Raw genomic sequence first — 53,855 nt, forward strand, 5'->3', positions numbered from 1 at the left:
CCTGCCAGGGGACCGCGTAATAGAACGACTTTTCCATACGATCACGCTCCTATGAGCGGAGCATACCACGATACAAGCGAGGAGGAAAGACAGTGAACGGAATCAAGATTCAGGTACAAGAAGTCACCGACTTGGACATAGTGTTTGGTGGCCGGGCCATGGAGTTGCTGCCGCCATACAACGAAATCCCCGAAGAATTCAGGGATGGCCAAACAAAGTGGAACAAGCTCGTTTCAACCTGGTTTTTCTGCGGGCTGAAGAACTGTAAATGGGTGCCGAAAGAGGGGATTGATACTGGCAAGGCGCTCAGACACATAAAAGCCATCCTGGGGTCGTTTGAACCAAAGCACGAGCACAAAGAGGCCGGCTGCGCATATCTCCTGAGCGAATGGTTTGAAGACGTTACCTATGAGCGGGCGAAGTAACAGCATCAGCATGAGGGGAGGGTGGTCAGATGAAATACCCGCGGATATTGCACTATCCCGGCAGCAAGTGGAGCATGGCCGACTGGATCATCGAGCATATGCCGGAGCATGAAACGTACCTGGAGCCGTTTTTCGGCAGTGGCGCCGTCCTGTTCAACAAAGCTCCGTCGAAGATCGAAACGGTGAACGACCTGGACGGCCAAGTGGTAAACCTCTTCCGGGTAATCCGGGACCGGCCGGAGGAACTGGCGGAAAAAATCAGGTGGACGCCATACTCCCGGCAGGAGTATTACGAGAGCTACGAGCTAACTGGTGACGAGTTGGAGGACGCCCGGCGGTTCCTGATTCGCTGCTGGATGGCACGCGGAGCGAAGACAAGCGATAGAACTGGTTGGCGGCACATCATCGATACGAACGGACCATCTGTAACAAAATCGTGGGCGGAGGTTCCCGAGAAAATCCTCGCGGTAACGGAGCGACTTCGATATGTGCAGATTGAGCAACAACCGGCGTTACAACTGATTGAACGGCACAGGCGGTCCGACGTATTGATTTACGCCGATCCGCCGTACATCCTGGCAACGCGAAACAACCGGATGTACAAACACGAAATGACCGACGATGACCACCTCGAGCTGCTCGATGCTCTCGATGCCCATCCCGGGCCGGTGCTGCTCTCAGGGTATGCACACCCTTTGTACGATGAACGATTGCAGCATTGGCATCGGGAGACGAAAGTCGTCCAGGCAGAAGGCGGAAGAAGGCGAACGGAGGTCCTTTGGATCAATCCTGTAGCGATGAGCCAGATGGGGCAGCAGACGATCTTCTCGCTGCAGGGGTACAGCTCGGTTAGGTGGGGGGTAGGACATGTCTTGGACCTTAATTAATAAGGGTGATCACAGAGCGTTGCAGTTGGCGGACAGGCACTACACCCGCCAGAAGCCAGGCAGCAACCAGTTTTGCCGGCCGGGGAAGAACCTGGTCCTTCTCACGGAAGATGAAAAAGCGCTTTGGGTGACCTGGAACGGAATCCGGGATGATGGCTGGGACGCATGGGAATGTACCCTGTTCCGGAATGAGGGGGACTACCTCTCAAGCCACCTGATCGTGCTGGCGCTGGGTATCACGCGGCACCTTTGGGGAGAACCGCCGGCAGGTGGAATCATCACCTACGTAGGCGAGCACTTGCGAGGTGGATGTTTTCACGCAGCAGGATTCCGGAAAGCGGGCATGAGTAAGAGCGGCAAACTCCTGTTGCAGCTCTCCCCCAACCGGTTCCCTCCAGCGATGGAACCGGCTGAGGGTGGATTGTTCCGGCATGAAGTCATCATTGCGTGAGGTATTTAACACAATGTGTATCCAGTAAAGAAGCCGGCGACCGGATTGGCCCGGCTGCTCAATAAAGTCCTTCAAGTTATATACAGAAACAGGCTAAGTATTGCTATCACAGTGATTCCAAGGATAATCCAAAAAGCTATCATATTCCGCTTGGATAAAAAAACCAAAAGTAAATAGATAGCATAAAGAATTGTACTTCCTACACCGACAACAAAAACCATAAAGTGCCCTAAAAGTACAAGAAAACCACTCGGTTGATTCCACATGTAGATACTGAATCCAACCAAAATTAACCAAACAAAGGTACCGATAAGGTATGCCATATAGAACACCCTTTTTATTTGATAGTTTTATAAACCTTATCGGAAGTTACATTAACCAACTGAATAATGAACTTTTCACACTAGTTAGGGGGGAAAGAGCGTGTCCAGAAAAAACAACATCCGCGCCGATGAAATTAAGACGGCGCTATCCAAACGTCACACTGACGATCTTTTCCTCACTGAGGTAAAGACCGGAAAAACCTGGGACAACGATGAGTTGCTAAAGTTTGATGCATTCGCGATTAAAAGGAGCTGGGCGAAACCGCGCTTTACCGGATATGAGGTAAAAGTGAGCCGAAGCGACTTCCTGAACGACCAGAAGTGGCCGGGATATTTGCGGTATTGCCATTGTTTCAGCTTCGTTTGCCCTAAAGGGCTGATCCAGCCGGAGGAACTTGCCGATGAAGTCGGGTTGATCTGGTACTATCCTGACACCGGAGCGCTGGTAACAAAACGCCCGGCCAAATATCGTCTGATTGAAATATCCGCAGACCTCCTGTATTACATCCTGCTTTCTCGGATTGAATCTGACCGCCACCCGTTTTTCAGTAGCCACAGGGAAGAGATCGAAGCATACGTCAAAGACAAGCAAACTCGCCTCAACCTAGCGCGCGAGTTCAAGGGCAAACTGTTCGATGAGATCGCAGCATTGCGAGAAAAGGTCCGCGAATTGGAGTCAGAACTTAGATTTGGCGGAACAAAACACGAGCAGCTTGAAAAAATCAAGGAAGCAGCAGAAAAGGCAGGGATCGAAACGCGGTATATATGGTGGCCGAACAATGTGGTGAAGATGCTGGAGAACAGCATCCACCCGGACATATTGCACGCGGTCGAGCGAATCAAAAGAGAGGCGGACGAGATTCAGAAGCTTGCGAAAGTGAGCGGAAAATAGGAGCAGTCGACCACGGCTGCTCCCGGATACACTCCGGTAAAGGAGGCAAGACCGATATGAGACTGACCGAAAAGCAGAAGTCCGTGCTGCTGGCACTGACCAATGGGTGGCAGACGCCGGCGCAGATCGCCCAAAAGGTAGCAGCTAACGCGGGAGGGGGAATAAGCTACCGCGCATCATACGTCAACCAGCCCCTCAAGGCATTGATGCGCGAGGGGTTGACTGAGAAGAAACCTGATGTACGGGGGCAGTACTGCCTGACTCCGGGCGGCGCGGCTATCAAAGACAAGGTGAAATTCGGTCCTGAACGCTCACTGGAAGAGTGATTTAACACGCCGGTAATTAATGAAAGAGTTGCCCTTGTGAGAAACAAGGGCAATCGAGGCATTAAATAAATAAGCTCTTAGATTCTTTAACTAAGATTTGATTATTCGGTGTACCAAAACCATCTAGGATTGAATTATGGTGGGCGATTATTTGATCAGCCTTTAGAAATTCTCCGTCAAATGTGGAGTGACAATCTTTAACAAGTGTTACATCGTAGCCTATTGAAACAGCTCGCCTGCACGTTGTGTCAATGCAGTATTCAGTTTGCAAGCCAACAATGACGAGGTGGTTGATTCCTTTAGTTTCAAGTTCATTTTGTAAACTCGTTTGGAAAAATGAATCACATGCGGTTTTACGTATGATTGGTTCATTATCGGCTGGAACAATTGAAGGGTGTAATAGCCAGCTTGGAGTCCCTTCTTCAAAGGGGCCACCTACTTTTCCGGTATGCTGTACATGAAGAACGGGGATTTCTAAAACACGGGCTCTAGACAATAAATTTGCTATCCGTTTAACAATTTCATTACCTTGATAAGCATGTTCAATAAGGAAAACTTGTACATCCACGATTAGTAGTGCCGTTTTATTACTCATGTGATAACCCCCCTTCGCTTATATAAAACTCAAGAATAATTATAGGAGATGTGAAGGTTTTTGCCAACATATGGAAACATATGTTTTTAGCTTGATTTGATCATTTGACACAATATTTCAGCAGTAAAAACAAAAGCCCCCTGCCGGGAGCCAAAGAAAACTTCGCCAAGAAAATTATACCACGGGCAATCCGCGAGGGGGAATGGAAGATGAGCACACGAGCCAAGGAACTAAAAATCGATATACAAACAATGACGATCACGGTCCCAGTGGGAAAAGAGCCGGCCATGATCCTGGTGGATCCGAAACAAGGAAAAGCCAAGTTCGTACCACTGGTGCCACACGGCGAAACCGTGGTAAAATCAAGTCAGGGAAAGATTGCCAAGGTAGATTATCGAGAGAGCGAATTATTTTAATACTTGCCTGATACCGAGATACGGGAGGGCGTCAGAACGATCACCCAATATGGGTGTGTTCTGGCGTCCTCTTTTATTTTGCCGGAAAAAGGAGGACAAGCCGTGGCAAAGGTCAGGGACATTTTGGAGTACAAGCAGAGGAAAGAGAAAGAGCCGATCAGTTTTGCTGAGCACCTGGATTGTGCAAGGAAACGGCTGCAGCAACAGCGGCCGCGGGCACGCGGGAAACCGGCAGATGTTCTGACGTTTGACGAGGTGCGGCGCCTAATGGGGGACGTCGGGCCGCGACGGTTCCTCAAAGATCGGGGTAACAGACGCAAATAGTCGTATTGGGGAGGGGTTCTCATGCAGGATTTGCTGAAGGAGTACAAAGAGACACGCAGACAGTTGAAACGGGCATACGAGGCCCGCAGAGAAGGCGAGAAGGTACTGGATAACCAGGCGATTACTGAGAGGCAGCTCCTGTCGGAGATGATCGGCGACGTGGAGTATGTGATCGAGTGGTTGGAGACCGGCCGGCGTCCGGGGAACCGAAGGGGAATTGAGCGGCGCGCTACTCAACAGCGGGTACGGCTTATGGACCCGATCCGAATGCAGGCGTTCGTCGCTCGTAGCACGGCCGGCAGTCCGGCAAACTTGACGGAGTGGGAACGGCAGCAGATTGAGGACGCGTTGTGCGTACTGAGCGAGAGGGAGAGAGAATGCTATGTATTGGCTCACGGAGAGTGTTTCTCGTATGAAGCCATTGCCGATATGTTAGGAATCAGCAAAAGCAGCGTGGCCACGCACATCAAGCGTGCGCAGGCGAAAATATCTGAGCGACTGATGAACAGCTTATTCCTTGTGGGATAAGCTGTTTTTGTCGATATAAGGGGTGGAGGGTGATCTTATGGCATTAGATTTAAGTGCAAATGCGCCGTGGATAACGACTGCGGCGGTTAAGTTGGGGGTATTTGCAGTAGGGATTGCTGTTGCCCTGGCGTTGGTAAACACGCTGACGCCAAGGTGGATGCGGGGAATTTTGAGCGCCGCCGTCATGTTGGGAGGAATCTACCTGTTTTCTCTGTGGCTGAGTTGAAAAAGCACGATTTTTGTCACACGAAAGCCACCTATAAGTGAAAGGAGCTTTTTCTTTCGCGAGAACCCCTTCCTTACCGCCTCGGAAACGAGGCGGAATTTTAAAAATAACACAGTCTGACCCAAGGTCAGACTGTATTTACCATCATGTTTAAATCGGATTAGGCATCGTGAGATACCGATATGCTTTCGTGAAAATGGTTACATTGTGAGATTCGATTTTTACATTTTGAATGCTGTCAGAGTATTCACTAGGGTTTTGGAGCATCGAATTAATGCGTTTCAGTATTCCTTCGCGCTCTATATTTAAGGTTACCTCGTCACCTTCTTTGAGAAGAGGAAAATCTGAAGCATCCACCTCATAAACTTTGTCGCCCATAAATCCAGTTACGTCTTTAACGGTTACTGTTGCTGTACCCCATTGAGCAGATGTGACTGTTCCTTTCGCTTTTGACGTGAACGTATCATTAACAATTGGGGCTGCGATGGAAGCGACGAAGACTAATACTATGCTGTATATGACTAACTCTCCGAAGAAATACACATTTCTTCGAAAAAATGCGAAGTACAGAGCGAATCCACAAAGGACTAGTATTAAGGTAATGATCTCTATCATAATCTCACCTCCTTTCGATCTATATAACGTATATCAATGGGAAAAGTTTCATGATTTCGACAAAAATTTTCAGGAAAATAGAAAGGATGTAAGACAACGCTATAAGAATTAGCCATTAATGGTATTAGGTCGGATGGTGCGTGGCGTGGTCTCCTGCCGAAGAAAGTGGAGCAATTAGTCAAAAAGTAACAGGAAACACCTTCCTTGTGTCGAATATTGGCATTAAGGAGGTGTCTAAATGATTACGGTATCGTTGATTTTTAAAGATCAAGTCATCGAAAATGATTTCACGGAAGCAGAAACGATTAATTTTATTGAACGCATTGTCATGCAAAAAGCCAACAATGCAAAATTGAATTTTTATGATCCGGAGGGAAAAAGTTTCACTAAAGAGTCACAAGAGTTAAAATCGATAGAAATTAAATTCTAACTAAGGCACCCACGCGGTGCTTTTTTCATGGAAGTGGGTGACGTGTAGTGCGCCAATTCGTCGACCCGGAAACGGGGGAGGTATTCTACGAGGAGCAAATCCTTCGGCGCCCGGACGAGATCGTCAAAGTGTTCCGGCCTGCCGGTCGCAGCGCAAAATTCGTGAAGATCAAAGCCAGCCAGAAGGCAAAGAGACGGCTCAGAAAGCTGTCACTCGCCGAGGCTGGTTTTTTGTTGAAGATCGCGCCATATGCCAGTGAGGGAACCAATCTCCTGCTGGGGGACAACGAGCGCGGACAGAAAGGCGTGCCGCTCACGATCAAGGAGTTGGCTCGGATCGCTGACTGCTCATATTCGCAGGCGCGGAAGATCGTCAGGACGTTCATCGAGCAGCGAATTCTCCGGTGGACCGACATTGCCGGCAGGACGGCGTTGGCAATCAACCCGCTGTATTCCCTCAATGGGAAGGAGGCGGAGAGCGGCCTGCTGCAGTTGTTCAGGCAGGAGATTACAGAAGCCGGCGAAGACCCGAATTCTGAATAGGGGGTTGCCAGAAACCAAGAGGCCGCGAAACCTTGTGGCTCTAAGGCTCAACCCCGTTTTTGGCAGTGATACGAAACGTATACTTTTTGGGGGAAAAAGTGATACGCTCGTAGCGCTCAAAAAATGGCCTTCAAGCCTTGCGGGGCAAGGGATTCAGCCGTTTTGGGGCTGGCAATATTCTTTATTCTTATATCTATCGCCACGGAGGGGAGAAAACAGCATGGATATACGAAAAATCCCCGTTTCGATGATCAACCCGGCGCCCTACCATCCGAAAGTAGACCTGCAGCCGGGAGATCCCGAGTACGAAAAGCTGAAACGGTCCATCGAGGAGTTTGGCTACGTCGAACCACTCGTCTGGAACGAACGGACCGGGAACCTCGTAGGTGGTCATCAGCGGTACAAAATCCTCGTCAATGAGCAGGGAGCCACAGAAGTAGAGGTTTCGGTAGTTGACCTGGACGAAACCAGGGAGAAGGCTCTCAATCTTGCCCTGAACAAAATCAGGGGCGATTGGGACGAGGAGAAGCTGGCCCAGGTGCTGGCTGAGTTGCAGGAGAGCGATCTGGACGTCACGCTTACCGGTTTCGACCAAGAGGAAATCATGGAGCTGCTTTCTGAGTACCAGAACATCGAAGTGGAAGAACCAGTCCAGGACGATGGATTCGACGTCGAGAAGGCGCTGGACGAGATCAAGGAACCGGAGACCAGGTACGGGGACATTTGGCGGCTTGGCAGACATGTTCTCATGTGTGGCGACTCTACAAACAAGCAGGATGTACATCGACTGATGGACGGGCAGAAGGCCGCGCTTGTCGTGACCGATCCGCCTTACAATGTCGCGTTTGAAAGTGACTCGGCGGAGTTAGCTGCGGATGGGCGGGGGAGCATCCTCAATGACGACATGACGCTGGAACAGTTCGTCGCTTTCCTGGACGCTGTGTTTGCCAACTACTCGTCCATCATGGACCTGAAAGCGGCCATCTACGTCTTCCACCCTTCCCTTTACCAGCGGGAATTTGAGAATGCCATGAATAAAGCCGGAATCGTCGTTCGTACTCAGTGCATTTGGGTGAAGAACGCGGCCAGCTTTGGTTTTGCGCAGTACAAATACAAGCATGAGCCAGTGTTCTACGCTCATCTGAAAGGGAAGGTACCTGCGTGGTACGGTGATCGGAAGCAGACGACGGTATGGCGGGCAGGACTACCAGGGGAACAACGGGAGCCGGAAACGGTATGGGAAGTGTCCCGCGGTGACGTGAGCAAGTACGTTCATCCGACACAGAAGCCGCTTGATTTGTTGGCCATACCGATCGGGAACAGCAGCCAAAAGGGCGACGTCGTCGTTGATCTGTTCGGTGGCAGCGGATCCACCCTCATGACTTGCGAGCAGATGGGACGTATCTGCAGGACCATGGAGCTGGATCCGAAATTCTGCGACGTCATTAAGCGGCGCTTCTATGAGGCGACCGGAATCGAACCGGTGCTTGTCAGCAGACAGCAAGAAGCCGCATAAAAAGCAAAAGGAGGACGCTGCAACGTCCCCCTATGCACCCGGGACACCCCCGGCTGAGATAGCGAAACCCTGCGGCCGCAGATTCCTCGACTCGCTATCTCGTTTTCCATTTTACCGGAAAGCCGAGGGTGTCTCAATGAAAAATACAAACACGCGTTCTGGTTCTGTTGAACAAGAGTTGGACCTCCTTGAAGGGATGATCGAGTCAAAGAACAGATACCGGAAAATCATCCAGGCGGCTATCGCCAAATGGGTGAGGGACTTCCAGGATGGGGTCATCCAAATCAGAACCGTGGAAGACCTTCGAACGCTGATCCAAATTGATATGGAGTTGCAAAAAGGATTGCGCGCCGACCAACAACGGCAAAAGAACCGAATGCGCGGAGGTGGGTGAGATGTAGTGGCACGTGCAAGAGATCCCAAACGTGACCAGGCGTACGAACTGTGGAAGCAAAGTGGCGGGACCGCGAAGCTAAAGGATATTGCCGACCAGCTCGGTGTTTCTGAGGGAACCGTTCGAGGATGGAAAAACAAGGACCAGTGGGAAGAGCGGTTAAACGGAACGTTCCAATCAACGGAACGGAACGCTCCGAAAAATACGGAACGCTCCAATGGAACGGAACGGAGCGATCCCCATGTCTCGTGGGCGGAAATCGAAAATGAATACGTCACGGACATACGGCGGAAACCCTGTACTCTCAAGGAGTTGGCTGAGAAGTATGGCGTCCCGTTGCAGACAGTGAAGGAGTACGCGGCTCGGAACCAGTGGACCGAGAAGAGAAACCAGCACCGTACCAACGTCATACAAAAAACCGCCGAGAAAACAGCCGAACTGGTCAGCTCCGACATCGCCCGCGTAACCGCCCGTCACCTTCGGTTGTCAGACAAGCTGTTGGCCGTGATTGAGGAAGCACTGCAGGACGAGAAGCAGTTCTATCGGTACGTGGAGAAGATTCGAACCGGTTACGGCCCTGGTGAGTTTGACGAAAAGGTCCAGGTTGAGGTACTGGATTCATTGAACGAGGCAAAGCTTCTGAACACCGTCGCTGCAATGGAAAAGCTCCAGAAGATGCAGCGGCAAACGCTTGGCATTCTGGACGAGAAAGACCGGCGGAAGCTGGAGATCGACGAACGAAAGAACACCAACGAGATAAGGCAGGTGGAGAAGGATGGCGAGCGACAGGATGTTGTCAGAGAACTCATCAACATCCCTGACATTGCCGCCTTGGTTCGAAATAATTTCCGACGACGAATTAGAGAGGGAACTGGCGAAGAGTAAGCTCTCTTTCTTTTTGGAGTACGAGAGTCATGGCATTTGGCAGTCTGCCAGGCACCTGGAACTGCTCTGCTCCAAGTTGGAGGCCGTAGAGCGCGGCGAAATCAAACGCCTAATGGTATTCATGCCGCCGCGGCACGGGAAGTCCGAAGTCTCGACCAAGAAGTTCCCCGCGTGGTTTCTCGGCCGAAACCCCGACAAAGAGGTAATCATCAGCTCGTATGCAGCCGATCTGGCTTATGACTTCTCCCGCATCGCCCGAAACACGTTGAAAGAGTGGGGGCCGGTGCTGTGGGGGGTGGAAATCGCCAAGGACAACGCCGGCGTCGAGCGGTGGGGTATCGAGGGCACCCGCGGCGGATTGACGGCGGCCGGTGTCGGTGGTCCAATCACAGGCCGCGGTGCTCATGTGGCGATCATCGACGACCCGTTCAAAAACTGGGAAGAAGCGGCCAGTCCGACCATCAGGGAGAACGTCTGGAACTGGTACCGATCAACCCTGCGTACTCGTCTCGCTCCGGGCGGCGCAATCATCCTCATTATGACGCGCTGGCACGAGGATGACCTTGCGGGACGGCTGCTCGAAGAGATGAAGCGCGGCACTGGTGAGGATTGGGAAGTGCTATCGCTGCCGGCAGTTGCCGAGGACGAAAAGGATGCACTCGGTCGGGAACCGGGACAGGTTCTCTGGCCAGAACGTTTCAGCGAGAAAGAATACGAGGACACCAAGAAGGCTGTTGGGAGCAAGTTGTGGGCAAGCATGTACCAGCAGAGGCCGGCGCCGGATGAGGGTGGCATCTTCAAACGGCGGTGGTGGAAATTCTACCGGCAACAACCGGCGCGATTTGACGAGGTCATTCAGTCGTGGGACTGCACGTTCAAAGATGCCCAGTCCTCCGACTATGTTGTTGGACAGGTGTGGGGGCGCCTTGGGGCTGATAAGTACCTGCTTGATCAGGTTCGAGACCGTATGGACTTTCCCACCACGCTGCAGGCGATTCGAACGATGACCGCAAAATGGCCGCAGGCAAGAGCCAAACTCGTCGAGGACAAGGCGAACGGCCCGGCTGTAATCGCAACGCTGAAACGAGAGATCAGCGGGCTGATTGCGGTGGAACCGGAGGGAGGTAAGGTCGTTCGTGCGCAGGCGGTGTCTCCTGACGTGGAGGCCGGTAACGTGTACTTGCCAGACCCAAGTGTCGCACCGTGGATTCATGACTTCATCGAGGAGACGGTAGCCTTTCCGAACGGAGCCAATGACGACCAGGTGGATGCGATGACGCAGGCGTTGAATCGATTCGCAAAAGGTGATGTGAAGCCCAAAATCAACACCGAACGCCGCAGTGTCACCGAGCGGGTAAGCATTACGGAAAGGAGGTAGAGCATGGCAAACGAGATGACTGTCAGGATTTTTAAAGAGACGAGTATTTCGGCCGGCGAGACAAAGCAGATTCCCGATAGCTTCAGCGGCGATTATGACGGTCTTGTGGAGCCGGATTATTCGCCGGCCCAGTTGAAGGCTGTCGTCAGCCAGAGTAACATCCTGCCGCAATGCATTGAGGCATACGCGACGAACGTCGCAGATTTCGGCATTCAGATCGAGTATGACGAGCGAGTAAACGTCAACGACGAGAAGCAGAAGAAGCTGGCCGATGAGGAATGGGCGCGGCTGGAGGAGTTTCTTGAAGTGATGAACCCTTTGACATCGCCGCAGGAGATCGTCAAGCACGTCGTCCGCGAACTGGAGCAGACAGGCAGCGCCTATTTGGAGGTAGCCTGGGCAGAAACAGCCGATACCCCAACCATCTATCCCGCCGACAGCGAGTATATTCGGGCGGCGAAGGAGACGGCCAGCGAAACCGTTCGATTGCCGTATCTCACGAAGACCGGGGAAATTAAGTTCATCGAAATGCCGGTGCGGACACGGAAGTATGCTCAAAAGCGCACGACGGACAAAGTTTTTTTCGAACAGTTTCTGCCGCTAGCACGACCGGGAAGCTCTCAAATCCTTCACATCAAGCTGAACGATGCCACAAGCATCTACGGCGAGCCGAGGTGGATCGGGAATATCCCAGGAATTCTTGGTACGCGCATGGCAGAGGAGTTGAACCTGAAATACTTCAAGAAGGGCAAGAAAATTCCGGTAGCCGTCGTAGCCGAGGGAGGAACGGCCACCAAGGAGTCGGTCGAACAGATAAAGGCTGCGTCCAATCCAGAAAACGACGGATCGTGGATGCTGCTGGAGTTCATCGGCACCGAGGTCATGATGGGCGACGACATGAAAGTGACAAAGCCAACGGTTCGCTTCGAGAAGCTGCAGGACGTTCTGCAGCAAGACGGTCTGTTCCAGGATTACGACCTGAAGCAGCGCGAAAAGGCCCTCTCGCAGTTCCGTCTGCCGCCTATCTACGTGGGATTGAGCCAGGACTATACCAGGGCCACAGCCGACACAGCCCGCCGCATTACAGAGGAGCAGGTTTTTGTTCCATACCGGCGTTGGCTGGCCGACAAGATCTTTAACAAGGCGCTGCTGCCGGCAATTGGCATTCACCGGGTGAAAGTGAAATTGCGTGGCCCAGAGATCACCGATCCGGATGAGCGTACCGCTCTGCTGAACTACCTGGCCGACCGTGGTGTCCTGCTCGTACGTGACCTGATTCCGATTGCAGAAAGCGTGTTGGGCGTCACCATCGAGGAATCGCGGTACGAATCGGGGTATTTGGATACGCCTGTTGCCAAACTGTTGGCATCGATGCCATCTGATGATCTGCTGGGCTTGGGGAATGACCCGCAGGAGCAAGTAGCCACCATTGCCAAACGTCTGTTGCGCGAAACGAGGGACCGACACCATGTGTGATCAGTGCCTGTACCTTATCGCCAAAGCGGATGACGACGACTTTCTGGACAGCCTTGACCTGAACCACGCCGAGCGCGCGCTGCTGGAGAAGTTGTACAAAGAAGGCGAGGAGTCTATCGCTGACATCCTGGAGTTACAGGGGAAGGCGCTGGACGAGGCGATCCAGGAACTGAGCGACGAGCTGTCAGTCGATGAAAAAGAGCTGTGGAAGGTCATTCTGCAGGTCCAGGCCGGCGAGTTCTTCCAAGAGAAGTTCGAACAGGCCGTATACAACGCCTTCATGCCGCTGTTCCATCTTGCTGGGGAGTCGGAGGCGGTCGGGATCAATGAGGCGGCCAAGTGGGAGCAGGAGAACAAAGCGGCCGCCAAGTTTGCGCAGCGGCTGAAAAAACTGGTCCCCGCGATGAACGAAACATCCGCCGACCATATGCTCCGCGCCTTCAAGCGTGCGATCGAAAAAGGCAAAACTCCATCGGAACGCGCAACGCTCGTCAAAGAGGTCAGCAAGCAGGCAGCCAAAGGCGAGGAGGGGCCGTTCAGTATGAACCGGGCCGTCACCATTTCCAGAACGCTGTCCACCGCAGCCGCCAATGGCGGAAAGCTGGAGGGATGGAAGCAGTCCGGGTTGGTTAAAAGGAAGCGCTGGCGGGCAGCCAACAACAAGCGGACCCGTAAAGATCACCGGGAGGCCAACGGCCAAACGGTTGATATTGACAAACCGTTCAGAGTAGGAGGTGAAAAGCTTATGTACCCAGGCGATCCGGCGGGAAGCGCCAAGCAAATCGTAAAATGCCGCTGCACCATGCAGGCGGTTTTCTGATGGAAAGGAGGTGAACAAGCATATGCCGTTTGAACTGAAAGACGCGAAGATCACACACATTTCGTTGGTTGACAAAGGCGCCAACGGCCGGCCTTTCGCGATCATCAAAGAAGAGGGCAAGGAGCCGGTACAGAAAAGCATTGTTATCGCCAAGGCAGACAAAACGAAGCAGATCGTCTACGGTGTGGTTTACGAGCCGGATGTCGTGGACGCACACGGCGACTTCATGACAGCCGAGGAGATCGAGAAAGCAGCCCACGCCTTCATGGAAAGCCAGCATACTCACAACATCGACAAGCAGCACGACTTGGAGGCCGACGAGGGTTACGTGGTCGAATCGTACATCGCACCGGTCGATATGCAGCTCGGGGACCAGACAATCAAGAAAGGCTCCTGGGTGGCCGGCGTGAAGGTGACCAACGCCGAGACATGGGTGGCCATCGAGAAAGGTGAGATCACCGGATTCTCTATGTGGGGAATTGGAAAACGGGTGAAAGTTGAAGATGCCCCTTCAGATACCGACAGGGTAGAGAAGGGGCTTTTGCATGCGATTAAAAAGGCGTTGCAGGAGTTTTTGCCTGCGGCGAAGCCTACGCCCATCGCGAAGGCTGTCCAGTCTTTTAAAAGTCGCATAGCGGCAAGGGACGTTCGTGACAAGTGGTATGACGCCCAGTGGGCGTTCACCGATACCATGCGCGAGATTCTGGACGACCCTGAAATCACCGACAAAGCCGAGGCTATCGGGAAGACCATTGATGAGTACAAGACAGTCGCCGTCACTCTAGCCGCTCAGTGGCCTGTTGACAGTGAAGTTGTGAAGTCGGATGGGTACCAAGAGCGCTTGGAAGCTGTAAGGAAGGCAGGGAAGGTACTCTCATCAGCAAATCTGCAGGCCGTTGAGGATGCTATCGCTGCGCTTACAGCATTGCGTGACAAAGCCAAACCGAAGGAGGAAGACGACGTGAAAGCAGAAGACATCGAAAAGGCCGTGAAGGCGGCCATGGAGCCAATCACGAAGCAACTGAAAGACCTGCAGACGGAGGTTGCGGAACTGAAGAAGGCAGAAGGCGCCGGGGATGACGCAAACAATGGCAGTACCGATCCGGCTGCCGAAGCAGTGACGCAAGCCGTACAAAAGGCTCTGGAACCGATCGTCAAGCAGGTGAAGGACCTGTCTGATGACGTGCAACTGATGAAGAACGCCCGAGCTGCAAGCCAGCAGCCTGGCGACACAACGATCACCAAGTCGAACGAGCCGTCCTACATGAGGCTCTTTCGTGGACAATAAGGAGGGATAACAGATGACTGCAAACGCTGCATTGCTGAATGAATTTGAAACGACCATTGCCAAGTCGGTGGACCTGATTTTGCCGCACAACGACGCCGAACAGTTTTTGGTAGATACGTTGAAAAAGGCAACCACTCTCCCGAAGCTGCCGGCGCAGTACAAAAAGACACCGACAGGTAAACTTGATAAATTGACGGTGCAAAGCCGGAAAATTCGCCTGCACACAGGAGCAGAGAATCCGGCTGGTACTGGAGGGGTTGGTCAAACCCAGATCGATTACGCGGTCAAGAAAGTATTTTGGGACGAGTGGATCAAAAACGATGATGTTTGGTATAGCGATCAGTCCCGGGGCGAGAACACGGAGGCCAAAATCATCAACCTGGTACAGGAGCAGTTCGGGGTTGACCTGCAGGATCTCCTGTTCAACGGCGATACTGCCGCAAAGCTCTCGGATGGTACGACACCTGATCCGTTCCTGTCGATTCTGGACGGATTCGTCAAAAAAATGAAGGCATCTACGTTGAAGACGGACCTGGCCGACAACGAACCGACCATCGACGACTTTGTGAATCACACGCTGCTGCTTGACGAAAAATACTTGAACCAGCCGGACTTGACCTGGTTTATGCCGAGGCGTACGTATCAGAAACTGGTGGGACTGATCCAGAAGAGACAAACTGCACTCGGTGATGTCACGCTGGTCAATGGGAAACTCACGGAGATCGCTGGCTACCCGATCGAGGTGGTTCAGGCGCTGCAGACCGGTTTCGTGGCACTCACGCCAATGAGAAACCTTGTCCCGGTATTTACCCGTGATCTGCGCTACAAGCGGACGGCAGAAGGTGCAACGGCTGCGGTAAAAGACTCCACATACAACATCATTTTCGCCTATGCCGATGCGGTGGTGTTGGAGACGGAAGCTGTTGCGTGGATGACCGGTTCCAAACTGTAAAGAAAGGGAGAAATGAGCGATGGCAAAAATCAAATATAAGCACGATAAAGGCGCTCTGCACATTGGCGGCGGGCGCTTTTTCCATGCCGGCGAAATCTACGAAGTGACCGACGAAGATGCCAAACGTTTGACTGAAACGTATGGCGACCTCGAAATCGTCGAGGAGAAGAAGGCTGGCCGAGGAGGCGGACGCCATGCTGACGCCGGAGAAGGTAAAGCAGCAGAGTAGCACGCGGGCCGTTCAGGACATGACACCTGAGCGGCTTTCTTATCTCATCGACGAGGCCAAAATCCGCATTGAACTGTTCACAGCCAGGCCGTTCGTAGACGATGACAGTCGCCTGGAGGTGGCCCATTTTCGGCTGGTAGAGGCCATGGCCCTGACGGACAACGACGAAACGCTGGGCGCAGAAGCCCGCGGTATCACCTCCGAGTCCGATCAGGGCTACTCCTGGTCGATCGAGCGGGCGACGATCACAACCGGCAGCACGCTGGTTGATTCTCTGCTGCGCCAGTGGATGGCCTTTACGACGGAGGCCAGCGGCAGCGGAAACATTCGGGCGATGCTGCTATGATCCATCGGATGAACGATCAGATCGTTGTGAAACGAACGGGAACGGCGCTGGATGAGCGCAACAGGGTAGTTCCAGTGGAATTACCCTCTCAGACAATAATGGGGTGCATACGGGCCGTAGAATCGTCCTGGCAACGCCCTGCGAGTGCCGATCCGGTGACGTGGGAGTACAAGGCGTCCCTCGGCTTCCGTTTGGGCGAGGATGTACGAAAGGATGACGTTCTGGAGATTCCAGGTCGGGGGGAGTTTGTGGTCGTTGACGTAATCCGCGGCCGGCGTTTCCTGTCCGTAGTCGCCATTCAGGAGAAACGGGGGGCGGAGCAGTGAATTTTGCTGAGTTCCAGAAAAAGATGGAGCGGCTAAACAGAGACATGCCCAGAATCATGGAACGGATTGTGTACCAACTTGGCGAGGAACTGCTGAACCACGTCATCGACGAGATCAACAGACAGGACCTGATTGACACCGGGTCCATGTGGCAGTCCTTTGCTCAGGGCGGCGAGGGTAACGTCTGGGAGTTTGACGCAGACCGAAATACCCTGACGCTTGAAGTCGGCTCAAATCTGACTCACGCGGAGCTTGTGAACGAAGGCTACACGATCAATCACCGTTACTTTGTACCGGGCTACTGGAACAGCGTAGGCAAGTTCATTTACGACCCGAATGCCAAGGGCGGCTTTATGGTTCGGCCACGCTCCTTCATCGGCCGGCACTACTTTGACATCGCGTTAGAGGAATTCCAGGGCGGCATGCAGGCGCTGATCGAAAAACTGCTGCAGGCAGAGTTGGAAAGGATGGTGAGGTAAATGGACCGAGCGTTGTCGTGCATCATCGATCTGGTGAACGAAGCATACCCAAACCTCGCCATTCTTGACAGCTTGGATGTGTGGCTGGCCGGCAAATTTCAACCGCCTGTCGCCTTCATCCAGACGCAGGAAGTAACGGAAAAGGGCAACACTCTGACGTCGTACAAAGTCATCTCAGACGCCGGGATCGTGTTGCACCATCCAAAGGTGAAGGTCGGAGGCCATGAGGTTTACGAGCCGATCTCTACCGAATCCCTACGACAGCTCCTGCGAAGAGAGCGGTACAGCTACCGTGGGAAAACGGACGGACTGTTCATCAACATCGACAGCACAACCTTCCGCGTCCGGACCGACAAAAAAGACCGGACCGAAATTACCTTCCGATTCGAGTACACTGTCCCGATTCCGAAGGCAACGGTTGAGAAGATCAACACATTTGAAGTCGAGGAGGATTGGTCCTAGTGGCAACACGGAAAGACAAAAGCAGTGAGGCTCCTGACGTCAAACGAACAAAGCAGGAGTGGATTGAGAGCGCCGCCAGTTTGAACGCACAGCGGTTCGAAGTGGCCGGCGCTCTTTTTGATGTGAAAGACGATCAACCGGTGGCCGAGAGCGAAGTAAAGCGTCGGCTCACCAAGTACAAAGGCGGTGAGTAATCATGACCATCCAACGTGAACGGCCGGGTGTGAGGGTCGAACTGATCGCGAAAGCTCAGGAGCGCGTGCTGCCAAAAAGCGGCGTTGTTCTCGTTCCCTATCAAGCGGAATGGGGCGCACCTGATACGACCGTACGAATGACCAGCTATGACGAACGGATCGCGGAGACATTCGGAGAGCTGGACGTCATCGAACTTGCTGCAGAGGGCGGCGCCACCATTCTGGGCTACCGGATGACGAACGGCAACGCGCAGTCGGCGTCCTATACACAACCGGATGCCATCAAAATCGAAGCGCGCTACCCTGGCGAAAAAGGAAACGAACTGAAAATCGCCATCGCGCCATCTACTGCGGAGCCCGGCAAAAAGGAACTGCAGGTCAAAGGCCCGATCAAAACGGAGAGGTTTTCGTTTGCTGACGCTGCCGAGTTGGTAGGCAAGACAAGCCAATCGGTTTATATCCGCGTGTCCAAGTTGGGGGATACAGCGATCACTGATGTGGCCGAAACTTCGTTGACTGGAGGGACGTCCGGGACAGCGACGCTGACGGCAACCGACTTCACCACGTTGTTCAACGCAATCTCCGGGTCCGACTTTGACGCGCTCTACCTGCCCTCGGATGACCCGGCAATCCAGGCAGCAGCCAAGCAGTTCATGAAGGACCGGCGAACGCTGAACAAAAAGCTCAGCACCCTGGTGATCGGCGGTCCGGCAGCGGATGACGCCAACATGACGAAGCACACGGAGCGCTCTGTCTCCATGAACGCACGGTACGTCGTTAACTGCGCTATAGCCGGGCAACACAACAACGGCAAGGATTACGACAGCCTGCAGTGGGCAGCCTGGGTCGCTGGGATGATTGCTGCGACACCGGCTCACGAATCCATGACAGCGGTGGTTGTCCCGATGAAAAAGGCGCGGAAGGATTGGGGCCATACCGAAATCCTCCAGGCGCTGTCGACTGGTACCCTGATTGCTACCCGTGACGGTGACGTGTACATCATTGAAAGTGCGGTCAATACCCTGTCAACTCTGGGGCCAAACGAGCGGGAAGACTACGGCAAAATTCGTGTATCCATGACGCTCGACCAGATCGTGAACGACATCCAGACTGTCGGCAAGAAGTACAAGGGGAAACTGAACAACAACGAAATCGGCGCCGCGACGTTTGTCGGAGCTGTCAAAGCGTACCTGGAGGAACGCGAGCGGCAAGGCGCGATTGAGAGCGGATGGGTGTTCGAAGACAAGAAAAACGGAGTTGGCGATCGCCGCGGGTTCCGCCTGGCAGCCAAGCCACTTGATGCCATCGAATACTTCGACGTCGATTGGGAGGTGCTGTAGTAGATGCAACGTGACATTAAGCTGAAAAACTGCCAAGTCTATGATGAAAACGGCGATCCGATCGAAGGGACGTTGGAAGGCCGATTTGTTCTCCGAACCAACTATGGCGAAGTTTACCGCCTGCAAAAAGGGGCGGTGCAAACCGTCAACGACTGGTACGTAGAGGTAACGCTGCGCCTCACTTCTGCCAACGCAGCCCTCAAATACTTCTGCGTCGAGCAACTGACCAAAGGCAAAACGCCGATCCTGCCTATGCTGATCGGAGAAACGTTGGACAAAGAGGCCGACAATTCCGAACTGGTTCGTATCTCGGACATCTACCTCAACCCTGAAGAGTTAACGTTGTGGGAAGCCAAAGCGGAAGGCAATGATAATGCATCGTACGAGATTAGAGGACGCAGCAACAAGGTACCCGACTTCTTGGAAAAACTGCCTGAATACGTCGAATAGGAGGAAGATAAATCATGAGCAAACTGGAGAAATATTTGGCGAAAGCACAAGAACCGGTACAGCGCCGTACCGGAACCGTAACCATCGACGGCGAAGAATGGTCGGTGCGGGAACTGACGCTGAGCGAAAACCGTCAAGCCTACAAACTGGCTGAAGATGCCAACGGCAGATTCGACGTGTTTCGGTACAATGACATCCGCATTGTAAAAGCAACGGAACACGACTTCCCCTGGAACAACCAGGAGCTGCTGAAAGCGTACAAAGCAAAGGATAAGTTCGACCTGCCCGTGAGGCTGTTCGAGCGAAATCCCGAAGGGTACCAGGCGCTGCTGGACAAGGTGAACGAAGTGAACGCAAGGGTGAAAAGCGAGCAGGAGGTGGTGGATGAGCTAAAAAACTCATCCGAACCGACGGAGAAGCAAGCCACCTCTGCCGAGCATTCCTAATGGGCAGGGGAAAGCCGTCGGAGATTGTCGAGTACGAAGTGGATCCGTACATGCAAAAGCTATTCATCATCGCGTGCCAAGAGATAGAGCTGGAAGAGATGGAGAAGGCGCAACAGTAGCTTTCTCCCTTCTCCCGAGCGGGTGACGGTTGGGGAGAAGTCGAATTGTGTCGTTTGTTCCCGAATTGTTTGCACTGACTTGAAAAATGAGGTGGGGTAGAATGGTGGACGAGGAGGAATAGATTATGCCAATTTTCTTGTATTGGACAATTTATATTTTACTAATTTTACTTATCGCAAGTGGAATTGTCGGCATTATAAAACCAAGCTGGGTTAATAGGCCAGGACAAAAACCCCAATCAAGAAAGTCAATAACCTTGAAAACGGCAATTTTATTGATTATTTTCGTAGTGTTTTCCACCATTGTTACGCCAGAAAGGAAAAGTGACGAATCAGTAGGCACTGTGGCAGTTGCGTCAATAACAGATGATGAGTTAGCCAGATTTACCAAATATGCGCATGATATTAAAGGTGGCCCATTTGTTAAAAGTGCCGAAATTACTGGAAATGAGGCAAGAATTACCTACTACTCGGACTCTGAATTTGAAGATTACAAGAAAGCTAATCCTAAAAGTGTTGTGACAAAAGAGCAAATGATAGGTTATTGGACCTCAGGAGATGCAATAAACAAGAATCTTATGAGTGAACCCGTAAGACTCTTGAGGGAATTCCCTTGGTTGGCCAAAGTTAGCATGACTCTGACACTACAGGGCAAAACATATTCGGTAGAAATGGATCGTAAAACGGTATCAGACTACTTTGGAATCGATCTTGAAGAGTTAAATGCAGATAGAAGTTTTGAACTTTGGAATAAAAAATTCGTTGATCCATTTGTCTATACAAAAGAAGAACGTCAAAAATTTGCTGACAAATTTATAAAAGTTCAATAAAAATGTGGCACCCATAAGGGGTGCCATTTAGGTTTTGGTAAGGGGTGAGAACATGGCTTCAGTTGTAGGGATAACCGCATATTTGCAAGCAAAGAACCAAATGTCTCCGCAACTGCATGACGTAGTCAAAATGACCCGGAATGCAGCCAAAGAAATGCAACAGCTCGATAATGCGACACAAGAAATGATCAAAGAAATGCGCAAGATCAAACAGGCTGCGGAACAGAATGAGCGAGCATTTAAGCGAGAGATCGACCAAATGCAACGTGAAATCCAAGACCTGAGACGTCAATTAGGAGTATTAGACTCAACAAGAGCCAATCCTAAGGTGAGCATTGATGATCAAGCTCGCCGAGAGATAGCGGCTATCAGGCAGGAAGTTAAAGCGCTTGACGGAGCAAAAGCTAAGGTTCAAATTGAAGCAGCACAGGCGGGCAGTGGAGGAGAACTTGCTGCAGGCGGGGTCATAGGTGGAATGGCAGCCTACGCAGGGGCTGGCTATATCGAACAGTTATCCATGGAGACGCAAGCTAACGCCAGGCGTGCATTGCTCGGAAATACACCTGAAGAGTTGCTTCAATTCCAAAGGCAAGCTCAAGACTTGTCTATGATAAATCCAAATGTGGACCGAACTTATATCAAAGACTTGATGACACAAGCGACCAGATTCGATCCAGAGAACGGCGCGGAGATTACCAAACAGGCGCTGCAACTCAACGCGATTCGGCCAGACCTAGGCGGTGTTGAAGAATATCAAAAGACGATCTTTGCTATGAGGCAGGCTTGGAAAGATGTAACCGACATCGGGCGATTCGGGGACACTCTCGCAGAGATCGCGAACACCACAACAGACATTCGCGGAGAGGCATTGGACTCCATCGTGGAGTACTCAACCCAGGTCACCAAGTTTCTTGACACACCGGAAAAGCTGGCTGCCCTTGTGAAAGAGATGAACAATCTATGGTCGATTGACAAAGGATTCGACGCGCTGAAAGAGGCAACGATTAAACTGGATAACCAAGGGGATATGGTAAACGTTCTGAAAACTGCTTACGAGGCACAAGGGATGGATTCCGAGGCAGCCCAGAAAAAGGCCGAACAAGAATCGAAAACAATTGCCCAAGCGATTCACTCCGACAGCGTGGCGGAAAACCAGTTTGCTGTTGCTGCGTTGCTTCAAACCTTCGGTGGGATACAAGACCAGAAGGTACGGCAGGAATTGTTGAATGAATTGGGCGCCGGTCCTGGCGAAGATATTGCCAAGGCGTTCGCCCCCTTGTTGCAGGCTGCTGGCCGTATCGGTATGGCTGATGCCAGCCAATTCAACTATCGAGGTAGGTTGGAACAGTCATACAAAACGTATCAAGCGAGCGATCCGCTTCGGGGGTTTATTGAAGCGAAGACCATGTTTGCAAATGAGTTGATAGGGCTAGGAACTGTAATTGCTCAAGAGGTCAGTCCGATTATAAAAGGCTTAGGCATAGTGGTTAAAGGCACAAAGGAAGCTTTTGATGCAATGCCGACATGGTTAGCTTTACCTACGCTAGGCGCCATGTTGGGTTTAGCCACAGTCGGCCTTTGGAAATTCAAAGTGGCATTGTCAGCTGCAACTGAAGCAGCGGTACGACGCCGTCTTGGTGGCGACATTCCCGACATCGACATACCTGACAAGGATGACAAGAGGGCGAGAGGCGGTAAAGGTGGCCGCGGCGGCAAACGCAGTTGGTGGAATCCACTTAGCTGGGGCAGGAAAGAAGAAATTCCCGAGCGCAAGTGGTTAACATCTGAAGAAGCTGCCAAAAAGGCGCTGGGTGGTGCGGTACCGGAAGAAGTAACGAAAGCATCCAAGAGCGGTGTGCTTGAACGTCTCAAAGGGCTAGGAGGCATGCTGCCCAAAGGAGATACCGTTGCATCTGGGCTGAAAAGTGCATGGGAAGGTGTGAAGTCTTTGGGAGGTGGTCTCGTGAAAAGACTCCCTCTCATCGGAACCGCTATTGGAGCTGGCCAGATCCTCATGGCAGATAACAAACTTGAAACGGCCGGGAAGGTCGGCGCTGAAGCTCTCGGTGGATGGGGCGGCGCGGCAGCGGGCGCTGCGATCGGTTCTGCCGTACCAGTGATCGGCACCGCAGTCGGTGGCATAATCGGCGGTATCGCCGGGGCGCTTGGAGGCGGCGCGCTGTTCGACAAAGTGAAAGCCTGGTGGAGCGACGCTCCGGCCACGCCGCCACCCCCATCCAAGCCCGGAATGATAAAGCCGATCCCACGGGAAGAACTGGACAAGTTGCGGCCGGCGCCGCCCGTAGCGGGACCGCCCATTCCCCCTGTTTCACCGGTTGGAAAGATGGCTGAGAAGCCGAAACTTGTATCTGTGACGGTCTCGTCGATACCCATCACCTTGAAGGCGGAGGGGGTTCTTCAGGATGTGGCCGGCATGCTCCGACTGCTCCGTGACCCCGCCGTAAGTAACGAGGTGAAGCGAATCGTCGAAAAAGCGTTCATTGACGCACTGGAAACCCGCGGCGGTGTCGCTGGAGGAGGTGCCCCTGCATGATTCGCCTGCAAGGTAAGTACCGCCTGACGTTCCCCGTCACCCCGGGCGAGATCGAATTCCGTGGGTACGGGAACGACATCGAGAGTACAACCTCGATCAATCTCCTGACGAATAACCGGATTTCGGGCCGCCGGCCGAAGTCTATCGCTTTTGAGTTTGTACTGCCGGGTGACATCGAGGCGCCTTACATCGAAGTGGAAGGCTATCAGGGACCGCGCGCCTGGCTAGCCGGTCTGGATCGCCTGACAGGGGCAGAGGCGCTTCTGACCATCGACGAACTCAACCTCGCCTGGAACGTCCTCGTCGGCCCATGCGACGGCCGGTTCGTCGGAAAAAACGTAGACTACCACGGCACAATTGAGCTCCCCCTCTTTGTTAAAGAGGAGTTCGTTGAATGGTCCAATCAAAAACAGTTACTTTCTCCGGCGAAAGTAGTCGCCAAGCAGCAGAAAGCGCGGCCCAACACCAGTGGGAAAACAGCTAAAAAGAACAGCAGTTCGAAGTCGCTGGTTGATCCAGCCATCCAGCAGATTCAACGCGACCGAATCGAACGGAAGCTTGCCAGTGTAAATCGGGCAATCGGTACGTGAGGTGATTACCGCGTGAAAGTCATCTACGGCAAAGAGTCGACGCGCATCGACCTGACACCGGCCGTCCTGGACCTATCCTGGTCCTCATCCCGGGGCCAGATCGCCCAAAACTGCGATATCCGCGTCAAGAGTGCCCCGCCGTTGCAGTCGGCGGGCTTTTTGATGCTGTTCTCCGGCTACGAGCTGAAGGAGGCACAACAGTTCTTCCACGGCCCGATCGTACGGTTTGATCGAGACGACAAGACCGGCGATCTATCGGCCACGGCATACGAGTTGGCATGGTATCTGCAGAAGAACGAAACGTCTCGCATCAAGCTGAACGGTGACGCCGGCAAGGAGTTGGAGCGCATCATCCGGGCCACCGGGATCAACTTCTCGTGCCCGGCGTTCGGGTTTACGGTGAAAGATCGCTTCTCCTCTCAGTCCTTCGCTGCTCTTTACACGACCCTGACTGAACAGGCATACGAGAAGACCGGAAAGCGGTACTTCATCCAGCCGCAGCGTGACAAACTGACCGTCCTGCCAGAAGGCGGGAACAACGTGGTCCCAATGTTCCGGGCCAGCCTGCTGGAGAGCAGTTCAACGGGCGAGTCGATCGAGGAAGTGTACACGGTCGTCACGGTGGAGCGATACAAAGACGACAAGCTGGCCGGCAGCGTGACGAAAGAAAATGCCGGCCTGATCAAACAGATCGGGCGTATGCAGAAAGTTATCGATGCAGGCGAGGAGAAGGACCTCGCCTCTCTTGCATCGCGGCAGCTTGCGGAGCTGGCCAAGATTCCACGGACGCGTTCTATCACCGTGAAACACGAAGACAACAACGCGGCCCGGCTGCGGGCCGGCTGGCTCATCAAGATCATGGAGAAGGACAACAAGACGATTACGGACTGGATCGTCACAAGCTGCAGCGCACGCTGGAAAGGCGGTCAATACACCATGGACCTGACCTTGGAAAGGAGGGTGTAAACCTTGCACGCAGCCTTAGAGAAATTTTTCGCCGGCGCGCGGGAGGGGCTGACGGATACGAAGGTAGAGTTTGGCGATCTCCTTTCTCTGTCTCCTCTTTCCGTGAAACTGGACCAGGACCCGACTCCCTTGGAGGCAGACGAACTTGTCACGCTGCGGTCTGCCGACTTGAAGCCAGAGGATGCAGGGAAGAAGGTAGCCCTTTTACGATGCACAAACGGCCAATACCTGATTCTCGGGGAGGTGATCTGACGTGTTTCCTGAACTTCAGGGAGATGAATCTCAATTGGTCCAGTCCCCGGAAGACCTGATTCCCTGGACGTACCGGTTTGACTGGCAAACTAAGCAGCTCATGCAGGGGCCGGATGGCCGATACGTCCGCACGCAAACCTACGCGGAATACCTGGAGGAATCGGCGAAAAAAATCCTCAACACGAAGCGGTTCCGATACGCCATCTACTCGGAAAACTACGGCGTGGACTTTCTGACCGACATCGGCCGGATGAGATCGGGACTCTCCCTCCCAGTGATCAAAGCACAGGCTGAGGAAGCGCTGGAAGCTCACAGCGAGATCGAGCGGGCTGAGGTACTGGACATCCGATTTGAGGACAACCGGGTCATTTTCTCCCTAGAAATCGAAGGAGTTCGAGGCCGTACAAGAACGGAGGTGGACGCATGGCCACGTTAGAGAAACCGGAGATGCCGATTTTGCGGGAGACGCCGGATCAAATCTATCAGCGAATCGCCAACCGCATGGCGGAGATTGCCATCCAGCGCGGGGAGACGCCTCCGGCGACGGAAGAGGGGGAACTATTTTACGACCTGCTCTACCCTCTTGCTGAAGAAATCAGCGAACAGCAGCAGTTGTTCGAGTACGGTTTCTTGCAGCGTTTTCTTCCTTGGGCGGACGGAGAGTTCCTGGACGCAAGCGGCGTGTTCTTTGGTATCCCACGATTGGATGGTGAGACAGATGACCAATACCGGGAGCGGTTGATCGAGCGCGCCCGTACAGAGGAGGGCGACGGTCGGCGCGAGGATTACGAACGTTGGGCCCGGGATGTGGAAGGTGTCGGCGGAGCGAAGGCGATCGAGAAAGCCCGCCATGATCTGTCCATCGACGTGTACATCACGGACCTGAACGGGCAGCCGGCGACGGCCGAACTGGCGCAGATCGTCCGTGAAAAGCTGGAGGATAAGCGGCGGGCGCTGCATGACCTGCAGGTGCTGCCGGCCAACGTATTCCCTGTTACTGTTTCGGTCCATCTGGTGCTGCGGGCAGACGCAGTCTTGGAGACGGTAACAGCGGACATAACGGACCGGCTCAAAACCTACTTGAAGGGGCGTTTCGAGATTGTGTACCAGCAGATCGGAGCGCTCTTTTTCGTTGACGGCGTGGACGACTTCCGCGACTACACATTGAACGGCGGGACGGAAAACCTTACGGTGCCAGCCGACTCCGTGGCGACGCTGAATCTGGTGGTGACGACATGATTCCTGAACGGTACAGACGGAAGCTGCCGCCCTACTGGTACGAAAACAAGGTGGCCGAGTACCATTTCGAGGGGGCGGCTGCCGCCATTGATACTTTCAAGGCCCAACGAGAGGACGTTCAGACACAGATGTCTCCCTTGTCGGCCACCTGGGGGCTGGACATCTGGGATTGGATCTATTTCGGGATAAAACAGTCAGGCAGCATTGAGGAACGGCGCAAGAATATTCTACGAAAACATTGGGCTCGGCTGCCATTTACCTTACCGGTTCTAAGAGCAATGGGTCAGGCGGTTGGGAAGCTGGAGAAAGTTACGGAGGATTTCCCGAACAAGGAAATAGTGTTCGAGTTCTCGGATTCACAACCCGTCAATCTCCTTGATTTGTCCAAGGATTTTGACCGGATCCGACCTATCCATGTCAATCGCAGCAAGGCAGTGGTTAACAGCAGAGGCGAAGACATTCTGGTTTCGGCTGCAGCACGCTTTTTCGAGGTTGACTACATGCTCTGCGGTACCTTTTACCCCGAAGACGACCTGGAGGGCCGCATCTTCCGTGAAGCTGTGGCTGTAGCCGAATCTGCACGTACACACACGGTGGATTACCCACTGACCAATACGTTCTACTCGGTTCCGGAATAGGAGGTGAGAACATTGGCCATCGTTCAGAACCGGCTGCTTGAGTTGCTTCGGGATGATTTAAGCGGCCATGTGGCAAATGCCTTGGTAAACGTCGACGGGCAGGTAAAAACCTACCCGATTTTCAAGACAAGCATCAACGGAATGAAGGTCACCAAATACATCTATTTGGACGACGTGCAAGCCCAGGGACAAATCCAGGCAGCATCCTTGATCGATAGCACCGGAAACGCCCTGGCGACGAAACCGCTAAGCATCACAAAAGGTGACAGCGGCTTGCTGATCGCCTTTGAATTTGAAGTGAAAGTGGAGGTGAGCACATCATGAGCTATCAAAAGAATACCTGGGTCGACCATATCATCGACCCGACCACCGGCGAAGTTGTCCAGCAGGGGACAAAGGTTACAGCGAACCGTCTCAACAACTTGGAAAACGGCGTTGAAAAGGCGCACCAGTTGGTTGAAAGCCTCGCCCAGAGCGTTGTCGGCAGTTCTGTCATTTCGGGACTGACCTTCACAGCAAATGGTTTGATCGCAAGTTGGACATCAGGGTCAGCCTACGTGAACGGCGTGCGCTTCGATGTCCCGGCCGGCAGCATCACGCTGAACCCGACACAGGGCCAATACATTTACCTCGATTCCGACGGTGTGGTCAAAATTACTACGAACCAAGCAACTGCGCAAGCGAAATGCCTTCTTTGGTATTTTGCTACGGATGCCAGCAGCGTCATCACTTCGACTGACCGGCGCGCGGTCGTAGACAGTGCCGCGTTTGTCAAGCAAACCGAGGTGGCTGCGAATGGAGCAAACAAGATTCCAAGGCTCGATGCGCAGGGAAAAGGGGCTTTCAGCATCACCGGTGACGCTGCCAGCGTAGGAGGTAAAACCGTTGGATCCGGGCCTAATCAGATTCCGACGAGAGACCAGTACGGACGCGTGGTTGCGGACCACATTACCGACTACAAGGTAGTGCGCAGCGGAAAGGATGCAAACGGAATCTTCACAGTTGTGGAGCTCCGGAGACCAGCGGACGATAAGCTGTACATGCGCTCGACTCTTTCAAACCCGGATGCCCGTGGGAACTACCAGACGGATACCCGGGTTTTTTACAAAGCGGATGGGACGACGGTGGATTACACGAAGGTGTACACGTTGACATATGACGCCGACGGTGACTTGGTAAGCGAGGTGCCTGCTCCATGATGGACGTTTTGCGAGCACATGGGCTGGGAAAGGGGCTTAACTCCGCCGACAAACAAGCGTTGATTGATCTTGTCAACGCAGCCGACGCGAATCAGAGCGCTGTGAAAACAGACATAATCAACAAACTTAAGGCTAAAGATTCCACATTACCGCTAAACGCAGCATCCACATGGGCGGACATTCTGGCAGCGATTCCACAAATAAAAATCGGGAAGAAGTGGGCGAACGGATCTATTAGCGTAATATCAGCAGCCACGGCAATAACCGTTTCTGGTTTAAATTTTAGACCTTCATTCGTGTTGGTGTATTACCACGGTACAGGAGGTACACCTGTTCACGGCTTCAATGTCTTCAATAATCATACCTACAACGACACAAATTTTGCCGACAAACTTGAAAACCGTTCTGTTTCATGGGGGAACACCCAAGGCATCTTTATGGCTTCGGCGGGTACGTGGGTAATCAATAATGACGGGTTTACACTTACGCCGAATCGTACCGGATACCAATCTGATTACGCATTGTGGTGGGCATTTGAGTAGAAAGGAGGTAGCACATGGCAAAACTTCCAAGCACAGCGACGATAAAGGACATTATCGCCGCCTTACAGCAAATGGAGTGCATCAATCAGAAAACGGACTTGGCCGCAACCGTAGGAAGTCCAGCGTCTGCGAGCGATGCTGTGGCAACGATTATCACGAAATTACAAAACGCAAAAAATTCACTTGCGGCAAATCTAACGGCGAAGGGGCAAAGTGCAACCGGAACCGAAAGTCTTCAATCGCTTGCGAATAAGGTCAATTCATTGCCGGTAAAAAAATGGGCGACAGTAACGGCCACAGTTGAAGGGGGTGGAGGAAATTCGACTGTCACGGTAAGTGGTCTGACGTTTAAACCTTCCTTGATCATAGTAAAGCACAGAAACGGAGCAAACAACGGTGACTTTTGGGCGCTTTACTTTGCAAATTTCCCCAATGCTTATGATACAGTTTTAACAACTATCTCAGCTATTACAGATGGGAGCCAGGATACTTACAATGCCAAAAACAACACAGCTAATGGCGGTTATATAAATTCATCTGGATTCAAATTGTTTATACAATCCTCAACTCCAGGCACACAAGCTACATGCTGGATTTATGAATAAAGGAGGAGTAATAAGATGAACTTTATTGGTCGCAAAATCTATTACGACAAACTGACTGGCAACGTACTGGTGGACACCGGGGAACGAGCGGGTTATGTTCGGGAAACCACGGTCGAGGAGGACTTTCTAACATACAATGCGCTGTCTGAACGTGTTCCCGAGTCTGTCGGCTGCCTCCAACTGGAGTATGGCCAGGACGCAGACAAATTCGCGCAGTACCTCTACCGCGTCGATCCCGCGACAGAGACGATCATCTGGGACCCGACGCCGATCGGAGCGAGCCTTGATGAGGCGAAAACGGCCAAGCTCGCGTTTCTGAATAACGAGTGCAGTAAAGCAATTAATGCCGGCTTTACTTCCGCATCCACAGGTCATTTCTTCATTTTTGATGAGGAGGCGCAGGCAAACTTTAACCAACAAAGCACCCTGTTGCTCCTGAAACCAGACATCGCGGAGGTGCAATGGAAAACGGAGGACGCTGGCATCATTACGCTGACGCGGGAGCAATTTATCAACGTAGTCTTTGAAGCAGGTCAGCACAAGCAGCAGCAGATCAACAAGTATTGGGATCTCAAGGCCCGAGTACAGGCAGCTACAACAAAAGAAGAAGTCGATGCGATCAATTGGTAGGAGGCGAGGCGTGTGGAACTCAGACGCTTCGACCTCCTTTTTGTTCGGGGGCGGTCGTTTGTCGGCCGGCTTGTACAAGCTGTCACGCAGTCTCCCTACAGCCATGTGGCGATCGTGTTGGACCAGTGGCATGTAGCCGAGACGGACTGGCGGTATCCGCTGACTGTCCGGCACCTGTCATACCCGACGGACACTTTTGACGTCTACCGGTATCGCGGGGAACTGACGGCAGAGCAGTTGACTGCGATGGAGTGTTTTCTGCACGAGAAGCTGACCACGCCGTACGACTATGTGCAGAGCCTGACAAACGGCTTGTATCTCCTGATCGGCATACCGATCCGGGACGCGCCCGGGCGGATGAACTGCTCCGAGACGGTCGACCGGATGTTCGCGGCGGCCGGCATCGACCTCTGCCCGGCCGTGTTGGGCCATGTGACGCCGGCCGACTTGGCGCGTTCAGAGAAGCTAAAAAAAATAACGTAGGGGAGCCGCGGCTCCCCTTTTTGCATCAAGACTGAGAGCCCGCCCCGTGCCGAGCGGGACATTAGTTTTGCCCTTGGGGCCAGGAGGGAAGACCATTGAGCATTAAAAACACTTTGATCACAGCAGCAATTGGAACGAATGGAAAAGAAGCAGCCTTTGGTGGGGCTGTAGCCGTTGTTGGATCAGCGATCAGCGCTTTCCTTGGAGGGTGGGATGCCCTCTTGAAACTCCTCATTCTTTGCATGATTTTCGATTACGCAACCGGTTTTCTTGGTGCTGTAAAAAGAAAAAAGGTCAACAGCGATGTCATGTTTTGGGGGGGAATCCGAAAGATCGTTGTTCTGGTTGTCATCGGTTTGGCTGTTCTTTGCGATCAGATGCTAGGGAATGAGTCGCCGGTTTTTCGCACGTTGGCCTTGTATTTTTATATCGGGCGCGAGGGGCTGAGTATCGTTGAAAACTTAGGCGTCCTAGGCGTACCGATGCCAGCGTTTTTCAAACAGATGATGGAGCAGTTACATGAGAAAGGAGAGGCGAAGTAACATGACAAAACGAATCATACTGATCGACCCCGGCCACGGCGCCGAGACGCCTGGCAAGCGCTCCCCGGACGGTACGCTGCGGGAGTATGAGTTCAACCGAAATGTCGCCCGCCGTCTGGTGAAAAAACTCCAAACGTCCGGTTTCGATGCCCGCCTGACGGTGAACGATGACACGGACATGCCTTTGATTCAGCGCACGAACCAAGCGCGAGACTTGAAACGGCAGGGATATGACGTCCTGCTTGTGTCGATCCACGCCAACGCTGCCGGTAATGGAGGTTGGAGCACGGCGAAAGGGATCGAGACATACACGAACGACCAGGCGGAGAAGCTGGCTCAGATCATCCAGCGTCGCCTCGTAGCTGATACCAGTCTGCGGGATCGCGGGGTGAAACGAGCTGACCTTCATATCACCAGAGAAACCGCAAAATACGGCATTCCTGGTGTGCTTTGCGAGCTGGGATTCATGACCAACCGGGACGAGTGCATGCTGTTGAAAACAGATGCCTACCGGGAGAAGTGCGCCACCGCGATTGCAAAGGCCATCTGCGAGCACTACGGAGTGCCTTTCAAGACATCAACAGAAAATCCACAACCGGCACAGAAACCTAAGGTTGCCATCGAAATTAACGGTAGCCGCCTGCCGGTCCAAGGATACCTCCGTGACGGCGTATCCTGGTTGCCGATCCGGGCCGTAGCCGAGGCAGCCGGCGGGAAAGTGGAGTGGTGCGCTTGCACGAAGCAGGTCCGCGTGAACGGAAAAGACGTGACGGAGACAATCGAGAACGGCACGTCGTATGCTCCGGCTAGGGAGCTGGCCGCCATCCTCGGTCTGGCTGTCGAGTGGTGCGGGCAAACGAAAACCGTGAAACTGAAGAAAGGGTGTGCGTAACATGAAGAAAGACGGAAACATCGTGGTGCTGATCACTGGCCTGCTGGGCGCCGCCAAGCTAGCGCTGGAGGCTTTCGGATACTCGATTATCACCGACGACCAGATCAACGCGATTGCGAACGGCGTGGCGGCGGCTGCCACGTGGTGGCTGCGTTTTTCAACAATCTTAAGCGACCAAATGGAAATCCCCCGTCACAATGACGGGGGAAACGTAATTACTTCAACGGTCTTCCAGGGTTCCTCGAAGTACTTCTTTGCTTTCCTCTCACATTTAGCTCCTCCTTCCATTTATCGATGTCAGGCTTCAACCATAAAGGGCCACAAGAGAGTGTCTTCACTGGTTCTGGAAATTTCCCTCGTTTGATATAGGTTTGAATGTAACCTTTTGTCTTTCCAGTTAAATCGCACACTTCCCCAAACCCCAACAGATCATCAAGTTCAACCTGCATATTAATCCCTTCTTCCCATCACTGCTGTTACCCATAAGTATGTCACCGCGACAACCAGGATAGCCTTTTGCCACCACTGATCAGTGGGCGAGTATGTGGCTAGAAGAGCTAACCCTAAAACTCCACGGGTGGAAACCAGATTTCGGACGTCTATTTTTCTTTTCTTCATGCTATACTTAGGATGGTGGGGGGAGGTTTCCCTCCCCGGTGTTACTTGCGGCGTTTACCTTGGCGGGGGCGCCGCTTGCGCTTTTTCTTCCGCTTTTTCAGCTTCGGGTGTACCCAATCTTTATAGATCGTGTACAGGAAGATGATGAGCGGAAGCCAATCCTTTAACCATCCCAAGTTCTCACCTCCTTTCTGACTTAATTATACCACAATGTCGTACAATGTACAACAAAAAGGTGTATTTATTGGTCAAAAGTATAAAAATGACACTAATTCGAGATGTAAGGGATTGACAATTAATTTTCAAGAATTTAAAGTAAAGAGGCAAATAGGTTCGTTTGACACACATGACTAAAAATTTATAAAATTAAGACAATTAAAACGTTAAGGGATAGAATATGCCAAGTTTTGATGCATATCATGGTACTACGAGAACATCAGCTGAAGCCATACTTAAGTCGAGAGAATTTAAACCAGGCGCCCCCAGAGATGACCATTGGCTAGGAAAGGGAGCCTATTTTTTCAGAGATGATTTAGAATCCGCGAAGCTGTGGGCAATTTCAAAAATTAAAGAAACGCCTGGTCTTACACACGAAACTCCTTATGTGCTCATTGCTAAAATCGAAGTCCCTGACGAAAATTTTCTTGACCTTGATTCAAGAGAAGGATTGAATAAGCTGAATACACTCACAAGAAAATACCGTGGAGGATTTAAGTTAAAAGGCAATACGCCACGGGAAAAAACGCCAGCACAAATTAGACACATAGTAATGACGTGGTTGCCGGAATCAATTTGGGTAATTCAGAGAACTTTCCCCGTACCTTCAGTATACGATAAATTTCTGTTATTCAACGCAATGGGGCTTGGATTAAATAGCCGCCAAGTATGTGTAAGAAATTCTAAGGCAATCATAAGGGATACAATCGATTGCGTTTTTTCTCGTAACGGTGAGATTGTACACAGAAAAAGAAAGCAGCCTCGATTTTTAGGTTAATTATTGAAAGCGAGGAGAACACATGAAATTCTCTAGCGAAGAAAGAAAACGTATGGCTGACCTTGCGAAAGAGTTTGGATTCGAACTGACGTTTGATGAGGGAATAAATGGCATATTGGTGGAAGATCAGGATGGTGAAATACTTTACCAAATTGAAGATCTATTTCCCGAAATGACTGTGGATGAAGACCTCGAAACAGGTCATTTTGAGCTTGGAATCACTGTAACACCAGTTGAATCAAGAAAATTGTCTTGGGAAGATGATGAATACTCAATTAAAATTATTTCAACGGAGTTAGAGGCGGCGTAGGTAAATGGGACAGGCAGTTTTTCAATTAAGAGACTACCATGTAATTGAGACGGTATACAAATTTGACCCTTTTTTTAATGATGATGATTCTGAAAAGTTAACCCCAAAGTTCTCTTTTGCATCTAGGAGAAATCTTGATGACCCAACACTGATTGCTGTGGAGTTAGGAATAACCATTGGGGATGAAGAGTTGGATACCACATCTCTTTTTGTAAGTGCAAAAATTCTTGGCATCTTTCAGATAGTTGGGGAGTTGGAAGAAAAAGAAGTTATCAAATTTACTAGGTTGAACGCTGTTGCGTTACTGTATCCATACTTAAGGGCTCTAATATCTGACCTTACTAGTAAAGGGAGCGAGGCTCCAATTATTCTGCCAACGATGAATATCGCACAAATGATGGAAAGGGTTCATGGGATAGATGAAAATGATTTGAAACAGAAAACGGAGAAAAAAAGTACATAGGATCAAGGAGCCATGCGCCTTGCTTTATTGCAGGGCGTTTTCATTCCTCTATAACTCGAACGTACGTTCTTGTTTGGTGGTGTTTATATGAATAGGGTAGTCTTATCCTGGCTCCTCTGGCACCAGGCTGTTGAATTCCTAAAGCACGACATTCCCTTAATGGAATCGTCAGATACTCGCTTCCCGATCGTGTATGGGGCGTATCTTCGTCTACTTGGCAAAGCAGCACTCACCAAGGAACAGGAAGCGACCAAGGGACTGCGGCGCGCCGGCATCACCATTTTGGGTGAGAAGACCGACCGTGGCGAGTACTTCGTCATGTGGCGTCAGGGTGGCCAGACGGAAATGCTTCGGATTCACGAGCAGAAGCTCCGGGCCGAAGTGCAGAAGAAGATTGACAAGCTGATGGTTAAGATCGCGGAAGAACGACAATAATGACAGAGGATACCCTCTTTCACCGTTCCCTCGCTGCGGCGGGGGATTTCTTTTCGCCAAAACCTCTGTTCCTTCACCAAAGGATTCGACACCAACGTTGACGAAAGCCTTACTGGGGTGATTGTATGCGCTGCCGGTTAAAAGAGATTTTGGAGGAGCGTGGCATCAAGCAAAAGTGGTTGCAAGAGCGCGTCGGTATGAGCCAGAGCGCCATTAATCGATTGGTAAACGGAAAGTCTTCGCCGCTGTTAGAAGATGCCATACGTATTGCCAAGGTATTGGAACTGCGGGTCGAGGACATATGGGACATAGATGAATAATTTTATGTCGTGGACAATCAATTTTTAACCGTTGACCGCATACATTGTGCCATCAACCGAAAGGAGATGGTGCATATGTGGATTGTCCATCAGCGTATGGCGGAATTGTGGGTGCTGAACCGTCGCAGGCCGCTGACCAATGAAGAGATGACGGAGATGTCGCATTGCTTGGAGGCAAATGTGCAGCGTGCTTGGGAGATCGCTAAACTCAAGAATCTGTCACTGTTGGCCAGCATGACTGGTGACGTTGAGTGGCAGCATGAGCTGTGCGCAAAGTTGGATAGGCTGACAGGGTAAGAATATAATTACTTGAGGATCGAAAAAGTATTACCCTATAGCAATTGTAGGAGAAACCACCTCCCGCGTTCAGAACCGGTTGAAGGAATTGGAAGACGAAAAAGTGGACCGCCACATCCCGCTCGGATTGGCGACGGGCAGCAGCTTCCTGGCGCAGATGGGGCCGGAACTTCCCGTCACCTTTGTGCCGATCGGGGCGGTGAAGACGCGCCTGGATACGGAGATGAAGGAAGCGGGCATCAACATGGTGCTGGTCACGGTGTACATCTACGTCGACGTGGATTTGCGGATCGTCATCCCGTTTGCCACCGACCAAAAGACGGTGACCACCAAAATCCCGATCACCCACTCGCTCGTCATCGGCGACGTGCCGCAGTACCTGTACAACAATCCGGAAGGAAAGCCGGACGTGCCAAGGCCGGATGCTCAGCCGGACAACACGCCGTAAGGGGAAAGCCCGGATGAAGAATTCCGGGCTTTCCTGCTGATTTCGCCGCCGTCGCCCGAAAAAAGTGTAGGACTCGTCTGAAATTGTGGTATAATGCCCGTAACTGAATACCAACCTTCAGGGCAGGGTGAAATTCCCGACCGGCGGTGATGACGAACGCACGTCTCAGCCCGCGACTCGCTGACGGCTTTGGCCGACAGCGACTGACTTGGTGAAATTCCAAGGCCGACGGTACAGTCCGGATGGGAGAAGGTATTTGGTGAGCCTGTGCGTCCGTTTTTTGGAAAAAACGGACGGCAACAGGCTTATTCCCCTATGCCCTGATTCGATGTCAGGGCATTTTTTGTTGGGGCGAAAACGAAGCAGGAAAGGAGCGCACGATGGAACACGACGCACGATACATGGCGCTGGCGCTGGAGCTGGCGCGCTCCGCGGCGGGACAAACCAGCCCCAATCCGCTGGTGGGGGCCGTGGTGGTAAAAGACGGCGAGGTCGTCGGCATGGGGGCCCACCTGAAAGCAGGCCAGCCTCATGCAGAGGTGCACGCGCTGCGGATGGCCGGCGAACGGGCAAAAGGGGCCACCTTGTACGTCACGCTGGAGCCGTGCAGCCATTACGGACGAACGCCTCCCTGCGCTGACACGGTCATCCAGGCGGGGATCAGCCGTGTGGTGGTGGCCGTGCTGGATCCCAATCCGCTGGTGGCGGGGCAGGGGGTGTCCCGGCTGATCGCCGCCGGCGTGGAGGTCACCGTCGGCATCGGGGAGACGGAGGCGCGGCGGCTCAACGAAGTCTTTTTCCACTACATCACCACCCGGCGGCCGTTCGTCACCGTGAAGACGGCCAGCACCCTGGACGGCAAAATCGCCACGGTGACGGGGCACAGCCGCTGGATCACGGGCGAGGAGGCGCGCGGGCAGGTGCACGAACTGCGCCGGCGGCACGATGCGATTCTCGTGGGGGTCGGGACGGTGATCGCCGACGACCCCGAGCTGACGGCCCGGACGGCGGGCACGGCGACGGGCCGTCAGCCGGTTCGGGTCATCCTGGACAGGCGGCTGCGCACGCCGCTGGATGCCCGCGTGGTGAATGACGGCAAGGCGCCAACGTGGATTGTCACCTCGGCGGAGGCGCCGGCAGAGAAGCGGGCGGCGCTGGAGGAGCGCGGTGTGACGGTACTCGTGCCGGACGGACCGGTCACGGTGGAGCAGGTGCTGGACGAACTGGGAGCGCGGGGCATCACCTCGCTTTTGGTGGAAGGCGGTGCGGAGGTAAACGGTTCGTTTCTCCGCGCGCGGGCGGTCCAAAAGATCGTCGCCTACCTCTCCATGAAGCTGGTCGGCGGCGCCGGTGCCCCCACGCCGTTTGGCGGTCCGGGGCTGGAACGGATGGACGAGGCGGTGCCGCTGGCCGATGTCGAGTGGGAGCAGGTGGGACCGCACGACCTGCGCATTACCGGCTACCCCGTCTGGGATTCGGAATCATGAGACACAAGGAGGAGAGCGACGCCATGTTTACCGGACTGGTAGAAGAAGTGGGCGTAGTGGAGAGCGTGACGGGAGACGGGCAGGCATGCCGCATGGTGATCCGTGCCGAACGGGTGCTGGAGGGCGTCCGCGTCGGCGACAGCATCGCCGTCAACGGCGTCTGCCTGACCGTAACGGCCCATACCGACCGTCAATTCAGCGTGGACGTGATGCCGGAGACCTTGAACAAAACCAGTTTGCGGCAGGCAAAACGGGGGCAGATTGTCAACCTGGAGCGGGCGATGAGGCTGGGGGACCGCTTCGGCGGCCACATCGTCTCCGGCCACGTGGACGGGACGGGAACCATTCTCTCGCGCCACCCGCATGCCAACGCGGTGCTGTTTCGGATCGGAGCGGAGCCGGATGTGCTCAAATACGTGGTGCCGCGCGGCTCGATCTGCCTGGACGGCATCAGCCTGACGGTCGTCGACGTGGACGCGGAAAGCTTTTCCGTCTCCATCATCCCGCACACCTTGGCCCACACCAATTTGCGGGACAAGCGGATCGGGGATCCGGTCAACCTCGAAGCGGATGTCATCGGCAAGTACGTGGAGAGGCTGCTGGCGTGGCGCTCCGAACAGCCGCAGCCGGAGCGGCGGACGGGGCTTACGCCGGAGTTTTTGCGGGAGCACGGGTTCGTCTAATGGAATCGACGGGTGCTGCCAAAACAGAGGGGAGGGAACCGACCATGTTCCATGCCATAGAAGAAGCGCTGGAAGACTTGAGACGGGGAAAAGCGGTGATCGTCGTGGACGACGAGGACCGGGAAAACGAAGGGGATTTCGTATGCCTGGCGGAAGCGGCCACGCCGGAGATGATCAATTTCATGGTGACGCACGGACGCGGCCTCGTCTGTGTGCCGATCACGGAAGAGCACGCCGCCCGGCTGCGGCTCAAGCCGATGGTGGAGGCAAACACGGACCGGCAGGGTACGGCGTTTACCGTCTCCATCGACGAAGCGGGAACCCATACGGGCATCTCCGCTCACGAACGCTCGCGCACCGTGCTGGCGATGCTGGACGATCAAAAAACGGCGGACGATTTTCGCCGTCCGGGCCACATCTTTCCGCTGATCGCCAAACCGGGCGGCGTCCTGCGCCGGGCCGGACACACCGAGGCGGCCGTCGATCTGGCCCGGCTGGCGGGCGCTTTTCCCGCCGGGGTGATCTGCGAAATCATGAACGAGGACGGGACGATGGCCCGCCTGCCCCAACTGGCCGAGATCGCCGAGCGTTTTGATCTCAAGCTGATCACCATTGCCGACCTGATCCGCTACCGGATGCGGACGGAGCGGCTGGTCAAGCGGGAAATCGAGGTGAACCTGCCTACCGAATACGGCGACTTCCGCATCGCCGCCTACACCAACGAACTGGACGGCAAAGAGCACGTGGCGGTGATCAAGGGAGAGATCACGCCCGACGAACCGGTGCTGGTGCGGGTCCACTCCGAGTGCCTGACCGGCGATATTTTCGGCTCGCACCGCTGCGACTGCGGCCCCCAACTGCACGCCGCCCTGCGGCAGATCGAAGCGGAAGGACGGGGCGTCCTCCTGTACATGCGGCAGGAGGGGCGCGGCATCGGCCTGATCAACAAACTGCGCGCCTACAAGCTGCAGGAGGACGGCTACGACACCGTGGAAGCGAACGAAAAGCTGGGCTTCCCCGCCGACCTGCGCGACTACGGGATCGGGGCGCAAATCCTGCGCGATCTGGGCGTGAAACGCATGCGGCTGTTGACCAACAACCCGCGGAAGATCCGCGGCCTCAGCGGCTACGGACTGGAAGTGGCAGAGCGGGTGCCGATTCAGATGCCGGCCCATCCGCACAACAGGCGGTATCTGGCCGCCAAACACGAGAAGCTGGGTCACCTGCTTCAACTTTGAACAAGGAGTGAACAACCATGAAAGTGTTCGAGGGAAATCTGGTAGGAACGGGTCTGCGAGTAGGCATCGTGGCAGCCCGGTTTAACGAATTGATCGTCAGCAAGCTGCTCGGCGGCGCGCTGGACGCGCTGAAGCGGCACGGCGTGGAGGAAGCAAACGTCGACGTGGCCTGGGTGCCCGGCGCCTTTGAAATCCCGCTGATCGCCAAGCGAATGGCGGAGTCCGGCCGCTACGACGCCGTCGTCACGCTGGGCGCGGTCATTCGCGGAGCGACGCCTCACTTTGACTACGTGTGCAGCGAATGCGCCAAAGGGGTGGCGTCCATCTCCCTGGCTACGGGCGTTCCCGTGATTTTTGGCGTGCTGACGACGGACTCGATCGAGCAGGCGATCGAGCGGGCCGGCACCAAAGCAGGCAACAAAGGATGGGAAGCGGCCGCAGCCGCCATCGAAATGGCGAACCTGAATCGGCAGTTCGCCTAAAGGGCGGCCGCTATTCCCGCAGACGCTTCCACTCCCGCCAGGCCGCACGCAGGGCCTGGCGGTTCCATTTCCGTTCCCTGCCGAACAGGGCCTTGATCAGCCCGACAAACATCGTCTCCTGCTCCTCGGTGTAGGGATACCAGTTGACCTCCCGTTTTCGCCTGCCGGGATCGTGCATGACGGAGACGGCGTGCGTAAACGCCCGCAAGCCTTCCGGACCGCGGTAGCGCCCGATGCCGCTCTGCTTTACGCCGCCGAACGGCAGATGGGGGTTGGCGTAGCTGACCAGGCAGTCGTTGATGCAGACATTGCCGGTTTCCAACTGCAGCGCGACTCGTCTGGCCTTTGTCTCGTCCTGCGACCAGACAGAAGCGTTCAGCCCGTACGGCGAGTCGTTTGCCAGGCGGATCGCTTCTTCCTCGGAGGAAAAGGGCATGATCGGCAGGACGGGGCCAAACGTCTCCTCGCGCATGATTTTCATCGCGTGCGTCACACCCGTCAGGACGGTCGGGGGCAGAAACATCCCGTCTTTTTCAAAGCGGCCGCCGATCTCCACCACGGCTCCCTTGGCGATGGCGTCGGCCACGTGGTCACGAACGATCTCGACCTGTCGGGGAAAGGTCATTGACCCGATGTCCGCCTGACGGGGAAAGCCTTGGCGCAGCGCCGCCGTCTTCGCCTTGACCAGCTCCACAAACTGCGGGTACACGCTTTGCTCGACGTAGAGACGCTCGACGGACATGCAGACCTGTCCCGCGTTGGTGAACGCGCCCCAGACGGCGGCATTGGCGGCCCGCTCCAAATGGGCGTCGGCAAAGACGATCATCGGGTCCTTGCCGCCCAGCTCCAGTTCCACCGGGATCAGGTGTTCCGCCGCCTGCTTCATGATGGCGCGGCCCGTCGCCGCCGAGCCGGTGAAAAAGATCTTGTCCGGCTTGGCAGCCACCAGCGCCTGCCCCACCTCCCTGCCGCCGTGAAGCACCTGGATGACCCCCTCGGGGAAGCCGACGGCCCGGAACAGTTCGTCCATGACCAGGCCGGTGTACGGCGTGACTTCCGACGGCTTCAGCAGGACCGTGTTGCCGGCCGCCAGCGCGGAAAGGGCGGGAATGACGGAAAGCTGGAACGGGTAATTCCACGGCGAAATGACCGCGACCACGCCCAGCGGTTTGTAGTGGATGGACGACCGTTTCGGCCACAGCACCAGCGGCGTGGGCACCCGTCTGGGGGACAGCATCCGCTTCGCGTGCTTCTCGTAGAAGCGGATCGTGTCCGCGGTGACGAAGATTTCCGTCATGAGCGCTTCCAGCGTGAGTTTGCCGGTGTCGGCGCTGATTTTCTCCGCCAGCGCTTCCGCCTGCTCCACCAGGTAATGGCGCAGCCGGGTCAGGTAGTGGAGCCGCTCCGGAAGCGGCCTGGCGGACCAACCGCCAAACGCCTGCCTGGCTCGCTCCATTGCCAGGCGTACCTCCTCCGGCGTCGCCTCCGCCAGTTCGCCGAGGATGGCGCCGGTGGCCGGATTTTGCATCGTGAGAACGCCCATGGTGTATCACCTCTCCGTTTGGGATGATGGGGACAATAACAGCGCAAGCATGCGGGGGAGCGCCTGCTCCAGCCGATTCACCGTCTGCTCGGGATCGTCCGCCTCGTCGAGAAGCGCTTGAAAAAACAGGCCGTCGATCAGCGAGTAGAGCAGCGGGACGGTCTCATCCGCTTCCGTCAGGGGAGAAAGCCCCGCTTCCCTGCGCAATCTGTCCAGCATCTCGCCGATCAGCTCGCAGAGGCGGGTGCGTATCTCCCGCACGCCGTCGCGAAATGCGGGCAGGTACATGGCCTGCACCTGAAAGTCGTACCACAGGCGGTGCACCGCCTGATCCTCGACCAACGCCCGGCGCAGCACCGCGAGCAGCCGGTCCATCCACCCTTCCAGGGGGGCGCTCAGGAGTTCCTGCTCCAGCTCCCGCAGAAACCGCTCCTTGTACCCCGAGATGACGGCAAGCAGCAGGTCTTCCTTGCTGGCAAAATAATAGTGCAGGATGCCCAGCGAGACGCCGGACTCCCGGGCGATGTCGCGCAGCGAGACGCGGGCGTACCCTTTTTCGGCGAGGCAGCGGGTCGCCTGTTCGATCAGGTAGGCCCGTTTGGCGTCCGCTTTTGTTTGTGAACGGGCGGAACGGGTCACGGTTTTACACACCACCATTTTTGGACAATTGTCCAGTTTTTCTGTTTTCATTGTATGTAGGGTGGGTGTTTCTGTCAAACGCGCCAAATGTGTCAAACGAACCAACGGCCGTTTTCCCGTCGAGGAACGATGCCGTTCGATTGGGGCGGACGCAAAAAAAGAAGCGGCTTTTCACCGCTTCTTTTTGCTGTACATCTGCCGTTCCCAGCGCTTCAGATAAGGATACGGGTCAAATGCCCATTCGCTGTAGCCCCTGTCCCGGTACATGCCGTAGTGCAGGTGGGGGGGAAACTTGCCGGATGTCCCCGGTTTGCCGTAGCCGGAACTGCCGACGTAGCCCAGCACTTCCCCCGGTTCGACGATGTCTCCTGGCTTCAACCCCTTTCGGAAAGAGGAGAGGTGGGCAAAGTAGTGGTAGACGTTGCCCATGTCCCGCATCCCGATGCGCCACCCTCCGTACCGGTTCCAGCCGACCACTTCGATCACGCCGTACCCTGTGCTGAGCACGGGCGTCCCGTATCCGGCAAAGATGTCCGTCCCTTCGTGGATGCGCCGCCCGCCCCAGCCGCGCGGGTCGCCCCACGTGCTGTGGTAGCTGTAGTTGTACCGCTTGGGGATGGGGAAGTGGTGGCCGTCCAGATCCAGCCGCTTGTACTTGTCGTAAACGGCGGCAAACTGGGTGATGGTCTTGACCGCCCAATCCCACTTGTAGTAGGCCCACAAGCCGATGCGCCAGTCGTCATGCTGGAAGCCGTACGAGGCGAGGAAGCGGATCATCGCCGCAAGCACGTCCATGTCGTTGGTGCGGTCCGCTTTTCCGTCTCCGTCCCCGTCTGCCCCGATTCCGCCAAAAAAGCGGATGGAAACCGGATCCGTGTCGTCGTCCTCGGGATTGAGTTCTCCGCACCACAGGGCGGGGGGAATGTCGATCGCGGTCAAGCGCTCCGGCTCCTTCTGAGGGGGCTCCTGTTTGGACCGTTTTTGCATGGTTCGCTCGTATTGATCAATGGCCGCCACATACGGCCAGGGGATACCGTAGACCAGTTCCATCCGCTGGAACAGCTCCAGCCGCTCCTTGAGGACGGGATCGGCCTGAGTGCCGGACGAGACGGACGAAGCAGCCGTTACAGCGGAAGACAGCGGACAGGCGGCAACTGCCAAACACAAGCTGATCTGAACGATTAGGCGGAAAACAAACATTCCGTCTCCCTCCAGCCAGGTAGTTTCTCGTTGTAGTTTCTGCCAGCTTCCCCGCTTTATCCGCATTACTTTTTGCCAAATGGCAGACGGAATGGCAGGCGCCGGAAGCCGAATTGGTGTATGATGCAAGAAAAGGAACCGTGCCGGAGGGATGGGTGATGATGAGATTGGTCATACGCAGCGAACGGCCGCTGTTTTTGCGCGAACTGGCCGAACCGCTGAGGCGCCTGCTGCCCGCCGGGGAAACGGACCGTTTCTCCGCGGACGAACGGGTCGCGGACATCCTGAATCGCGCAGCGGCGTACCGGCCGTTTTGCCGCGAGGACGACTGGGCGGCGGAGGAGGAGGCGCTGCGGACGCTGATGACGCTTCTTCCGGAAAACGGCCGGCGTGTCGCGTTTGGGGTACAGTGCCTGCCCGTCCCCGCCGGTCTGCCCGTTCCCCTGCTCACGCTGCTCGAGGGCTGGATGATCCGTGAAGAGGGCTGGCCCCCGGCGCTGTTCTCCCCGCTTGCCATGCTGTGGCTGCAGGCCGTGGGCGCCCGGCCGCTCGCCCGGCTTGAAGGCCGGTTTGCGCAGGTGGAGCACGGGGAAGGGGTGGCGGTGATCCGGCTGGAGAGCGAAGCGCGGGGTGACGGGACCGACGTGCCCGTCGTCAAGGAACGGCGGCAGCACGAAGAGGAGCACATTGACGAAGGAATGTACCTGCTCCAGGCCAATCTGGACGACAGCAGTCCCGAGTGGCTGGCCCATGTGCTGGACAGGCTGTTGGCGGCGGGAGCCAACGACGTCCACTTTCTGCCCGCGACGATGAAAAAGAGCCGTCCCGGTGTGCTGCTGCAGGCATTGTGCTACGGCAGCCGGCTGGACGAACTGAAAACCATCCTGTTTCGGGAGACGACCACCTTTGGCGTTCGGTATTTTCCCGTTTCCTGCCACAGGCTGGCCCGCCGCGTCGTCACCGCGACTACCCCGTGGGGAGACGTGCCGGTCAAGCTGGGCTACCACCGGGGAGAGCGGGTGCAGGCGGCGCCGGAATACGATGTCTGCGCCCGTTTGGCGAAGCAGGCCGGGGTGCCGTTGAAGCAGGTGTACCAGCAGGCGCTGCTGCTGGCGGAATCCGCGGAGGCGCAAACCAGGCAGGAGGAAGAAGGCGGCGTGGAGAAATGGAAAAGAGAGGAAGAGATTCCTCAGAAAGACGCAGGGAGGCTGTGCGATGAGTAAAAAGGTGTTGATTGTCACCGGTGACGCGGTAGAGGCACTGGAAGTCTTTTATCCGTACTACCGCTGCCTGGAAGAGGGATTCGAAGCGGTGATCGCTTCCCCCGCCAAAAAGACGCTGCACACGGTATGTCACGATTTTGAAGCCCACAGCGAGACGTACACGGAAAAGCCCGCCTACCAGTTGTCTTCCCACGTCGCGTTTGCCGACGTCAAGGCGGAAGAGTACGACGGCCTGATCATTCCTGGGGGACGGGCACCGGAGTACATCAGGCTGAACGAACACCTGAAGCCGATTCTCGCCCACTTCTTTGAAACGAACAAGCCGATCGCGGTGATCTGCCACGGCTCGCAAGTCCTGGCCCTGGTCAAGGAACACCTGCGCGGCCGGGAAATGACCGCCTACCAGGCATGCCGGCCCGATGTGGAGGCGTGCGGCGCCGTTTACAAAACCGACACGCTGCACGTGCACGGCAATCTGGTGTCGGCTCACGCCTGGCCGGATCTGCCGGGATTCATGCGCGAGTTTATTCGCCTGCTCCGCTAGCGAAAAAACGACAGCCTTGTCCGCCGGAAAAGCGGGCAAGGCTGTTTTTTTGCTCATCAGGGACGGCCGATCAGCACGCGCAGGACGTTGGGCTGGTCGGGCAGATCGCGCGTGCCGGCTCCGTAGCCGATCGCTTCCACGGTCATCGCCGGCAGCGGCCCAAACTCGCGAACCAGGGCCGCCGCGACGCCCGCCCCCGTGGGCGTGGTCAGCTCCTTTTGGATGTTGGTGCGGCGCAGGGGAATGCCTTTGAGCATCTCCATCGTCGCCGGAGCGGGGACCGGATAGAGCCCGTGGTCGCAGCGGACATAGCCGTTTCCGGTGGGGACGGGACCGGCGTACAACTGGTCGATCTCCAGTTCTTCCAGGGCCAGGGCGATCCCGACAACGTCCACGATCGAGTCCAGCGCCCCCACTTCGTGAAAGTGGACCGTTTCCACCGGGACGTTGTGGATTTTTGCCTCGGCGACCGCGATTTTTTCAAACACGGCTTGAGCCCGGGCCGCAACTCGCGGAGCCAGTTCGGCCGCATCGATCATCTCGGCGATCTCCTTGTAGCGGCGGTGGTGATGGCCGTGGTCGTGATGATGGTCGTGATCGTGGTGATGGCCGTGATCGTGGTGATGGCCGTGATCGTGGTGATGCCCGTGATCGTGGTGGTGATGCCCATGGTCGTGATGATGATGCCCGTGGTCATGCTCGTGTCCGTGGTCGCCATGACCGTGATGGTGGCCGGCTAGAACGGGCAGCTTCTTGAGCTCGCGGGCGCGTTCCTGCTCCTCGTCGACGACGTCCAGTTTTAGTGCGCTGACGCCTTTTTTGACGACGGTTTTCCACTCCAGTCGAAACGGCCCCAGCGGCAGTTTGCGCAGTTCCTGTTCGATCCGGCCGCGGTCCGCCCCCGCGTCCACCAGCGCGGCCAGCAGCATGTCGCCGCTGAGCCCGGAAAAACAGTCCAGATACGCTATGCGCATCGCAATCGCTCCTTTTCAATCGGTTGTTTTTTCCTGTATCATGAAAGGGAAAATATGTTCGCGTGACGATTCATCCGTTGACCAAAGTGTATCACGGCAGCGGGGCGCTGTCATGTCGGGGAGGTTCACATGCTGAGGTTTATCCATACCGCGGACGTCCATTTGGATGCGCCGCTTCAGACGCTGTCCGCCCTGTACGAGCTCAGGCAGGACGACTTTCGCCGGACGATGCGGACCATCCGCGACCTGGTGCTGGACAGGCAGGCCGATTTCTGGCTGATCGCCGGAGACCTGCTGGAATACCACGGAGGGAGGCGCTCCACCGCACTCTTTTTGCGCGATTTGTTTGCCAGCGTGGCACCGGTGCCGGTCTGCATCGCGCCGGGCAACCACGATCCGTGGCATCCCGACTCCTATTACCAGACGCTGGAGTGGCCGGGCAATGTCTTCTGGTTTACGCCGGAATGGGGGGCGTACGAATTCCCGGACAAATCCTGCGTCGTCTACGGATGGGGCTTTCCCCAGCCGCACGTGTACGAATCGCCGCTGCCCGCCTTTCCCGGCCGGCTGCACGGGTACCGTCACCACCTGATGGTGCTGCACGGCAGCGTGGTCAACGGCGGGGCGGACGGGCATCATCCGTACGCGCCGGTGACGCTGGAAGAACTGGCCGCGGCGGGCATGGACTACATCGCGCTGGGCCATATCCACAAGCCGGCCGTGTTTCTCCACCCGATCAGCCAGACGCCGTTTGCCGCCTATCCCGGTTCGCCGGAAGGGCTTTCCGCCAAAGAAGCGGGGGAGCGTTTTGTCATTTTGGGCGAGTTGGACGGAGACGGACGCCTCCGGCTGGAGCACGTGCCGGTGCAAAGCCGCATCATCTCCAGGCGGGAGGTGGACGTGGCGGGGGCGGAGACGACGGAACAGCTCGTCAATGTGCTGGAGCGGGAGCTGGCCGACGAGGGGGACGGCCGCCTGCTGTACCTGACGCTGACGGGGGAGCGGCCCGCCCACTTCACGCCGCCGGTGGAGGTGCTGGAGCAGCGGTTGTCCCGCTTCTTTTTCGTGCAGTGCACGGACCGCACCTGGCCCGATCTGGACGCGGAACAACTGCAAGCCCAGTCCGGCGTCTGGGGCAGGTGGCTGTCCAAGCTGGCAGAAGCGGAAGCGGAGGCGGAAGGGGCCGACGAATGGCGCCGTGACGTCGTCCGGATGGCCCGCCGGGAAGCGCTGGCGCGAATCGGGGGGATCATGCGGTGAGAATCGACGAACTGCAGCTCCGGGGATTCGGCAAATGGCGTGAGGCGGTATTCCGCTTCGCCCCGGGCATCAACCTGTTTTGCGCCCCCAACGAAGCGGGCAAATCCACCCTGCTGCAGGGGCTGTTTGCCGCGCTGTACGGGATGAAAAAAGACTACGTCCGGACGGCCCGCTACCTGCCGGAATACGAGAAGTACCTGCCCTGGGACGGCGGGGCGTACGAAACCATTGTCCAGTACGAAGTGGCAGGCAAATCCTACCGGCTGCACCGCTGGCTGGAAAAGGAGCGGGAGCAGGCGCGGCTGTTTCTCAATCCGGACTGGTCGGAGGTAACCGGCCTGTACCAGGAAGACCGGCGAAAGGAGCGCAATTTTCTCGAGCTGCATCTCGGATTGACGCGCAGCCTGTTTACCGATGTCACCTGGATCAGGCGGGAGCCGATGGCGGCGGCGGAGCACCTGCTGCCCTCGCTGGGCACGGACGAAGCCGACCCGGCTGTCAACCGGGTCCTGGCGGAACTGGAGCGGGAACTGGCGGCCATCGGGAAAAAGGAGCGGGCGGAAAATACGCTGCTGGGAAAAGCAGGCGCCCGCGTCGCAGAAAAAGAGCGTGCCCTGGCCGAAGCGGAAGCGGGGTGGGCTGCTGCGAGCAGTCTGGCCCGGCACATCGCGGATTGGGAAGCGGAGCGAAAGGAACGGGAGCGGGCGCGGGAGAAGCTGCGGCAGCGCCTGCAGAGGATGGAACAGGAAGAAGCGGAGTGGCAGGCGCGCTGGCGGCATAGCCACGTTCCTCCTTCCCCTGAACAGTGGGAGGAGTGGGAGCGGAATGCCGTCACGGCGGAAGAGCGCCGCCTGCACCGGGAGACACGGGAGCGGCTGGCTGCGCTGGCCGCCCGGTCTGTCCCCGATGCCGATACGGAGCCGGGAGCGGAACGGGAACGGCTGGAGGCGGCCTACCAGCGGGCCGTGGAGCTGCGCAAGGCGTGGGAAGCGTGCCGGGAACAGGTGAACCGCCTGGCCGCATCCGCCATCGCCGGAACGGAGCGGCCGCGGCAGGGACGAAAAGCCGCCGGGGGGCTTTCCGCACACCGGCTGTTGTGGGCGGGCAGCGGCCTGCTGATGGCGCTGGCGGCGGGCGCCTTTGCGGCAGGGAGAGGCGCGTTTGGCTGGATCGCCAGCGTACTGGCCGTCTTCTTGGCCGCGGCGGGCGCGTGGATACGCAGACGCGCACGCGGAAACCAGCGCGTGCCGGCCGTCATCGAGGAGTGGCGGCGCCTGCAGCAGGAGGCGGACCGCCTGGAAGCGGAGCTTTGCGACATCTATCGGGAATGGAACGCGGCTGATTGGGACGCGTTCCTCCTGCTCCGGGAAGAACAGATGAACCGCAGCCGGCAGCGGGAAGCGGACAGGCAGGCGGCGGAGTGGAAGCGGCGCGAGGAGGAAGCGCGGCTGCTCGCCCGCTGGGGGGATGCGCTGCGCTCCTTGCTGGAAGCGGAAAAAGCGGAACGGGACAGGGAACGGGACGGTCTCGTGCAGTCGCTGAGGGAGACGGAAGAGCGGCTGCAGGAGCTGCGGGAGCAGATCGCCCGGGCATCGGGCGAGATGGGGAGCCATGACGCGGTATCGGTTGCGCGGGCACGCAGCGAGTACGAGGACGCCGCGGCCGCCCTGCGCAGCCTGCAGATGCGGAGGGAAGCGCTGCGGCTCGCCCGCGACACGCTGCAGGAGGCTTTGGCGGAATGGAATCGGGACGTCTCTCCTGTCCTGAACGGACTGGCTTCCGATGTGATGGCGCGAATCACGGGCGGCAGGTACCGGGACGTGCGGCTGGACCCGCGCGAACGGTTTGCAGTCCGGCTGCTGGAACCCGACCGGCATCTGGTCGTGGAGCAGGAACAGTGCTCCCTGGGCACGCAGGATCAGCTCCACTTTGCGCAGCGGGTGGCGCTGCTGCGCCTCGTCAGCCGGCAGACGGAGCCGCTGCCGCTGTTTCTCGACGACCATTTCGCCCATTACGATCAGGAGCGGCTGGAGCGGACGCTGACCTTTGTGGCGGAACTGAGCGAAGAGCATCAGGTGTTCCTGTTCACCTGCCAGGAGCGGGAGCTGACGCTGTTGGAGCCGTACCTGCGGGGATCGGACCGGCACATGGTTCACCGGCTGTAAAGCGGCCGAAAGGGACAGGGTCGGCGGGCCTCACCCGGTTCGTGCATCTGGCTTCACCGGTCCGGGCGTCTGGCGGGGCGGGCGTCCGTACACCCGAAACGGGAGCGGATATTGCTCCCCCCAAAGGCGTTCCTCTATAATGGAGGATGACCAAGTCCAATGAGGAGTGAGCCCAATGACGCAACGCAAACCGGAGTGGCTCAAGATCAACCTTGTATCAGGAAAAGAACTGGCCAACTTCAAGGAACTGAAGCAGACCATGCGCAGCAAGACGCTGCATACCGTATGCGAGGAAGCAAAGTGTCCCAACATTCATGAATGCTGGGCCAACCGTACGGCCACCTTCATGATTTTGGGTGATATATGTACCCGGGCCTGTCGGTTTTGCGCGGTGAAGACCGGCCTGCCGACGGAGCTGGACCTGGCCGAGCCGGAACGCGTGGCGGAAGCGGCGGAGCAGATGGGGCTGAAACACGTCGTCGTCACCTCGGTCGCCCGTGACGATCTGGCGGACGGCGGGGCGATGATCTTCGCGGAGACGATCAAGGCGATTCGCCGCCGCCTGCCGCTCGCCTCCGTGGAGGTGCTGATCCCCGACTTCATGGGCAACTGGGATGCGCTCAAAGTCGTCATGGATGCCCGGCCTGACGTGCTGAACCACAACATCGAAGCGGTGCGCCGCCTCTCCGACCGGGTGCGGGCCCGCGCCAAGTACGACCGGACGCTGGCGCTTTTGAAAAAGTCCAAGGAACTGCAGCCGGACATCCCGACCAAGTCCAGCCTGATGATCGGGGTAGGCGAGACGTTCGAGGAGATTCTGGAAACCATGGACGATCTGCGCGCGGTCGACGTCAACATCATGACCATCGGCCAGTACCTGCAGCCGACCAAAAAGCACCTGCCCGTGGAAAAGTACTACCACCCCGACGAGTTTGCCCGCCTCAAGGAAGAGGGCATGAAGCGCGGGTTCAGCCACGTGGAGGCGGGACCGCTGGTGCGCAGCTCGTACCACGCCCACGAACAGGCCAACGCCGCCAAGGAAACGATCGCCCAGGCGAAATAACCAAGGAAAAACGCAAACCCCTATGTCAGACATAGGGGTTTGTTGCCGTTAGCGGGTGGTTGTGGTCATCCTGGAGCCTTTGGTCCTCATTTCTTCGCCGTCCACCATGCCGCCCATCCGCTTGATCAGGGCATCCACGCTGCGTTCTTCGTCGGCGCGCCCCATCGAGACATTGCTCGCGCGGCTCGCGATCCGGGAGATTTCGGCGATGTCGTTCGCGTTGTCGGTCACATACACCTTGTAGTATCGCGGCGCAATCGACTGGGCGCCCATGCGCGCCTGTTCCTTGGCCGTGCGGGCGTTGCCGCCCAGCGTGTTGAGGCCGACGAAAATCTCCTCGTCCGTGACGAGAACAGTGGAGCGGTCCACGCCCGGACAGGTAGCGGTCACGTTGCCCACGGCGCGGGCCAGCGCTTCCCGGTCGACAAAGACATTGTTCGCTCCGGCCGTACGGACGTGCTTCCGGTCGATTTGGGCATAGCCCAATCGCGGTGTCGTCGTCGCCATCACGCCCGCGCCGTTGCGGGCACGATAGATGGACGGGGCGCCAATGCCGTCAAGCGGGCGCCGGCCGTCGTCCGTAAAGGCATTGTACGAACGGGCGCCGCTGGTGTACGCGTTGTAGTTGTGGTAGTCGGTGCCGTAGGGAGTGTTTCTCACGCCCAGATCGTAATTGCGCACACCCAAACCGTCAAAGGGACGCGTACCGAGGCCGTCGAAAGGACGCGCGCCGACACCGTCGTAGTTCCGCACGCCGACGCCGTCGAACTGCGTGCGGGGAACGGCCTGTTGAACCGTCGTGCCTTGTTGGCGGTAATTCGGAGCGGCGTTTGGCGTACAAGCGGACGCGACCAAAGCTAGACCTGCGATTACGGGAAACAGCCATGTTTTTTTCAATGGTTCCACCCCCTACAGGTAGGGTGTCCCCCGAGGGGGGGCTGTTTTCGTGGGAATTTTATCTCCCCCTGCGAAAAATGTGATAAGATGGACGTAGTATGCAAGTGTAAGGAGGAAGCGGACTTGATTCGCACGCCAGCCGGTACTTACGAGGTCATGGAGGAAAATCGCGACGGGTGGAACCCGGAAGCGTTCAAGGAACGCTACAGCGACATTCTCGACAAGTACGATTACATCGTGGGGGATTGGGGATACGGCCAGCTACGCCTGCGCGGGTTTTACGAGAATACCAACCGCAAAGTGCCGTTCGAGCAGCGAATCGCCGCGTTGGATGAATACCTGCACGAGTTTTGCAACTTCGGCTGTCCCTATTTCGTGCTGAAAAAGGTAAAACCGGCCTCGCCTGTCTCGGGTCAGCATGGGCAGGAAACGGATGCCGGAGCCGAGGGGACGGACGCCGACCAGCGCAAGGAATCGGACAGGGACGTACAATCCCTGTATATCGAACGAAAGGAACGCCGCCGTTTCCACCCGCGCCACGGCAGACAGGAACGAACCGAGCGGAACGGCCCGTCCGCAGAGCGCAGCGGCCGCCAGGAGCGGGGAGACAACAAGAGCAAGTTTGCCAAGGGAGAAAAAAGCGGACGCGACGGCGGAAAAGAACGCCGTCAGAATGCGCCGCGAACCAACCGCGAACGGGACAAGATCCCGGCCGGTCCCAACCAACCAAAACGGGAATCGTAAACCAGCCCACTGGCAGTTGACCTGAAAACAGCCCGAATCCGATGATCGGGCTGTTGTTTTTTGTCGCGGTCCGCACATCAAAACAGGATCAGGAATATCCGGTAAAAGGCATACAGCGCTCCGCCCATGCCGACCAAGAGCAGGATCACCAGCACGGGAGACACCCGCGTAAAAACGCGACAAGGCACCGTCCGCTGAGCGCGGATCGATGCCTTGGGTCTCCGACATGCCGTCACGCCGGCGGTACAACACGGCAGCCTCAATACGGATAAAACGGGTAGAATGGGTAGGGAGCGTAGGGAAACGGTGGATAGTAGGGATAATACGGGTAGAAACCGCCGAACGGGAAGACAAACGGAATGATGACATCAAACCGGGGATGCCTTCTCCGCCGCCGCCAAAACACCGGGGCGGCCAGATCTTCCCTGTGGTGTTGATGGCTACGCGACTCGTACGGAAAATCGCCTGATTGTTCGGAGGGATACGGTTGCATCGCGCGATGTGGCACTCCTCTCGTGTTGTCTGCTTTGTAGTTGCAGTATACGAGACATCTGCCCGGGTGGAGCGTTGTCCGCAGGGAAATGGGCGGGTGTACCGGAAATGAAAACGTTTCTGACCAGGGATATCCTTTCTTTACTTAACTACAAAAAGGTAATATACTAATAAAAAGTAATTAAGTGGGGAAATAAAGGGGAGGGAACCGGGATGAAAGACTTCGTTTCCGTGGTAAAAGAGCGGCGCTCGGCCAACAAGTTTGTGCAGGGAATCGAGATTCCCAAAGAAGACTTCGAAGAGATTTTTTCGCTGGTCAAATACGCTCCGTCCGCGTTTAACCTGCAGCATGCCCGGTACGTGGTGGTCACGGATCCGGCGCTCAAGGACAAGGTGTACGAAGCGGCGCACCGGCAGTATAAGGTGAAAACCGCTTCGGCGGCGATTCTGGTGCTGGGGGACACCTTGGCGTACGAAGAGGCCGGTCAGATCAACGAGGGGCTGCTCAATCTCGGGGTGTTCAGCAAACAGGAATACGACATGATCGTGGAAAGTACGGTTGCGTTTTACCGGGAGCGGGGCGAGGCGTTCATGCGCGAAGAGGCGATTCGGAATGCCAGCCTGTCCGCCATGCAGTTCATGCTGGCCGCCAAAGCGAAGGAATGGGACACGTGCCCGATGATCGGGTTCGATCCGCAGGCCATCCGCGATGTCCTGCAGATTCCCGAGCGCTATGTGCCCGTGCTCTTGATCGCGATGGGCAGGGAAGACGTGTCCAGCCAACGGCCGCGCGGGTATCGCAAGCCGGTTGGAGAATTCGTGTCGTACAACGGCGTCGGTTTTTAACACGCCGAGCCGTCATCGTGCGGTGAAAAAGGGACGAGCCTTTATGTCAGGCCGTCCCTTATTTGGCGTGAGAAAGGTTCGTTGAATCCCCGGTCGTCTCCGCCCGTATCCATGCAAGCAGCCTGCTTCTATCCGGCAGCAGGCGGGCGGATTCCCTCGCGTTCGAGTTGCCCAAGTGATGCACCGTGTACAGTCCCGGATCAGTAAATCACGGTGTGCAAAAACGAGCGCAGTTCTTCCGCTTCTTTTTCGTTCAGGTTGAAGGCGTACTCCAGGTAGCCTTCCTCTTTCAGATCGTCGTCGCCGATGATGGCGGAGCGGCCGTTCTGGATGTTGATCACCAGTTTTTTACCGTAAAAGCGGTTGGTGGTCGTAATCGCCAGATCAAAGCGCGTCGCTTCGCCCATAAAGCTGACGAACCGGGTCTTGGTCTCCTCGGTCTCGTCGT

Annotated in this window: 70 protein-coding genes, 1 pseudogene and 1 riboswitch (1 of these 72 running past the window's edge); of the genes and pseudogenes, 62 read left to right on the forward strand and 9 right to left on the reverse strand. The window is 55.8% G+C overall.

What is annotated here, in order from left to right; all coding sequences use genetic code 11:
• Positions 1 to 92: 92 nt before the first annotated feature.
• From FOI68_RS16870 to FOI68_RS16890, 5 genes are all read left to right on the forward strand, one after another.
• On the forward strand, positions 93 to 425 hold the full coding sequence (locus FOI68_RS16870; RefSeq protein ID WP_231558647.1) for a hypothetical protein: 333 nt from the start codon (positions 93 to 95) through the stop codon (positions 423 to 425).
• A 29-nt stretch (positions 426 to 454) separates the two neighbouring features.
• Entirely contained in the window at positions 455 to 1,312 is an 858-nt protein-coding gene (locus FOI68_RS16875) for a DNA adenine methylase (RefSeq protein ID WP_143863816.1), read from the forward strand.
• Positions 1,293 to 1,763, forward strand: a complete 471-nt coding sequence (locus FOI68_RS16880) for a hypothetical protein (RefSeq protein ID WP_143863817.1) — start codon at positions 1,293 to 1,295, stop codon at positions 1,761 to 1,763. The genes FOI68_RS16875 and FOI68_RS16880 overlap by 20 nt, the downstream gene beginning before the upstream one ends.
• 423 nt (positions 1,764 to 2,186) lie before the next feature.
• A complete protein-coding gene (locus tag FOI68_RS16885) occupies positions 2,187 to 2,978 on the forward strand; it encodes an MmcB family DNA repair protein (protein WP_221935125.1) in 792 nt (263 codons plus the stop codon).
• Between the two features lie 56 nt (positions 2,979 to 3,034).
• Entirely contained in the window at positions 3,035 to 3,304 is a 270-nt protein-coding gene (locus FOI68_RS16890; protein WP_143863818.1) for a hypothetical protein, read from the forward strand.
• Between the two features lie 61 nt (positions 3,305 to 3,365).
• Here FOI68_RS16890 and FOI68_RS16895 read toward each other — a convergent pair whose 3' ends face one another.
• A complete protein-coding gene (locus FOI68_RS16895) occupies positions 3,366 to 3,899 on the reverse strand; it encodes a cysteine hydrolase family protein (protein WP_143863819.1) in 534 nt (177 codons plus the stop codon).
• 209 nt (positions 3,900 to 4,108) lie between these two features.
• Between FOI68_RS16895 and FOI68_RS16900 the strand changes: the two genes are divergently transcribed.
• From FOI68_RS16900 to FOI68_RS16915, 3 genes are all read left to right on the forward strand, one after another.
• Positions 4,109 to 4,315, forward strand: a complete 207-nt coding sequence (locus FOI68_RS16900) for an XtrA/YqaO family protein (RefSeq protein ID WP_035295986.1) — start codon at positions 4,109 to 4,111, stop codon at positions 4,313 to 4,315.
• A 345-nt stretch (positions 4,316 to 4,660) separates the two neighbouring features.
• Positions 4,661 to 5,167 carry a sigma-70 family RNA polymerase sigma factor gene (locus FOI68_RS16910; protein ID WP_143863821.1) on the forward strand — a complete coding sequence of 169 codons (507 nt, stop codon included), beginning with the start codon at positions 4,661 to 4,663 and terminating at the stop codon, positions 5,165 to 5,167.
• A gap of 37 nt (positions 5,168 to 5,204) precedes the next feature.
• Positions 5,205 to 5,393, forward strand: a complete 189-nt coding sequence (locus tag FOI68_RS16915; RefSeq protein ID WP_143863822.1) for a hypothetical protein — start codon at positions 5,205 to 5,207, stop codon at positions 5,391 to 5,393.
• A 150-nt stretch (positions 5,394 to 5,543) separates the two neighbouring features.
• On the opposite strand, the gene FOI68_RS16920 is transcribed toward FOI68_RS16915, so the two are convergent.
• Positions 5,544 to 6,008 (reverse strand): hypothetical protein, encoded by a 465-nt coding sequence (locus FOI68_RS16920; RefSeq protein ID WP_143863823.1) that lies wholly within the window; start codon positions 6,006 to 6,008, stop codon positions 5,544 to 5,546.
• A gap of 238 nt (positions 6,009 to 6,246) precedes the next feature.
• Here FOI68_RS16920 and FOI68_RS16925 point away from each other — a divergent pair, with 238 nt between their 5' ends.
• The 36 genes from FOI68_RS16925 to FOI68_RS24020 all read left to right on the forward strand — a co-directional run bounded on the left by FOI68_RS16925 (position 6,247) and on the right by FOI68_RS24020 (position 32,406).
• Positions 6,247 to 6,438: a hypothetical protein gene (locus FOI68_RS16925; protein ID WP_143863824.1), complete on the forward strand. Its 192-nt coding sequence runs from the start codon at positions 6,247 to 6,249 to the stop codon at positions 6,436 to 6,438.
• Positions 6,439 to 6,485: 47 nt separating this feature from the next.
• Positions 6,486 to 6,980, forward strand: a complete 495-nt coding sequence (locus FOI68_RS16930) for a hypothetical protein (RefSeq protein ID WP_143863825.1) — start codon at positions 6,486 to 6,488, stop codon at positions 6,978 to 6,980.
• Positions 6,981 to 7,200: 220 nt separating this feature from the next.
• Positions 7,201 to 8,496, forward strand: coding sequence for a site-specific DNA-methyltransferase (locus FOI68_RS16935; RefSeq protein WP_143863826.1), 1,296 nt, complete (start codon positions 7,201 to 7,203; stop codon positions 8,494 to 8,496).
• A 136-nt stretch (positions 8,497 to 8,632) separates the two neighbouring features.
• Positions 8,633 to 8,890, forward strand: coding sequence for a hypothetical protein (locus FOI68_RS16940; RefSeq protein WP_143863827.1), 258 nt, complete (start codon positions 8,633 to 8,635; stop codon positions 8,888 to 8,890).
• A 6-nt stretch (positions 8,891 to 8,896) separates the two neighbouring features.
• Positions 8,897 to 9,775, forward strand: coding sequence for a phage terminase small subunit-related protein (locus FOI68_RS16945; RefSeq protein WP_143863828.1), 879 nt, complete (start codon positions 8,897 to 8,899; stop codon positions 9,773 to 9,775).
• The gene (gene terL, locus FOI68_RS16950) at positions 9,666 to 11,153 is read left to right on the forward strand and encodes a phage terminase large subunit (protein ID WP_255433630.1); all 1,488 of its coding nucleotides are present in this window, start codon (positions 9,666 to 9,668) and stop codon (positions 11,151 to 11,153) included. Before FOI68_RS16945 ends, terL begins: the two co-directional genes overlap by 110 nt.
• A 3-nt stretch (positions 11,154 to 11,156) precedes the next feature.
• A complete protein-coding gene (locus FOI68_RS16955) occupies positions 11,157 to 12,629 on the forward strand; it encodes a phage portal protein (protein WP_143863829.1) in 1,473 nt (490 codons plus the stop codon).
• Complete coding sequence (locus FOI68_RS16960; RefSeq protein ID WP_143863830.1) at positions 12,622 to 13,449, forward strand: phage minor head protein; 828 nt, start codon at positions 12,622 to 12,624, stop codon at positions 13,447 to 13,449. The genes FOI68_RS16955 and FOI68_RS16960 overlap by 8 nt, the downstream gene beginning before the upstream one ends.
• Before the next feature lie 22 nt (positions 13,450 to 13,471).
• A complete protein-coding gene (locus FOI68_RS16965; protein WP_143863831.1) occupies positions 13,472 to 14,737 on the forward strand; it encodes an XkdF-like putative serine protease domain-containing protein in 1,266 nt (421 codons plus the stop codon).
• Between the two features lie 13 nt (positions 14,738 to 14,750).
• Positions 14,751 to 15,689 (forward strand): phage major capsid protein, encoded by a 939-nt coding sequence (locus FOI68_RS16970; RefSeq protein ID WP_143863832.1) that lies wholly within the window; start codon positions 14,751 to 14,753, stop codon positions 15,687 to 15,689.
• Positions 15,690 to 15,708: 19 nt separating this feature from the next.
• The gene (locus tag FOI68_RS16975) at positions 15,709 to 15,918 is read left to right on the forward strand and encodes a hypothetical protein (protein ID WP_143863833.1); all 210 of its coding nucleotides are present in this window, start codon (positions 15,709 to 15,711) and stop codon (positions 15,916 to 15,918) included.
• On the forward strand, positions 15,884 to 16,264 hold the full coding sequence (locus tag FOI68_RS16980) for a head-tail connector protein (RefSeq protein ID WP_143863834.1): 381 nt from the start codon (positions 15,884 to 15,886) through the stop codon (positions 16,262 to 16,264). Before FOI68_RS16975 ends, FOI68_RS16980 begins: the two co-directional genes overlap by 35 nt.
• A 155-nt stretch (positions 16,265 to 16,419) precedes the next feature.
• Positions 16,420 to 16,590, forward strand: coding sequence for a hypothetical protein (locus FOI68_RS24015; RefSeq protein WP_255433633.1), 171 nt, complete (start codon positions 16,420 to 16,422; stop codon positions 16,588 to 16,590).
• A complete protein-coding gene (locus FOI68_RS16990; RefSeq protein WP_143863836.1) occupies positions 16,587 to 17,069 on the forward strand; it encodes an HK97 gp10 family phage protein in 483 nt (160 codons plus the stop codon). The genes FOI68_RS24015 and FOI68_RS16990 overlap by 4 nt, the downstream gene beginning before the upstream one ends.
• Entirely contained in the window at positions 17,070 to 17,531 is a 462-nt protein-coding gene (locus FOI68_RS16995) for a hypothetical protein (protein ID WP_143863837.1), read from the forward strand.
• Positions 17,531 to 17,725, forward strand: coding sequence for a hypothetical protein (locus tag FOI68_RS17000; RefSeq protein WP_143863838.1), 195 nt, complete (start codon positions 17,531 to 17,533; stop codon positions 17,723 to 17,725). The genes FOI68_RS16995 and FOI68_RS17000 overlap by 1 nt, the downstream gene beginning before the upstream one ends.
• 2 nt (positions 17,726 to 17,727) lie before the next feature.
• Positions 17,728 to 19,065: a phage tail sheath subtilisin-like domain-containing protein gene (locus FOI68_RS17005; protein ID WP_143863839.1), complete on the forward strand. Its 1,338-nt coding sequence runs from the start codon at positions 17,728 to 17,730 to the stop codon at positions 19,063 to 19,065.
• A 3-nt stretch (positions 19,066 to 19,068) separates the two neighbouring features.
• Positions 19,069 to 19,515 (forward strand): hypothetical protein, encoded by a 447-nt coding sequence (locus FOI68_RS17010; protein ID WP_143863840.1) that lies wholly within the window; start codon positions 19,069 to 19,071, stop codon positions 19,513 to 19,515.
• 14 nt (positions 19,516 to 19,529) lie between these two features.
• Complete coding sequence (locus FOI68_RS17015; RefSeq protein ID WP_143863841.1) at positions 19,530 to 19,961, forward strand: phage tail assembly chaperone; 432 nt, start codon at positions 19,530 to 19,532, stop codon at positions 19,959 to 19,961.
• A gap of 244 nt (positions 19,962 to 20,205) precedes the next feature.
• Complete coding sequence (locus FOI68_RS17020; RefSeq protein ID WP_143863842.1) at positions 20,206 to 20,910, forward strand: hypothetical protein; 705 nt, start codon at positions 20,206 to 20,208, stop codon at positions 20,908 to 20,910.
• A 52-nt stretch (positions 20,911 to 20,962) separates the two neighbouring features.
• Positions 20,963 to 23,464, forward strand: a complete 2,502-nt coding sequence (locus FOI68_RS17025) for a hypothetical protein (RefSeq protein ID WP_143863843.1) — start codon at positions 20,963 to 20,965, stop codon at positions 23,462 to 23,464.
• Complete coding sequence (locus FOI68_RS17030) at positions 23,461 to 24,054, forward strand: hypothetical protein (RefSeq protein ID WP_143863844.1); 594 nt, start codon at positions 23,461 to 23,463, stop codon at positions 24,052 to 24,054. The genes FOI68_RS17025 and FOI68_RS17030 overlap by 4 nt, the downstream gene beginning before the upstream one ends.
• 12 nt (positions 24,055 to 24,066) lie before the next feature.
• Complete coding sequence (locus tag FOI68_RS17035) at positions 24,067 to 25,020, forward strand: XkdQ/YqbQ family protein (RefSeq protein WP_143863845.1); 954 nt, start codon at positions 24,067 to 24,069, stop codon at positions 25,018 to 25,020.
• Between the two features lie 3 nt (positions 25,021 to 25,023).
• Positions 25,024 to 25,272 (forward strand): hypothetical protein, encoded by a 249-nt coding sequence (locus FOI68_RS17040; protein ID WP_143863846.1) that lies wholly within the window; start codon positions 25,024 to 25,026, stop codon positions 25,270 to 25,272.
• A 1-nt stretch (position 25,273) separates the two neighbouring features.
• Positions 25,274 to 25,708 carry a DUF2634 domain-containing protein gene (locus FOI68_RS17045; RefSeq protein ID WP_143863847.1) on the forward strand — a complete coding sequence of 145 codons (435 nt, stop codon included), beginning with the start codon at positions 25,274 to 25,276 and terminating at the stop codon, positions 25,706 to 25,708.
• Positions 25,696 to 26,511, forward strand: a complete 816-nt coding sequence (locus FOI68_RS17050; protein WP_143863848.1) for a baseplate J/gp47 family protein — start codon at positions 25,696 to 25,698, stop codon at positions 26,509 to 26,511. Before FOI68_RS17045 ends, FOI68_RS17050 begins: the two co-directional genes overlap by 13 nt.
• A complete protein-coding gene (locus tag FOI68_RS17055; RefSeq protein ID WP_143863849.1) occupies positions 26,508 to 27,149 on the forward strand; it encodes a putative phage tail protein in 642 nt (213 codons plus the stop codon). The genes FOI68_RS17050 and FOI68_RS17055 overlap by 4 nt, the downstream gene beginning before the upstream one ends.
• Before the next feature lie 3 nt (positions 27,150 to 27,152).
• On the forward strand, positions 27,153 to 27,473 hold the full coding sequence (locus FOI68_RS17060; RefSeq protein WP_255433639.1) for a hypothetical protein: 321 nt from the start codon (positions 27,153 to 27,155) through the stop codon (positions 27,471 to 27,473).
• Positions 27,470 to 28,348, forward strand: coding sequence for a hypothetical protein (locus FOI68_RS17065; RefSeq protein WP_143863851.1), 879 nt, complete (start codon positions 27,470 to 27,472; stop codon positions 28,346 to 28,348). The genes FOI68_RS17060 and FOI68_RS17065 overlap by 4 nt, the downstream gene beginning before the upstream one ends.
• A complete protein-coding gene (locus FOI68_RS17070; protein WP_143863852.1) occupies positions 28,345 to 28,890 on the forward strand; it encodes a hypothetical protein in 546 nt (181 codons plus the stop codon). The genes FOI68_RS17065 and FOI68_RS17070 overlap by 4 nt, the downstream gene beginning before the upstream one ends.
• A 14-nt stretch (positions 28,891 to 28,904) precedes the next feature.
• Positions 28,905 to 29,495, forward strand: a complete 591-nt coding sequence (locus FOI68_RS17075) for a hypothetical protein (RefSeq protein WP_143863853.1) — start codon at positions 28,905 to 28,907, stop codon at positions 29,493 to 29,495.
• A gap of 15 nt (positions 29,496 to 29,510) precedes the next feature.
• The gene (locus FOI68_RS17080; RefSeq protein WP_143863854.1) at positions 29,511 to 30,125 is read left to right on the forward strand and encodes a DUF4376 domain-containing protein; all 615 of its coding nucleotides are present in this window, start codon (positions 29,511 to 29,513) and stop codon (positions 30,123 to 30,125) included.
• Positions 30,126 to 30,137: 12 nt separating this feature from the next.
• Positions 30,138 to 30,608, forward strand: coding sequence for a C40 family peptidase (locus FOI68_RS17085; RefSeq protein ID WP_143863855.1), 471 nt, complete (start codon positions 30,138 to 30,140; stop codon positions 30,606 to 30,608).
• A 95-nt stretch (positions 30,609 to 30,703) separates the two neighbouring features.
• Positions 30,704 to 31,150 (forward strand): phage holin family protein, encoded by a 447-nt coding sequence (locus FOI68_RS17090; protein WP_044898783.1) that lies wholly within the window; start codon positions 30,704 to 30,706, stop codon positions 31,148 to 31,150.
• 1 nt (position 31,151) lies between these two features.
• Entirely contained in the window at positions 31,152 to 32,042 is an 891-nt protein-coding gene (locus FOI68_RS17095) for an N-acetylmuramoyl-L-alanine amidase (RefSeq protein WP_143863856.1), read from the forward strand.
• A 1-nt stretch (position 32,043) separates the two neighbouring features.
• A complete protein-coding gene (locus tag FOI68_RS24020) occupies positions 32,044 to 32,406 on the forward strand; it encodes a hypothetical protein (RefSeq protein WP_255433641.1) in 363 nt (120 codons plus the stop codon).
• A gap of 295 nt (positions 32,407 to 32,701) precedes the next feature.
• On the opposite strand, the gene FOI68_RS24025 is transcribed toward FOI68_RS24020, so the two are convergent.
• Complete coding sequence (locus FOI68_RS24025) at positions 32,702 to 32,836, reverse strand: hypothetical protein (RefSeq protein WP_255433643.1); 135 nt, start codon at positions 32,834 to 32,836, stop codon at positions 32,702 to 32,704.
• Positions 32,837 to 33,057: 221 nt separating this feature from the next.
• Between FOI68_RS24025 and FOI68_RS17105 the strand changes: the two genes are divergently transcribed.
• The 11 genes and pseudogenes from FOI68_RS17105 (at position 33,058) to ribH (ending at position 39,817) form a co-directional block, all read left to right on the forward strand.
• On the forward strand, positions 33,058 to 33,654 hold the full coding sequence (locus FOI68_RS17105) for a hypothetical protein (RefSeq protein WP_143863857.1): 597 nt from the start codon (positions 33,058 to 33,060) through the stop codon (positions 33,652 to 33,654).
• A gap of 22 nt (positions 33,655 to 33,676) precedes the next feature.
• Complete coding sequence (locus FOI68_RS17110; RefSeq protein WP_143863858.1) at positions 33,677 to 33,964, forward strand: hypothetical protein; 288 nt, start codon at positions 33,677 to 33,679, stop codon at positions 33,962 to 33,964.
• 4 nt (positions 33,965 to 33,968) lie between these two features.
• Positions 33,969 to 34,427, forward strand: coding sequence for a protein-export chaperone SecB (locus tag FOI68_RS17115; protein ID WP_143863859.1), 459 nt, complete (start codon positions 33,969 to 33,971; stop codon positions 34,425 to 34,427).
• 87 nt (positions 34,428 to 34,514) lie between these two features.
• The gene (locus tag FOI68_RS17120) at positions 34,515 to 34,862 is read left to right on the forward strand and encodes a YhjD family protein (protein WP_143863860.1); all 348 of its coding nucleotides are present in this window, start codon (positions 34,515 to 34,517) and stop codon (positions 34,860 to 34,862) included.
• Positions 34,863 to 34,987: 125 nt separating this feature from the next.
• Entirely contained in the window at positions 34,988 to 35,182 is a 195-nt protein-coding gene (locus FOI68_RS17125; protein WP_143863861.1) for a helix-turn-helix transcriptional regulator, read from the forward strand.
• A gap of 75 nt (positions 35,183 to 35,257) precedes the next feature.
• Entirely contained in the window at positions 35,258 to 35,479 is a 222-nt protein-coding gene (locus tag FOI68_RS17130) for a DUF7667 family protein (protein WP_143863862.1), read from the forward strand.
• Positions 35,480 to 35,522: 43 nt separating this feature from the next.
• Positions 35,523 to 35,927, forward strand: a pseudogene (locus FOI68_RS17135) (sporulation protein YunB); the annotation flags it as partial.
• 109 nt (positions 35,928 to 36,036) lie between these two features.
• A riboswitch (FMN riboswitch) is annotated at positions 36,037 to 36,185 on the forward strand.
• Positions 36,186 to 36,307: 122 nt separating this feature from the next.
• Complete coding sequence (gene ribD / locus FOI68_RS17140) at positions 36,308 to 37,414, forward strand: bifunctional diaminohydroxyphosphoribosylaminopyrimidine deaminase/5-amino-6-(5-phosphoribosylamino)uracil reductase RibD (protein WP_143863863.1); 1,107 nt, start codon at positions 36,308 to 36,310, stop codon at positions 37,412 to 37,414.
• 23 nt (positions 37,415 to 37,437) lie between these two features.
• Entirely contained in the window at positions 37,438 to 38,097 is a 660-nt protein-coding gene (locus tag FOI68_RS17145; RefSeq protein WP_035299530.1) for a riboflavin synthase, read from the forward strand.
• Positions 38,098 to 38,141: 44 nt separating this feature from the next.
• Positions 38,142 to 39,335: a bifunctional 3,4-dihydroxy-2-butanone-4-phosphate synthase/GTP cyclohydrolase II gene (locus FOI68_RS17150; protein WP_035299531.1), complete on the forward strand. Its 1,194-nt coding sequence runs from the start codon at positions 38,142 to 38,144 to the stop codon at positions 39,333 to 39,335.
• Positions 39,336 to 39,352: 17 nt separating this feature from the next.
• A complete protein-coding gene (gene ribH / locus FOI68_RS17155; RefSeq protein WP_029098365.1) occupies positions 39,353 to 39,817 on the forward strand; it encodes a 6,7-dimethyl-8-ribityllumazine synthase in 465 nt (154 codons plus the stop codon).
• Between the two features lie 10 nt (positions 39,818 to 39,827).
• Here ribH and FOI68_RS17160 read toward each other — a convergent pair whose 3' ends face one another.
• The 3 genes from FOI68_RS17160 to FOI68_RS17170 form a co-directional block, all read right to left on the reverse strand.
• Positions 39,828 to 41,360, reverse strand: a complete 1,533-nt coding sequence (locus FOI68_RS17160; RefSeq protein ID WP_143863864.1) for an aldehyde dehydrogenase family protein — start codon at positions 41,358 to 41,360, stop codon at positions 39,828 to 39,830.
• 6 nt (positions 41,361 to 41,366) lie between these two features.
• Complete coding sequence (locus tag FOI68_RS17165) at positions 41,367 to 41,999, reverse strand: TetR/AcrR family transcriptional regulator (RefSeq protein WP_143863865.1); 633 nt, start codon at positions 41,997 to 41,999, stop codon at positions 41,367 to 41,369.
• 171 nt (positions 42,000 to 42,170) lie between these two features.
• A complete protein-coding gene (locus FOI68_RS17170; RefSeq protein WP_035299535.1) occupies positions 42,171 to 43,199 on the reverse strand; it encodes a M23 family metallopeptidase in 1,029 nt (342 codons plus the stop codon).
• Between the two features lie 158 nt (positions 43,200 to 43,357).
• Between FOI68_RS17170 and larC2 the strand changes: the two genes are divergently transcribed.
• Positions 43,358 to 44,422, forward strand: coding sequence for a nickel pincer cofactor biosynthesis protein LarC2 (larC2, locus tag FOI68_RS17175; protein WP_255433652.1), 1,065 nt, complete (start codon positions 43,358 to 43,360; stop codon positions 44,420 to 44,422).
• Complete coding sequence (locus FOI68_RS17180; protein ID WP_029098370.1) at positions 44,415 to 44,966, forward strand: DJ-1/PfpI family protein; 552 nt, start codon at positions 44,415 to 44,417, stop codon at positions 44,964 to 44,966. Before larC2 ends, FOI68_RS17180 begins: the two co-directional genes overlap by 8 nt.
• A gap of 56 nt (positions 44,967 to 45,022) precedes the next feature.
• Here the strand turns inward: FOI68_RS17180 and larC are convergent, their stop codons facing one another.
• Complete coding sequence (larC, locus tag FOI68_RS17185) at positions 45,023 to 45,940, reverse strand: nickel pincer cofactor biosynthesis protein LarC (protein WP_143863866.1); 918 nt, start codon at positions 45,938 to 45,940, stop codon at positions 45,023 to 45,025.
• A 129-nt stretch (positions 45,941 to 46,069) separates the two neighbouring features.
• On the opposite strand from larC, the gene FOI68_RS17190 reads away from it, so the two are divergent.
• From FOI68_RS17190 to lipA, 3 genes are all read left to right on the forward strand, one after another.
• Positions 46,070 to 47,200, forward strand: coding sequence for a metallophosphoesterase family protein (locus FOI68_RS17190; protein ID WP_143863867.1), 1,131 nt, complete (start codon positions 46,070 to 46,072; stop codon positions 47,198 to 47,200).
• Positions 47,197 to 49,365: an ATP-binding protein gene (locus tag FOI68_RS17195; RefSeq protein ID WP_143863868.1), complete on the forward strand. Its 2,169-nt coding sequence runs from the start codon at positions 47,197 to 47,199 to the stop codon at positions 49,363 to 49,365. Before FOI68_RS17190 ends, FOI68_RS17195 begins: the two co-directional genes overlap by 4 nt.
• Before the next feature lie 175 nt (positions 49,366 to 49,540).
• Positions 49,541 to 50,428, forward strand: a complete 888-nt coding sequence (lipA, locus tag FOI68_RS17200) for a lipoyl synthase (protein WP_029098374.1) — start codon at positions 49,541 to 49,543, stop codon at positions 50,426 to 50,428.
• A gap of 48 nt (positions 50,429 to 50,476) precedes the next feature.
• Here the strand turns inward: lipA and FOI68_RS17205 are convergent, their stop codons facing one another.
• Positions 50,477 to 51,334, reverse strand: coding sequence for a YhcN/YlaJ family sporulation lipoprotein (locus tag FOI68_RS17205; RefSeq protein WP_255433657.1), 858 nt, complete (start codon positions 51,332 to 51,334; stop codon positions 50,477 to 50,479).
• Positions 51,335 to 51,448: 114 nt separating this feature from the next.
• Here FOI68_RS17205 and FOI68_RS17210 point away from each other — a divergent pair, with 114 nt between their 5' ends.
• Complete coding sequence (locus tag FOI68_RS17210) at positions 51,449 to 52,069, forward strand: YutD family protein (RefSeq protein WP_370512140.1); 621 nt, start codon at positions 51,449 to 51,451, stop codon at positions 52,067 to 52,069.
• Positions 52,070 to 52,774: 705 nt separating this feature from the next.
• Positions 52,775 to 53,407 carry a nitroreductase family protein gene (locus FOI68_RS17215; RefSeq protein ID WP_143863871.1) on the forward strand — a complete coding sequence of 211 codons (633 nt, stop codon included), beginning with the start codon at positions 52,775 to 52,777 and terminating at the stop codon, positions 53,405 to 53,407.
• Between the two features lie 200 nt (positions 53,408 to 53,607).
• On the opposite strand, the gene FOI68_RS17220 is transcribed toward FOI68_RS17215, so the two are convergent.
• Positions 53,608 to 53,855, reverse strand: the 3' portion of a protein-coding gene (locus FOI68_RS17220; protein ID WP_029098379.1) for a DUF3055 domain-containing protein. Its footprint extends 25 nt past the window's final position; only the last 248 of its 273 coding nucleotides appear in the window; the start codon falls outside the window, past its right edge; its stop codon occupies positions 53,608 to 53,610.

Source organism: Brevibacillus sp. LEMMJ03, assembly GCF_007197875.1.
Taxonomy (GTDB): Bacteria; Bacillota; Bacilli; order Brevibacillales; family Brevibacillaceae; genus Brevibacillus; species Brevibacillus thermoruber.

Bases quoted from the DNA above. Each gene is read 5' to 3' on its own strand.
- FOI68_RS16970 (WP_143863832.1), top strand. From the start codon at position 14,751: ATGACTGCAAACGCTGCATTGCTGAATGAATTTGAAACGACCATTGCC.
- FOI68_RS16890 (WP_143863818.1), top strand. From the start codon at position 3,035: ATGAGACTGACCGAAAAGCAGAAGTCCGTGCTGCTGGCACTGACCAAT.
- FOI68_RS17150 (WP_035299531.1), top strand. From the start codon at position 38,142: ATGTTCCATGCCATAGAAGAAGCGCTGGAAGACTTGAGACGGGGAAAA.
- FOI68_RS24020 (WP_255433641.1), top strand. From the start codon at position 32,044: ATGAAGAAAGACGGAAACATCGTGGTGCTGATCACTGGCCTGCTGGGC.
- FOI68_RS17005 (WP_143863839.1), top strand. From the start codon at position 17,728: ATGACCATCCAACGTGAACGGCCGGGTGTGAGGGTCGAACTGATCGCG.
- FOI68_RS16995 (WP_143863837.1), top strand. From the start codon at position 17,070: ATGGACCGAGCGTTGTCGTGCATCATCGATCTGGTGAACGAAGCATAC.
- FOI68_RS16960 (WP_143863830.1), top strand. From the start codon at position 12,622: ATGTGTGATCAGTGCCTGTACCTTATCGCCAAAGCGGATGACGACGAC.
- FOI68_RS16980 (WP_143863834.1), top strand. From the start codon at position 15,884: ATGCTGACGCCGGAGAAGGTAAAGCAGCAGAGTAGCACGCGGGCCGTT.
- FOI68_RS17115 (WP_143863859.1), top strand. From the start codon at position 33,969: ATGGGACAGGCAGTTTTTCAATTAAGAGACTACCATGTAATTGAGACG.
- larC2 (WP_255433652.1), top strand. From the start codon at position 43,358: ATGATGAGATTGGTCATACGCAGCGAACGGCCGCTGTTTTTGCGCGAA.
- FOI68_RS17010 (WP_143863840.1), top strand. From the start codon at position 19,069: ATGCAACGTGACATTAAGCTGAAAAACTGCCAAGTCTATGATGAAAAC.
- FOI68_RS17020 (WP_143863842.1), top strand. From the start codon at position 20,206: ATGCCAATTTTCTTGTATTGGACAATTTATATTTTACTAATTTTACTT.
- FOI68_RS17110 (WP_143863858.1), top strand. From the start codon at position 33,677: ATGAAATTCTCTAGCGAAGAAAGAAAACGTATGGCTGACCTTGCGAAA.
- FOI68_RS16965 (WP_143863831.1), top strand. From the start codon at position 13,472: ATGCCGTTTGAACTGAAAGACGCGAAGATCACACACATTTCGTTGGTT.
- FOI68_RS17120 (WP_143863860.1), top strand. From the start codon at position 34,515: ATGAATAGGGTAGTCTTATCCTGGCTCCTCTGGCACCAGGCTGTTGAA.
- FOI68_RS17050 (WP_143863848.1), top strand. From the start codon at position 25,696: ATGGCCACGTTAGAGAAACCGGAGATGCCGATTTTGCGGGAGACGCCG.
- FOI68_RS16925 (WP_143863824.1), top strand. From the start codon at position 6,247: ATGATTACGGTATCGTTGATTTTTAAAGATCAAGTCATCGAAAATGAT.
- ribH (WP_029098365.1), top strand. From the start codon at position 39,353: ATGAAAGTGTTCGAGGGAAATCTGGTAGGAACGGGTCTGCGAGTAGGC.
- FOI68_RS17130 (WP_143863862.1), top strand. From the start codon at position 35,258: ATGTGGATTGTCCATCAGCGTATGGCGGAATTGTGGGTGCTGAACCGT.
- FOI68_RS16975 (WP_143863833.1), top strand. From the start codon at position 15,709: ATGGCAAAAATCAAATATAAGCACGATAAAGGCGCTCTGCACATTGGC.
- FOI68_RS16875 (WP_143863816.1), top strand. From the start codon at position 455: ATGAAATACCCGCGGATATTGCACTATCCCGGCAGCAAGTGGAGCATG.
- FOI68_RS16940 (WP_143863827.1), top strand. From the start codon at position 8,633: ATGAAAAATACAAACACGCGTTCTGGTTCTGTTGAACAAGAGTTGGAC.
- FOI68_RS17015 (WP_143863841.1), top strand. From the start codon at position 19,530: ATGAGCAAACTGGAGAAATATTTGGCGAAAGCACAAGAACCGGTACAG.
- FOI68_RS17105 (WP_143863857.1), top strand. From the start codon at position 33,058: ATGCCAAGTTTTGATGCATATCATGGTACTACGAGAACATCAGCTGAA.
- terL (WP_255433630.1), top strand. From the start codon at position 9,666: ATGGCGAGCGACAGGATGTTGTCAGAGAACTCATCAACATCCCTGACA.
- FOI68_RS16880 (WP_143863817.1), top strand. From the start codon at position 1,293: ATGTCTTGGACCTTAATTAATAAGGGTGATCACAGAGCGTTGCAGTTG.
- FOI68_RS16910 (WP_143863821.1), top strand. From the start codon at position 4,661: ATGCAGGATTTGCTGAAGGAGTACAAAGAGACACGCAGACAGTTGAAA.
- FOI68_RS17170 (WP_035299535.1), bottom strand. From the start codon at position 43,199: ATGTTTGTTTTCCGCCTAATCGTTCAGATCAGCTTGTGTTTGGCAGTT.
- FOI68_RS16920 (WP_143863823.1), bottom strand. From the start codon at position 6,008: ATGATAGAGATCATTACCTTAATACTAGTCCTTTGTGGATTCGCTCTG.
- FOI68_RS16915 (WP_143863822.1), top strand. From the start codon at position 5,205: ATGGCATTAGATTTAAGTGCAAATGCGCCGTGGATAACGACTGCGGCG.
- FOI68_RS17030 (WP_143863844.1), top strand. From the start codon at position 23,461: ATGATTCGCCTGCAAGGTAAGTACCGCCTGACGTTCCCCGTCACCCCG.
- FOI68_RS17160 (WP_143863864.1), bottom strand. From the start codon at position 41,360: ATGGGCGTTCTCACGATGCAAAATCCGGCCACCGGCGCCATCCTCGGC.
- FOI68_RS17065 (WP_143863851.1), top strand. From the start codon at position 27,470: ATGAGCTATCAAAAGAATACCTGGGTCGACCATATCATCGACCCGACC.
- lipA (WP_029098374.1), top strand. From the start codon at position 49,541: ATGACGCAACGCAAACCGGAGTGGCTCAAGATCAACCTTGTATCAGGA.
- FOI68_RS17215 (WP_143863871.1), top strand. From the start codon at position 52,775: ATGAAAGACTTCGTTTCCGTGGTAAAAGAGCGGCGCTCGGCCAACAAG.
- FOI68_RS16895 (WP_143863819.1), bottom strand. From the start codon at position 3,899: ATGAGTAATAAAACGGCACTACTAATCGTGGATGTACAAGTTTTCCTT.
- FOI68_RS17180 (WP_029098370.1), top strand. From the start codon at position 44,415: ATGAGTAAAAAGGTGTTGATTGTCACCGGTGACGCGGTAGAGGCACTG.
- FOI68_RS17025 (WP_143863843.1), top strand. From the start codon at position 20,963: ATGGCTTCAGTTGTAGGGATAACCGCATATTTGCAAGCAAAGAACCAA.
- FOI68_RS17190 (WP_143863867.1), top strand. From the start codon at position 46,070: ATGCTGAGGTTTATCCATACCGCGGACGTCCATTTGGATGCGCCGCTT.
- FOI68_RS17095 (WP_143863856.1), top strand. From the start codon at position 31,152: ATGACAAAACGAATCATACTGATCGACCCCGGCCACGGCGCCGAGACG.
- FOI68_RS16935 (WP_143863826.1), top strand. From the start codon at position 7,201: ATGGATATACGAAAAATCCCCGTTTCGATGATCAACCCGGCGCCCTAC.
- FOI68_RS17080 (WP_143863854.1), top strand. From the start codon at position 29,511: ATGAACTTTATTGGTCGCAAAATCTATTACGACAAACTGACTGGCAAC.
- FOI68_RS16900 (WP_035295986.1), top strand. From the start codon at position 4,109: ATGAGCACACGAGCCAAGGAACTAAAAATCGATATACAAACAATGACG.
- FOI68_RS17055 (WP_143863849.1), top strand. From the start codon at position 26,508: ATGATTCCTGAACGGTACAGACGGAAGCTGCCGCCCTACTGGTACGAA.
- FOI68_RS17075 (WP_143863853.1), top strand. From the start codon at position 28,905: ATGGCAAAACTTCCAAGCACAGCGACGATAAAGGACATTATCGCCGCC.
- FOI68_RS17070 (WP_143863852.1), top strand. From the start codon at position 28,345: ATGATGGACGTTTTGCGAGCACATGGGCTGGGAAAGGGGCTTAACTCC.
- FOI68_RS17145 (WP_035299530.1), top strand. From the start codon at position 37,438: ATGTTTACCGGACTGGTAGAAGAAGTGGGCGTAGTGGAGAGCGTGACG.
- ribD (WP_143863863.1), top strand. From the start codon at position 36,308: ATGGAACACGACGCACGATACATGGCGCTGGCGCTGGAGCTGGCGCGC.
- FOI68_RS17125 (WP_143863861.1), top strand. From the start codon at position 34,988: ATGCGCTGCCGGTTAAAAGAGATTTTGGAGGAGCGTGGCATCAAGCAA.
- FOI68_RS16955 (WP_143863829.1), top strand. From the start codon at position 11,157: ATGGCAAACGAGATGACTGTCAGGATTTTTAAAGAGACGAGTATTTCG.
- larC (WP_143863866.1), bottom strand. From the start codon at position 45,940: ATGCGCATAGCGTATCTGGACTGTTTTTCCGGGCTCAGCGGCGACATG.